Source organism: Halomonas sp. NO4, assembly GCF_010994375.1.
GTDB lineage: Bacteria > Pseudomonadota > Gammaproteobacteria > Pseudomonadales > Halomonadaceae > Halomonas.
Genome location: NZ_WHMA01000007.1, coordinates 1 through 55,150, shown reverse-complemented (window position 1 = coordinate 55,150; position 55,150 = coordinate 1). Strand labels below are relative to the sequence as shown.

Below are 55,150 nucleotides of genomic sequence, written 5' to 3'. Positions count from 1 at the left end.
AGGATGCGGACATCATCGCCTTCGTCTACCGTGACGAGGTGTACAACCCCGATAACCCCGACAATCAGGGGCTGGCCGAGCTGATCATCGGCAAGCAGCGTAACGGCCCCATCGGCACGGTGCACATGGCCTTCATCGGCAAGTACACCCGCTTCGAGGACCTGGCGCCGGATAGCTACGGCGAGGCCTTCGGCGACTAGAAGCGGCTTGAGTCCCGCACGCGGGCTCGTATAATGCCGACCCCTCGGATCAGCACAGGAAGGAGACACCATGGCAGGCGGATTTCGGCGCGGCAAGCGGTCGCGCGTGCCCAAGCTGGAAGCGCGTGGCGAGCTGCAGTCAGTGGAGCGCGAAGGGCCCTTCAAGGAGTGGCTGGGCATGCCCGACCTCTACCGCTTCCACTTGGTGGTGGATGGCGAGGCATACAGCTACCAGACCGAGGAGGCGGAGCTTGCCGTCGAGGTGGGCGACCGGGTGGTGTTTCGTTACAAGGAGACCAAGGCGGGCAAGTGGGTGGATCGCAACTCCCTGGCCAAGGCCATCGACCCCTCCAGCTATCAGTGAGCGTGGGCGCTCCCCGTCGCCGGAACCCTTCCTTCCCGGGCGTGGTCACAGCCAAGACACGGTATCGTCATGCGGGTGTCATCGGTGTGGCCCAGGCTGTGGCCACTTGGCAATCCCGGCCCGCTCCCAAGGAGGGACCTATGCAACTGCACGCGCTCAAGACCTTCGTGGCCGCCCACGACAATTTCGAGATTCGCGTCATCACCCATGCCGGCAGCCACTGCTACCAGATGGAGCTGGAAGACGTCGAAGGTGTCCGGCACACCCTGGAAAACCGCGGCAAGCCCATGCTCTTCCGTTCGCTGGAGGACGTCTACCTGGAGCTCAAGCGCGCCGGCATCCATCGTGCCTATCTGGTGCAGTACGTGCCCCAGGACGAGGTCATCGGGCGCGAGGCCCACTACCACGATCCGCTGGCATCGCGCATGCCGCTGGTGTTCTGACGTCATCACCCTTTCACCCGACAATCGCGGGGCCGCTGTACGCTGAGGCTTTTTCCTGAGCTGTACAAATAAACCCCATAGTACAACTTCATGCCCCTCGCCAGCGTTGGCTGGTAAACTGTGCTCGACGTCGTCACCGACCAGAAGGAGCGCAGTGCATGACCGCATCGCAAGTGGATCAAGACCAGCCCGGCGAGGGCCGCCTGGCGCATGCCCCGGCCGACCACCCGCCGGTGGCGCGTCCCCGAGTGGGAGTGGTGCTGGCCAACCTCGGTACGCCGGATGCCACCGACTACTGGTCCATGCGCCGCTATCTCAACGAATTCCTCTCTGACAAGCGGGTGGTGGACTACCCGAGCTGGAAATGGCAGCCACTGCTGCAGCTGATCATCCTCACCAAGCGCCCCTTCAGCTCCGGGGCCGCCTATCGCGGCATCTGGAACACCGACCGGGACGAGAGCCCTCTGCTCACCATCACCCGCGAACAGACGCGCAAGGTGGCTGAGGGGCTCGCTGCGGCCCACGGTGATGGGGTGCTGGTCGATTTCTGCATGCGCTACGGCAACCCCTCCACCGACAGCGTGCTGCGCCGTATGCAGGCGGCGGGCTGCGAGAAGATCCTGTTCTTCCCGCTCTACCCGCAGTACGCCTCGCCGACCACCGCCACGGCCAACGACCAGGCCTTCCGCACCCTGATGCAGCTCAAGTGGCAGCCGGCGCTGCGCACCGTGCCGGCCTACTTCGCGCACCCCGACTACATCACGGCGCTGGCCAACTCGGTGAACGAAGCCTATGCGGCCGCGGAGGAAAGTCCCGAGGTGCTGGTGGCCTCCTATCACGGCGTGCCGAAGCGCTTTCTGCGCGAGGGCGACCCCTATCACTGCCAGTGCCAGAAGACCACGCGACTGCTGCGCGAGCGGCTGGGTTGGGAGCCGGACGCCGTCCAGACCGCCTTCCAGTCGCAGTTCGGTCCCGAGGAGTGGGTGGGGCCGGCCACGGTGGACCACGTGGCCGAGCTGGCCCGACGAGGCAGGAAGCACATCGCGGTGATTTCGCCGGCCTTCTCCGCCGACTGCGTGGAGACCCTCGAGGAGATCAACGAGGAGATCAAGGAGAGCTTCCTTGCCGCCGGCGGCGAACGCTTCACCTACGTGCCCTGCCTCAACGACCGCGACGACCACATCCAGGCGCTGCTCGCGGTGATCGAGAACGAGCTGGCCGGCTGGTGTTGAACCGGCCGGCTCAGGCGGTCTCGCGCTGCTTGAACCGGGACCGCTTCTTGGCCTTGCGCGTGTGCCACGGGTGCTTGGCGCGGGCCGGGCGCGCCACTCGGCTCTGGCCCACGTCCTCGTCGCGGAGCTCGGGCACCGAGCCGCGCGTGCCGGTGATGAAGCGCAGGTGCATGTGCAGGCCGGTCTTGGCCAGCATGTGACCGGTCACCGGGGCGCTGATGAACAGGAACAGCGTGATCAGCAGTTCTTGGACGTGGAAGGTGCGCTGGGTGACCGTGAAGTAGAGCATCGAGGCGATCAGTATGCAGCCGATGCCCAGGGTGGTGCCCTTGGTGGGGCCATGCAGGCGCATGAAGAAGTCCTTGAGCTTCAGCATGCCCAGCGAGCCGGTGAAGGCAAAGATCCCCCCGGCGACCAGCAGGAGGGAGATAAGGCCCTCGGTGATGACGAAGAAGGTCATGGTCTCGCTCCTCGAGTCACTCGATGATGTCGCCACGCAGCAGGTAGCGGCAGATGGCCATGGTGCCCACGAAGCCCAGCATGGCGATGAGGATGGCGGCCTCGAAATAGGTCTTGGTGTTGAGCCACAGTCCCAGCAGCACGATGAGCGCGATGGAGTTAACGTAGAGCGTGTCCAGCGCCAGCAGGCGGTCGGGGACATCGGGGCCGATGGCCAGTCGATAGACGTTCATCGCCATGGCCAGCACGATCAGCGTCAGGCTGACCCACAAGGCGGTGTCTAGCATTCGAAGATCTCCTTGAGCGGCCGCTCGTAGCGTTCACGGATCTCGCGGATCAGCGCCTGCTCCTCGCCCATGTCGAGGGCGTGGATCAACAGCGAGGAGCCGTCCAGGCGAATGTTGGTGGAGACCGTGCCGGGCGTCATGGTGATGGTGTTGGCCAGCAGGGTGATGGTCAGACGGTCCTTCACCTCCAGCGGGTACTCGATGAAGCCGGGGTGCGCCTCGCGCTTGGGCGACAGAATCAACCGGCTTACCTGGAGGTTGGCCACCACGATGTCCCACAGCACCACCAGCACGAAACGCGCCAGCTTGAGGGGGTGCTTGACTCGCGGCAGGGGCTCCCAGAAGTCGCGAGTCATCAGCGGGATGACCACCGCCAGGAAGAGACCGAGCAGGATCTGACCGAAGGACACGCTGCGCACCATCAGCAGCCAGACCACCAGCAGCACCAGCGACAGGGTCGGGGTCGGAAGGTAGCGTCCCAGGGCTTTCATCGCACTTCTCCCTCCAGCTCATGGACCGGGGCGACCCGGGCGATCGGTCTCTCGCCGAACAGCTCGGCGACCACGGCACCGGGCTGGGCCAGCTGCTGGGCCGTGGCCCGCGTGTACTCGCTCATGGGGCCGCCGAAGGCCACCAGCAGCGGGGCGCTGGCCATCAGCCACAGGACCCCGGCGAGCTGGGCGCGGTTCACCCGGCCGGATGCCACCTCGCCCTTGTAGCTTGCCCAGAAGAACACCGAGCCGGCGCGCGACAGCGCCACCAGGGCGCACAGCCCCGCAAGCAGCAGTAGCGGCCACAGCCACAGCCGCGCGCTGCCTTCCACGGCCTGCATCAGCATCAGCTTGCCCAGCGCGCCGGCCAGGGGCGGCAGGCCGGCCACGCCCACCGCGGCCACCAGGAAGAGACCGCCGAGCAGGAAGCGCTGGTGGAGGCGGCGGGCACGCACCAGGCGGGTGCCCGCCTTGCCGCGCTGCTGACCGATCAGTTCGGCGAGCAGGAACAGCGCCCCGCAGATCAGGGTAGTGTGGGGCAGGTAGTAGAGCAGCGCCGTGTTGGCGCCGGGGCTCGCCAGGGCGCTGCCGGCCAGCAGCGTGCCCACCGAGATCAGTACCAGATAGGCGATCAGGGTTCGCAGGTCGCGGGCGGCGAGCACCCCCACGGCGGCCAGCACCAGGGTGGCAAGCCCCGACCACCACAGCCAGGCGGCAATGGGCTCGGCGGCCGGCGTGTCGGCGAAGACCAGGCTCTGCACCCGCAGGATGGCGTAGAGCCCGACCTTGGTCATGATGGCGAAGAGTGCCGCCACCGGGGCGGGCGCCGCGGCATAGGTGCGCGGCAGCCAGAAGTAGAGCGGCAGCAGCGCCGCCTTGAGGCTGAACACCACGATCAGCAGCAGCCCCCCGGCAGTCACCAGCGCGGCCTGGTCGTTGGGCATGCCGGCGATACGCCGCGCCATGTCGGCCATGTTGAGCGTGCCGGTGGCGCCGTAGAGGATGCCGAGCGAGATCAGGAACAGCGCCGAGCCGGCCAGGTTGAGGATCACGTAGTGCAGACCGGCGCCCACGCGCCCCTTGCCGCCGCCGTGCATCAGCAGGGCATAGGAGGCGAGCAGCAGGATCTCGAAGAACACGAAGAGGTTGAAGATGTCCCCGGTGAGGAAGGCGCCGTTCAGCCCCATCAGCTGCAGCTGGAAGACGCCGTGGAAATAGGCACCGCGCATGTCGTCCCCGGCGCAGGCGAACAGCACGCAGCCCAGGGCCAGCACGGCGGTGAGGGTCAGCATCAGGGCGGAGAGCCGGTCGAGCATGAGCACGATGCCGTAGGGGGCCTCCCAGTTGCCCAGGGCATAAAAGGCCAGGCCGCCGCCGGCGGCCCGCTCGAGTAGGCCCAGGTTGACCACCAGCAGCAGGGCGGTGAAGGTCAGGCTGAGACCACGCTGGGTCGACTCGGTGGCCCGGCCGGAGAGCAGCAGGACCAGGGCGCCCAGCATGGGCAGCAGGATGGGCAGGGCGATCAGGTGTTGGCTCATCAGCGGGTATCTCCTTCTTCGCCCTGCTGGCCGTCGACGTGGTCGCTGCCCAGCTCGCTGCGCGCCCGCACCGCGAGGATGACGACGAAGGCGGTCATGGCAAAGCCGATGACGATGGCTGTCAGCACCAGCGCGTGGGGCAGCGGGTCGGTGGGGCTGAGCGAGGCGCCGATCACTGGCGCGGCATTGGTGCGCAGCCCGCCGCTGGAGAACAGGAAGAGGTTCACGGCGTAGGAGAGCAGCGAAAGGCCGATGATGACCGGGAAGGTGCGGCCGCGCAGCAGCAGGTAGATGCCGCTGGCAGTGAGTATTCCGACCACAACCGAGAACAGGGCTTCCATCAGTGCTCCTCCAGAGTCGGACGGTGAATGGTGGTGACACGACCGAGGTTGACCAGGATCATCAGGGTGGCCCCGACCACGGCCAGGAAGACCCCGAGATCGAAGAGCATCGCCGTGGCCAGTTCGAACTCGCCGATCAGCGGCAGGTGGAAGTGGCCGAAGGCCGAGGTCAGGAAGGGGTAGCCGAACAGCCAGCTGCCCAGGCCGGTGGCCAGGGCGACGGCCAGCCCCGATACGGCCACGATCGGATAGGCGATCGGCAGGCGGGCCCGCGTCCAGTCGTGCCCGCGCGCCATGTACTGCAGGAGCAGCGCGGTGGCGGTGATCAGTCCGGCCACGAAACCGCCGCCCGGCTGGTTGTGGCCGCGAAGGAAGATATAGACGGAGACCAGCAGGGCCAGCGGCAGCAGGATCTGGGCGACCACGGCGAGGATCATCGGGTAGCGGTGCTGCGACCAGCGAATGCCCTCGACGTTGCCCGCCGGCATGAACAGCCTGAGGCGGTTGAGCAGTTTGAAGGTGGCTAGGCCGGCCAGCGTCAGTACGGTGATCTCGCCGAAGGTGTCGAAGCCGCGGAAGTCGACCAGGATGACGTTGACCACGTTGGAGCCGCCACCGCCCGGGATGCTTTCGCGCAGGAAGTAGTCGGCGATGCTCAGCGTCTCGCGGGTCAGCAGGGCATAGTTGAGCATGGCGATCACCAGCCCCATCGCCACCGCCAGCAGCAGGTCACGCAGGATACGCCGGCCGGAGACCATCAGCGGCGGGCGCTGGGGCAGGAAGAACAGGGCCAGGATCAGCAGAATCATGGTGACCACTTCCACCGACAACTGGGTCAGAGCGAGGTCCGGCGCCGAGAAGCGCACGAAGGCGAGCGACACCATCAGACCGACGACCGACAGCATCAGGATCGAGACCAGTCGCCAGCGGTGGCTGAGCGCGCTGCTGATGGCGCAGAAGATGGTCAGCGCCGCACCCAGCACCAGCATGGCGTCGATCGGCTGCAGGCCGGCGGCCCCGGTGAGGTTGTCGAGCTGCATCAGGCCTATGCCGGCCATGGCCAGGGCGCACAGCACCAGCAGCGCCTGGTAGCGCTGCAGCGAGCCGTTTTCCAGGCGCAGGGTGAGCCACAGCGCGGCCTTGATGACGCGCAGCACGGCGGCTTCGAAGAGGCGGCTGGCGTCGCGGGCCGGGAAGAGCGCGGCAATGGCAGCGAGGCGCCGCTGCTGGCGCAGGACCACCACGCCGCCAGCCACGGCGACGGCGCTCATCAGCAGCGGCAGGTTGAGCCCGTGCCACAGCGCCAGGTTCAGTTCGGGCGTGGATGCGCCCTGGATGGCCAGGCTCGCGGCGCTGACCAGAGGTTCGGCCAGGGTCATGGGGAAGAGTCCCACCAGCAGGCTCATGGCGGCCAGGAAGAGCCCCGGGGCGAGCATGCCGCGGGCCGGGTCGTGAACCTTGAGCAATGGCTGGGCCTTCTCTTCGCGGGTCAGCTTGGGCGCGGCGAAGAACAGGCTCCACACCAGGCGCAGCGAGTAGGCCACCGAGAGCGTGGCGGCAAGCACCACCAGCAGCGGGATGACGCCGCTCAGCGCACCGAGCAGGCCGGTCTGCAGGCTCTGGTCGAGCAGCATCTCCTTGGAGAGGAAGCCGTTGAACGGCGGAATGCCGGCCATGGCGGCGCCGGCCAGCAGGGTCAGGGTGCCGGTGAGCGGCATCATCGACCACAGCGCGCCCAAGCGGTCGATATCGCGAGTGCCCGCCTCGTGGTCGATGATCCCCACGCTCATGAACAGCGCCGCCTTGAAGGTAGCGTGGTTGAGGATGTGGAAGGTCGCGGCGGCCAGTGCCAGCGGGCTCCCCAGGCCCAGCAGCAGGGTGATCAGGCCCAGGTGGCTCACCGTCGAGAAGGCCAGGATGCCCTTGAGGTCGCGCTCCAGCAGGGCGAACCAGGCGGCATAGAGCATGGTGGCAAGCCCGGCCAGGGTCAGGCACAGTGACCACAGAGCGGTGTCGCCCAGCGCCGGATTGAGGCGCGCCATCAGGAATACGCCGGCCTTGACCATGGTCGCCGAGTGCAGGAATGCCGACACCGGAGTGGGCGCAGCCATGGCGTGGGGCAGCCAGAAGTGGAAGGGGAACTGCGCCGACTTGGTGAAGGCCCCGAGCAGCACCAGAGCGACGATCAGCGGGTAGTGCTCCGAGGCGCGGATGGCGTCGCCGGCGGCGAGCACCTCGCCAAGGGCAAAGGTGCCGGCAGCCTGGCCGATCAGCAGCAGACCGGCGAGCAGTGCCAGCCCGCCGGCGCCGGTCACCGCCAGGGCCATGCGCGCGCCGCGCCGGGCATCGCTGCGGTGCCCCCAGAAACCGATCAGCAGGAAGGAGGAGATGCTGGTCAACTCCCAGAACAGCCACAGCAGGATCAGGTTGTCCGCCATGACGATGCCGAGCATGGCGGTCATGAACAGCATCATGTAGGCGAGGAAGCGGCCGTCGTCCTCCTTGGCGGAGAGATAGTGCCCGGCGTAGTAGAGGATCAGGCTACCGATGCCCAGAATCAGCAGGGCGAACAGCAGCGTCAGACCGTCGACGCGCAGGGCGAGGTCGAGCCCGAGCAGCGGCATCCAGGGTATCTGCAAGCTGACCACCTCGCCGGAGAACACGGCCGGGGCGTGGCTGAGTACCAGGGCCAGGGCTAGCAGCGGGGCGACGAGGGTGGCCCTGACGCAGATCATGCGGCCACGACGGGAGGTCATTACCGGCACGGCAATGCCGGCGATGGTAAGAAGGGGAATCCACAGCAATGACATTGGTGGTTCGTCCATTCTGACGGCGGTTACGGAGACATCGTCGCCACTCACCGTTCGTCGAGCGGTCGCGACTTCGGGTCGTGGCGTTCAATGTGCCGGATACCACGCGGAGGCTCATTGGGTCGGCGGCGATAGAAGGATCGCACCGCTGACGCGTTGGGAGCGCCGGATGAACTCTCGGGGGCGAATCGCTATACTACCAGGCCGTTTCGCCCGGGGTTCGACGCTTACGGTGGCCAGCTGCGGCGCAGAGTTTATCGGCTTTGTCCGGGCAGATACACCCGCGGGACCGCGTGCGGACTCATCCATTGGGATAAGTCTTCGAGGGAAAATGACCGGCGTCAAAAAACGCTACCGAGGAGGGGGCGCCCGTCTGCCAGCGGCGGCGTTGGCGCAATGGCAGGACCCTGCACTAGGCTCGAAGAGCGCCTGGAAGGCTGACGGGAAGAGGGCATGATGATGCAACTAGCCGTGCTGTCGGGTTTCGTGCTCGCCGCCTTTGCACCACTGTTGTACCGCTGGCTGGGGTCGCGTACCACGGTGTTCCTGGCCCTGTATCCCGCGGCCATCGTGGTGTGGCTGCTGGCCCAGTGGCCCAGCGTGGTGGGGGGCGAACCAGTGCTGCTGGAAATGGCCTGGGTCCCCGGCATGGACATCACCCTCACCTTCCTGATCGACGGCCTGAGTCTGCTGTTTGCGCTGCTGATTGCCGGTATCGGTGCCTTCGTGCTGCTCTACGCCGGGGGGTACCTGCATGGGCATCGCGATCTGCCGCGCTTTCTGGTGATCCTCATCGCCTTCATGGTGTCCATGCTGGGGCTGGTGCTGGCCGATAACCTGGTCACTCTGTTCGTATTCTGGGAACTGACCAGCATCACCTCCTACTTGCTGATCGGCTTCAATCACACCGACCTGTCCGCCCGCAAGGCCGCGCTCCAGGGGCTGTTCGTGACCGTGGCCGGCGGCCTGGCGCTGCTCGCCGGCCTGGTGATGCTGGGCAGCGCGGGGGGGAGCTGGTCGCTGGTCGAACTCACCACCCGTGGCGAGGCGTTGCGCGAGCATCCCCTCTATACGCCCATGCTGATCTGCCTGCTGCTCGGTGCCTTCACCAAGTCGGCCCAGTTCCCCTTCCACTTCTGGCTGCCCAACGCCATGGCGGCGCCCACCCCAGTGTCGGCCTATCTGCACTCGGCCACCATGGTCAAGGCGGGCATCTACCTGATGGCGCGACTGCAGCCGAGCCTGGGCGGCACCGAGGCATGGGTCACCATCCTGTCGCTGGTCGGGGCTATGACCATGTTCACCGGCGCCTTTCTCGCCGTCCGCCACACCAATGTGAAGAAGCTGCTCGCCTACTCCACGGTGATGGCGCTGGGCACCCTGACCATGCTGCTGGGCATCGGCACACAGGGCGCGCTGGTGGCCTTCGTGGTCTTCCTGCTGGCCCACTCCCTCTACAAGGGGGCACTGTTCATGGTGGCGGGCATTCTCGACCACGAAACCGGCACCAAGGACGTGACCGCCATGGGCGGGCTGCGCACCTTGATGCCGGTGACCACGGCGGTGGCGCTGGTGGCGGCGCTCTCCCTGGCAGGTCTGCCGCCGTTGCTGGGCTTCATCGGCAAGGAGCTGATGTTCGAGTCGGTGCTGCATGCCTCGCATTTCACGCTGCTGCTCCTGCTGCTGGCTTTTGCCGCCGCCTTCCTGACCATCGCCGTGGCGGCCATCGTGGCGCTGCGGCCCTTCTTCGGGGAGCAGCGCCAGACCCCGCACGTGGCGCATGAGCCGCCGGCCGCGATGCTGTTGGGGCCGGCCGTGCTGGCGGCCCTTTCGCTGCTGCTGGGCCTGATGCCGGGGGGGCTGGATGGCTTGGTGCAGGCCATCGTCGTCGGTATCGGAGCCCCTGAAGCGAATGTCCACCTGGCGCTGTGGCACGGCATCAATCTGCCCTTGCTGATGTCGTTGGCGGCCCTGGTGCTGGGCTGGCTGATCTTCCGCCGCTGGGATCGCCTGCGCGCGCGCCTGGCCTATCTCGACCCGGTTATAGCCCGCGGCCCCGAAGCAGGTTACGACGCCATCATGGTCGCCCTGGTGCGCATCGCGGAGTGGCAGACCCGCGCCCTCCAGAACGGCTATCTGCGCAACTACCTGGCGGTGACGCTGCTGGTCCTGGTCGGCCTGGTGGGACACGCCTTCTTCTTTCGGCATACCCCGCAATTCGATGTGTCCATTTCCGTCTACCTGCACGAGGCCGTGGTTGCCGGCTTGATGATCGCCGGTGCCGTGACGGCCTGCCTGATGAAGTCCCGCCTGGCGGCGGTGGCGGCCGTGGGGGTGATGGGCTTCTCCATCGCGCTGACCTTCGTGCTGTTCAGCGCCCCGGACCTCGCGATCACCCAGCTGCTCGTCGAGACGCTGACGGTGATCCTGCTGGTGCTGGTGCTGTTCCGCCTGCCGCGCTTCGCCAACCTTTCGGCACCCTCGGAGCGCCTGCGCGACCTGGTCGTGGCCAGTGCGTTCGGCGTCATGGTGACGCTGCTGATGCTGGCGGTGCTGGGAGGCGAGCGCTTGCCGCGCATCTCGGATTACATGGTCGAGAACAGCCAGCCGCTGGGGCATGGCCACAACATCGTCAACGTCATCCTCGTCGACTTCCGGGCCCTGGATACCCTCGGCGAGATCTTCGTTCTGGCACTGGCGGCGATCGGTGTCTATGCGATGCTGCGCTTCCATGCCGCCGAGGGGACGGGGCGGCTACCGACACGACCGCGGTCAAGCGACGATGGAGAGTGACGATGGTTAGGTCGGGTACCTTGATACTCAATGTCGCGGCACGCTTCCTGCTGCCGCTGCAGCTGCTGTTTTCGCTCTTCCTGCTGCTGCGCGGCCACGACGAACCGGGCGGTGGCTTCATCGCCGGGCTGGTCGCCGCCGGTGCCTTTGCCCTCTACCTCTTCGCCTTTGGCCTGGGTGCGCTGCGCGCCATGATCAAGGTCTCCCCGCGGGACCTCGTCGGCCTGGGGCTACTCTTTGCGCTGGGCTCGACCCTGCCGGCCTGGTGGGGAGGCGAACCCTTTTTCACCTCCCAGTGGTGGACCGTGCCGATCATCGGCTTCAAGGCGTCGACCCCTCTCATTTTCGATATCGGTGTCTATCTAGTGGTGCTCGGCTCGGTGCTGACCGCCATCACTGCTTTGATGACGACCGACCGGGACCCCGATGCGTGACCCCAAGGAGGCAAGATGGAACCCCTGATGGCTGTGTCGATCGGCGTGCTCTTTGCCTGTGCCATCTACATGATGCTGCGTCGCTCCATCGTCAAGCTGGTCATCGGCTTGATGCTGCTCTCCAATGCCGCCAACCTGCTGATCTTCTCCACCGCCGGGATGGAGCGCGGCAGGCCGCCGCTGGTCCCTGAAGGCATGGCCGCACCGGCCGGCAGCGTGGCCGATCCGCTACCCCAGGCCCTGGTGCTGACGGCGATCGTGATCGCCTTCGGGGTGCTGTCGTTTTCCGTGGTCCTGCTGCGCCGTGCCTGGGAGGTCGTCAGGGCCGACGACCTGGACAAGATGAAGGATACCGATACGTGAGTTCTCAGATCGCTCTCCCCATCCTGATCCCGCTGCTGTCCGGAGCCCTTTCCCTGGTCTTCTGGCGATTCCGCGGCATGCAGCGTTTCATCGCCGTGGGGGGCACGGCCGCCCTGCTGCTCTCCAGCATCTGGCTGCTAGGTGAGGTCAACGCGCACGGCATCCTCGTCAGCCAGATGGGCAGCTGGCCGGCGCCGTTCGGCATCAGCCTGGTGGCCGATCTGCTCGGCGCCATCATGGTCCTGCTGACCGGCATCATCGGCTTCGCCGTGGCGATCTACTCCCTGGCCACCATTGGCCGCGGCCACGAGGCCTTCGGTTACTTTCCGCTGATGCACCTGCTGCTGGCCGGGGTGGCCGGCGCCTTTCTCACCGGCGACATCTTCAACCTCTATGTGTGGTTCGAGGTGATGCTGGTGGCCTCCTTCGCGCTGTTGATCCTGGGCAGCGAAAAGGCGCAGATGGAGGGCGCGATCAAGTACGTGACCCTCAACCTGGTCTCCTCGGTGATCTTCCTAATCGCGGTGGGGCTGCTCTACGGCAAGGTGGGCACGCTCAACATGGCGGACATCGCCAGCCGCCTGGCCGCGATGGAAGGCGACGGCATGGTCGACGTGCTGGCCATGATGTTCATGGTCGCCTTTGGCATCAAGGCCGCCGCCTTCCCGCTCTTCTTCTGGCTGCCGGCGTCCTACCACACGCCGCCGGTGGCGGTGTCGGCGCTGTTCGCTGGCCTGCTCACCAAGGTCGGGGTCTATGCGCTGTATCGCGTCTTCACGCTGATTTTCCACCACAGTCCGGGGTATACCCACGAGATCCTGGTGTGGGGCGCGGGCTTGACCATGCTGTCCGGCGTGCTGGGGGCCGCGGCGCAGTACGAGTTCCGCCGCATCCTGTCGTTCCACATCGTCAGCCAGATCGGCTACATGATCCTGGGATTGGCACTGTTCACGCCCTTGGCGATCATCGGCGGCGTCTTCTACATCATGCACCACATCATCGTGAAGACGAACCTGTTCCTGATCAGTGGCATCGTGCACCGCCTGCGCGGCACCTACGACCTCAAGAAGCTGGGCGGCATCTATCGCCGCTACCCCTGGCTCGCCGTGCTGTTCCTGATACCCGCCCTGTCACTTGCGGGGGTGCCGCCCCTGTCGGGGTTCTTCGCCAAGTTCATCGTGATCCGTGCCGCCATCGAGGCGGAGGCGTACGGAGTGACCTTCATTGCCCTGCTGGTGGGCCTTCTGACGCTCTATTCGATGATCAAGATCTGGGCCGAGGTGTTCTGGAAGAGCGCTCCGGAAGACGGTGATACCGACCCCTATCCGGAGATCAGCCATCGGGAGGTGTGGCTGGTGGCGGCCCCCGTGGTGGCGCTGGCGGTATGCACCCTGCTGATCGGCCTCAATGCCGAGCCCATTCACGCCCTCGCCGAGGCCTCGGCCACCCAGCTGCTGGCCCCCGAACGCTACATCGAGGCGGTGCTCGGCACGAGCCAGGAGGTGCAGCCATGATCGGTGCCGCCTGGAACCTGCTGCTGGGCTTCGCCTGGGTGGTGTTGACTGGAGACTTTAGCGGAAGCAACCTGCTGGCCGGGCTGTTCTTCGGTTACCTGGTGCTGGCGTTGCTGCAGCCTCAGGTACCGGCGCTGCAGGGGTACGCCCAGCGCCTGCCGCGGCTGGTCGGCTTCGTGGGCTTCTTTGTCAAGGAGCTGCTGCTGGCCAACCTCAAGGTCGCCTTCGACGTGGTGACCCCGCCCTGGTACATGCGCCCGGGGGTGATCGCCATGCCGCTGAGGGCGGAGAGCGATTTCCAGATCGCCTTCGTCGCCAACCTGATCTCCCTGACGCCCGGGACCCTCAGCCTGGATGTCTCCGACGACCGCAAGGTGCTCTATATCCATGCCATGTTCCTGGATGACGAGGAGGAGCTGCGGCGTGGCCTGGCGGAACTCGAGCGCCGGGCCCTGGCGCTGTTCGACTGAACGAGGAGAAGCCGTGTGACGTCCGTGATCCTGTTGAGCCTCGTGTTGATGACACTGGCGCTGTGTCTGGTGTTTGCCCGCCTGTTCATTGGCCCCAGCCTGCCCGACCGCGTCGTCGCGCTGGAGCTCTTCTCGTCGATGATCGTTGGCATCATCGGCGTGGTGGCCATTGCCACCGATGTACCGAGCCTGCTGGACGTGGCCATCGTCATGGCGCTGATGGCCTTCATGGCGGCGATCGGGTTCGCGCGCTTCCTGGAGCGCGGGGGGCCGCGGGATGATTGAGTTCCTCAAGCAGGGGTTGATCCTGTCGGGTGCCATCTTCATGTTCCTGGCATCGCTGGGCTTGCTGCGGCTCCCCGACCTCTTGACCCGGATGCATGCCACCACCAAGGCCGCCACGCTGGGGGCGACGCTCATCATGCTGGCCGTGGCGCTGCATTTCACTCAGGTGGCCTTTGTCGCGCGGGCCTTCGGCGTGATCATCTTCATCATGATGACGGCGCCGGTGGCCGCCCATGTGATCGGTCGCGCCGGCTACTTCGTGGGTTCCAAGCTGTGGAGTGGCACCGTGAAGGACGAGCTGCGCCCCAACTACGACCCCCTGACCCACGAGCTCAAGAGCGGGCTCGACACCGAGGCCAACGCCCGCTGCAAGCCCAAGCCCGGCGAGGGCGACACCCACTAGGCGGTTTCCGACTATGGATGGCACTGTCAACGACCCGAGGCGGGCTGCCCGCCGCGGCTGGCCAGCGTATGGCTGCCGGCCGACAGCGTGGCGAGGGGACGGACTGGCTCGTCGTCTCGGCCAGCGGTGGGCTGGTCGCGGTGGCCGATCTGCGCGATGATCGCCCCTTTGACTTGCCAAGGAGCACGAAAGCGACCATGAAACGCACCCTCAGCCTCAGCCTGGTGCTGGCCCTGCTCGCCGGCTGCCAGGGAGGACCGGCCCGCCAGGCGAATGCTGCCGCCGACGAGGCCACCGCCGAGGCGGCTGCGGCGCCGGCGAACGACACCGGCAGCGCTGTGGCGCCGACGCCCCCCGGCGACTTCGCTGTCTGGCTGGCAAGCTTCCGCCGCCAGGCACGTGATCAGGGCATTGCGCCGGCGACCCTGGCTCGTGCACTGGACGGGCTGCGCTATCGACCGCGGGTGATCGAGCTGGATCGCTCCCAGCCCGAGTTCGTCCGGCCCATTTGGGAGTACCTTGACAGCGCCGTTTCGGCCGCTCGCGTCACCAATGGACGCGAGCGCCTGGCCGAGCATCGTGCCACGGCACGCGAGATGGAACGGCGCTACGGCGTGCCCGCCGAGATCCTGGTGGCGATCTGGGGGGTGGAGAGCAACTACGGGGGGAACTTCGGTGACTTCTCGACCCTGGAGGCGCTCGCCACCCTGGCCTTTGAGGGGCGCCGTCGCGATTTTGCCCGCGACGAGCTGCTGGCAGCGCTACGCATCATCGAGACGGGCGATATCGCCCCGGAGCGCATGATCGGTTCCTGGGCCGGAGCCATGGGGCATACCCAGTTCCTGCCCTCCAGTTTCATGGCCTACGCCGAGGATGGCGATGGCGACGGGCGGCGCGATATCTGGGGCAGCATTCCCGACGTACTCGCCTCCACCGCCAACTACCTGGCCGAGGCCGGCTGGCAGGCCGGCGAGCCCTGGGGGGTGGAGGTCCGGCTGCCGCCGGGCTTCGACTACGCCCAGGCCGAGCTCGCCACCCGTCGCCCCAGCCGCGAGTGGGCTGCGCAGGGCGTGAGTCCGGTGGGCGGCGGTGAGCTGCCGGCCTTCGCGGCAGCCTCCGTGATCACCCCGGCCGGGGCGCGCGGGCCGGCCTTTCTGGTGGGGCCCAACTTCCGCGCCATTCTGCGCTACAACAACGCCACCAGCTATGCCCTGGCGGTGGGCAGCCTGGCCGACGAGATTGCCGGGCGCGAGGGCATCGTGGGCGGCTGGCCGCGCGACGAACAGCCGCTGGCCCGCGGCCAGGTGCGCGAGATGCAGCGCGCGCTCAATGCGCGCGGCTACGAGGTGGGCCAGGCCGACGGCATTCTCGGGCCCAATACCCGTCGCGGCCTGCGCGCCTTTCAGCGCGACATCGGCGAGACCCCCGACGGCTTCGCCACCCGTCGCCTGCTGGAACGACTGACCCAATGACGCAACGAGGAGGACGTGCATGAGACGAGGCAGCCTAGCTGCCTGGCTGTCCGCGGCGCTGCTGGCGCTCGGCACGGCCAGTGCCCAGGACGAAGCCCAGGTCTTCGGCTGGGTGGAGAAGGCGACACTCGAACCCTGGGGTGTCGAGGTGAAGGCCAAGCTCGACAGCGGTGCCTTGACCTCTTCGCTGGATGCCCGCGATATCGAGCGCTTCGACAAGGACGGCGAGCGCTGGGTGCGCTTCCGGCTGGAACTCGAGGACGAAGCGAGCGGCGAGACCTTCTCCGAGACGCTGGAACGGCCGGTCTACCGCCGGCTGAAGCTGATCGGCGCCGGTGGCTCCGACCGCCGCCCGGTGGTGCTGCTCAAGGTGTGCCTGGGCGGCACCGTCTACGAGGAGCAGTTCAGCCTGCGCGACCGCGGCGACATGAACTATCCGCTGCTGCTCGGGCGTCGCACCATCGGCCACCTAGGCCTGCTCGACGTGACCGAGACCTTCCTGACCGAGCCCGACTGCGGCGAGGATACGGCCCTGGTGGAGCATGACCCCGAGGCGGAAATCCCCCCCGACCGCGGAGATGCGGAGAGCTAGAACGGGGTTGTAGAGAGCTAGAAAAGGCGCGCCAGCAGGGCCGTCACCGCTGTCTCCACGCGCAAGATGCGTGGCCCCAGGTGGATGCCCTGGCAGCCGGCCGCGAGCAGCTGCTCCACCTCCCAGGGAATGAAACCGCCCTCCGGGCCCACCAGCAGCAGGGTCGGTTCGGTCAGCCCGCGCGGGCAGTCGGCCGGCATGCCCGGGTGGGCGAGCAGGCCGCGTCGGCCGGCGAGCAGCGTCGGCAAGGCGTCCTCGACGAAGGGGCGAAAGCCCTTGGCCAGGGTGACCTGCGGCATCACGGTGTCGCGCGTCTGCTCCAGGCCCAGCACCAGGTGCGCGTGGATCTTCTCACTGGTGAGCTCCGGCGACTGCCAGTAGCTCTTCTCCACGCGCCGGGTGTTGAGCAGGGTGAGCTCCTTCACGCCCAGCGCGGTGACGTGCTCCAGGGTCCGCGCGAGCATGCGCGGGCGCGGCAGGGCGAGTACCAGGTGCACCGGCAGCGGCGGGGGCGGCGGCTGGTCCAGGTCGTCCAGCACGAAGCGCGCCTCGTGCGCCTCGAGGGCGATCAGCTCGCCGCGACCGAGGCCGCCGCCTTCGATGCCCAGGGTCAGGCGATCGCCCGGGCGGGCCCGGTGCACCTCGCGCAGGTGGCGCAGGCGGCGCGGGTCGCGGACCTGCGCGAGCCGGGGGCTGACCAGGTCGTCCGGGGCAAGCAGGATCAGATTCATGGGCGCTCGTGGAAGGCTTGGATTTGCATGGGCGGTGTGGCGGTGCACAATAGCGGCAGGACGACCAAGCGTCTGCCATGACAAGGAGAAACGCCGTGCGCGTGATTCGCAAGTACGCCAACCGCCGGCTCTACGACACGGAGCAGAGCCGATACGTGACCCTCGAGGATCTGCGCCGCCTGATTCTCGACGAAATCCCCTTTCGCGTCGAGGACGCCAAGAGCGGCGAGGATCTGACCCGCACCATCCTGCTGTCGATCATCATCGAGCAGGAGCAGGAGGCCGATGGCGAGGCGGAGGTCTTCTCCAACGACCTGCTGGCCCAGTTCATTCGCGTCTACGACATGGCCCAGCCGCTGCCGCTGGCGCGCTACCTGGAGCAGGGCACCCAGCTGATGCTCGAGCAGCAGCAGCGCATGCAGGACCAGTGGCAGCAGGCCATGCGCCACACGCCCATGGAGCTGATGCGCGAGCTGGCCGAGGAGAACATGCGCTTCTGGCAGCAGACCATCGGCCAGGCCGGGAACGACAAGGACAAGGATGGCGGCAAGGACGACGACAAGGGCGGTAACAAGAGGTCGTGAGCGGGGCGGCGATGGCTGGCGCTTTCTGACATAATGCCGCGGCGTTTCGAGTTGCCCCTGCTTTCAGTTGGTAAAACAAGGTTGAGCGGATGAAGGTTCTGATCATCGGCGGCGGAGGCCGCGAACATGCTTTGGCCTGGAAGGTCGCGCAGTCGCCGCGTGTCGACCGCGTCTACGTGGCGCCCGGCAATGCCGGCACGGCGCACGAGGCGGGGGTGGAGAACGTCGCCATCGAGGCCACCGATCTCGACGGTCTGGTAGCCTTCGCCCGCGAGCGGGATGTCGCCCTGACCGTGGTCGGCCCCGAGGCGCCCCTGGTGGCCGGCGTGGTCGATCGCTTCCGCGCCGCCGGGCTGACCATCTTCGGCCCCACCGCCGGGGCTGCGCAGCTCGAGGGCTCCAAGTCCTTCACCAAGGACTTCCTGGCGCGCCATGCCATTCCCACCGCCGAGTACCGCACTTTCACCGCCGTGGCACCGGCGCTGGAGTACCTCGCCGAGCGGGGCGCTCCCATCGTCATCAAGGCCGACGGCCTGGCCGCCGGCAAGGGGGTGATCGTCGCCGAGACCCTGGCCGATGCCGAGGCGGCAGTGCGCGACATGCTCGAGGCCAACGCCTTCGGCGATGCCGGGGCGCGGGTGGTGATCGAGGAGTTCCTCGCCGGCGAGGAGGCGAGCTTCATCGTCATGGTCGACGGCGATACGGTGCTGCCGCTGGCCACCAGCCAGGACCACAAGCGCGCCTACGACGGCGACGCCGGCCCCAACACCGGCGGCATGGGCGCCTACTCGCCGGCGCCGGTAGTGACCGATACCGTGCATGAGCGAGTCATGGAGCGCATCATCCAGCCCACGGTGCAGGGCATGTCGGCAGAGGGCTACCCCTATACCGGCTTCCTCTACGCCGGGCTGATGATCGACGCCGAGGGCAACCCCAGGGTGATCGAGTACAACTGCCGCTTCGGCGACCCCGAGACCCAGCCGATCCTGGTACGCCTGGAATCCGACCTGGCGGGGCTCTGCCTGGCCGCGGCGCGCGGGGAACTGGCTGGCCACACCTGCGACTGGGACCCGCGTGCCGCGGTGGGCGTGGTGATGGCCGCCGGCGGCTATCCGGGCAGCTACCGCAAGGGCGACGCCATCGAGGGCCTCGAGGCCGCCGCGGCCACCGGCTGTCAGGTGTTCCATGCCGGCACCGTGGAGCGGGACGGCCGCATCGTCACCGCCGGCGGGCGCGTGCTGTGCGTCACCGCCCTAGGCGAGGGCGTCGGCGCCGCGCGCGACCTGGCCTACCGCGGGGTGGCGGCGATCGACTGGCCCGACGTCCAGTACCGCCGCGACATCGCCTTCCGCGCCATCGACCGGGAGCGCTCGGCCGGCTGAGTCCGGTCGCCGTGCCGCAATCCGCGAATCACAAGAAGAGGAGGGCAGCATGGAGCGTATCAAGCTGGTGTTTCCCGAGGCGGCCATCATCCACCGTCACGCCTTGACGGTGCGCATCACCGACATGAACTACGGTCGCCACCTGGGGCACGACGCCCTGGTGTCGCTGCTCCACGAGGCGCGGGTGGCGGCGCTGGCCTCGCTGGATCTCGTCGAGTGGGACCTGGGTGGCTGCGCCAGCGTGGTCGCCGACCTCGCCGTGCAGTACCAGGTCGAGGCGCGCTGGCCCGATGCCCTTGTCGCGGAGACCGCCGTGCGCCCGCCCGAGGGCAGGGCGCTCACCGTCTATCAGCGCCTGCGCCGCGAGGCCGATGATCGGGTGGTGGCCACGGCGCGCCTCAACCTGGTGCTGATCGATCCGACCAACGGGCGGCCCGCGGCGGTGCCGGCCAGCGTGCGCGACGCCCTCGTGCGGGCGGGAGTCGCCTGATGTCCCGCGAGTATCCGGTCATCGCCGTGACCGGCTCCTCGGGAGCCGGCACCACCACGGTGAAGCGCACCTTCGAGCGCATGTTCGCCCGCGAGGACGTGCATGCTGCCTACGTCGACGGCGACGCCTTCCACCGCTATACCCGCGACGAGCTGGCACGCATCTTCCGCGAGGAGCCCGAACGCAAGGACGAGCTCTCCCACTTCGCCGTGCAGGCCAACCTGCTCGATCGCCTCGAGATGCTCTTCCAGGAGTACGGTGAGCACGGCACCGGCACCTATCGCCACTACATCCACGCCGAAGACAAGCAGATGATCGAAGCCGGCTACCAGGTCGGCACCTTCACCGAGTGGCAGCCGCTGCCCTGCGGCACCGACCTGCTCTTCTACGAGGGGCTGCATGGCGGGCTGGTCACCACCGAGCACGACATCGCCCGCCATGTCGACCTGCTGATCGGCGTGGCGCCGACCATGAACCTGGAGTGGATCCAGAAGATCGACCGCGATACCAAGCTGCGCGGCTACTCCCAGGAGGCGGTGATCGACACCATCCTGGGGCGCATGGACGACTACGTGCGCTACATCCAGCCGCAGTTCTCGCGCACCCACATCAACTTCCAGCGCGTGCCCACCGTGGACACCTCCAACCCCTTCGAGGTGCAGGACATTCCCACCGATGCCGAGTCCTTCGTGGTGATCCGCTTCCGCGACCCTGCCACGGTGGACTTCCCGTGGCTGCTGGCGATGATCCAGGATGCCTTCATGAGCCGCCCGCACACCCTGGTGGTGCCGGGCTCGCGCATGCCGCTGGCCATCGAGTTGATCATCGCACCGCTGGTGCGCCACTTGCTCGCCCAGCGCCGCTTCCGCTGAGGCGGCGCCCGACCGACGCAGAGGAGACCGAGACCATGGATTGCCTGTTCTGCAAGATCCTCGACCGCGAGATTCCCGCCGACATCGTCTTCGAGGACGACGAGGTGCTGGCCTTCAACGACATCAACCCCCAGGCGCCGACCCATGTGCTGATCATTCCCAAGCGCCATATCGCCACCCTCAACGACATCGCCGACGACGACCGGGCGCTGATCGGCCGGCTGCCCCAGGTCGCCGCCGAGCTGGCCCGCGAGCGCGGCTTCGCCGAGGAGGGGTACCGGGTGGTGATGAACTGCAATGAGCAGGGCGGCCAGACGGTCTATCATGTACACATGCACCTGATGGGCGGTCGACGCTTTACCTGGCCGGCGGGGTAGTCGGCTCGCTGCGGTTAGCCGCGCGTTTCCCAAGCGCTCGACGCATCGGGTGCATTCCCCAAGAGGTCCCCATGAACCGCACGCTCTCCCGCACCGACCAGCTGATCCACCAGTTCGATAGCGTGCTGCGCACCCTGGTGCCCCACGCCGCTAGGGCCGCGCGCCCCTCGCCGGCCACCGCCGACGTACGCGACGAGCCCCTCACGCCGGAGGAGCGGCGCCACGCCGAGGGGCTGATGCGCATCAACCACACCGGGGAGGTGTGCGCCCAGGCGCTCTACCAGGGGCAGGGGTGCACCGCCACGCTGCCCGAGGTGCGCGGCCAGATGGCCGAGGCCGCCCGGGAGGAGATCGACCACCTGGCGTGGTGCGACGCGCGCCTGCAGGAGCTTGGCGGCCACGCCAGCCGTCTCAACCCGCTCTTCTATGCGGCGTCGTTCGGCCTTGGCGCTGCGGCCGGGGCGGTGAGCGACCGGGTGAGCCTGGGCTTCGTCGCCGCCACCGAGGAGCAGGTCGGCCGCCACCTGGAGGCGCATCTGGTTGCGCTTCCCGCCGGCGACCATCGCTCGCGGGCGGTGCTGCGGCAGATTGCCGTCGACGAGGCCCACCACGCCCAGCTCGCCCGCGAGGCCGGCGGTGTGCGCTTCCCGGCGCCCGTCAGGTTCAGCATGACGCTGATGTCCAAGGTGATGACCAAGAGCGTCTATTACGTGTGAATCCGGGCACTGCCAGGCGACAAGGCCCGCGGCGGTGGCGTCGCGGGCCTTGGGGTTTCCGGCAGCCTGCTCCGTCAGTCGTCGACGATGCTGTAGGAGTGGCTGATTGCCACGCCGGCCTGGGCGAGCATGATCGAGGCGCTGCAGTACTTGTCGGCGGAGAGCTCCACGGCGCGCTTGACCTGCTTCTCCTTGAGGCCGTGGCCGGAGACGGTGAAGTGGACGTGGATCTTGGTGAAGACACTGGGCACGGCGTCGGCGCGCTCGGCCTCGATGTGGGCCACGCAGTCACTGACCGGAGCGCGGGACTTCTCGAGGATCTCCATGACGTCGAAGGAAGTGCAGGCCCCGAGCCCCATCAGCAGCATCTCCATGGGGCGCGGTCCGGTGTTGCGCCCGCCGTGGTCGGGCGGGCCGTCGATGACCACGCTGTGGCCGCTTCCCGATTCGGCGACGAACTGGCGCCCATCTGTCCATTTCACAGTGGCTTTCATGGCGGGGTTCCTCGAGTCGTGGTGAAAACGCAGGCGGGCAGCATAGCAGCTGCGGGGCAGCGCCTCAGCCCTGCGCCCGCAGGCGGGTGTCCAGGGCGGCCAGCCGCGCCGGGGTGCCGACGTCGACCCAGGCACCGCGGTGGCGGGTGCCGCCCACGCGCCCCGCGGCCATAGCCGCCTTGAGCCGAGGCGCCAGGGGAAAGGCGCCGGGCGCCTGGTCGGCCACCAGCGCCGGGTCGAGCAGGCTCAGCCCGGCGAAGGTGAGGCGTGGCTCGCCCGTGGCGTGAACGCGGCCGGCGGCGTCCAGGTGGAAGTCGCCGTCGGGATGGTGGTCGGGGTTGTCGACCAGCACCAGGTGGGCCAGGTCATCGCCCAGAGCGGGCAGCGTCGCCGGGTCGAGATCGCACCAGATATCGCCGTTGACCAGCAGGAAGGGCGCCTCGCCGAGCAGTGGCAGCGCCTGGCGGATGCCCCCTCCGGTCTCCAGCGGGGTTGTCTCGCGGCTCCAGGCGATGGTGACGCCGAAGTCGCGACCGTCGCCCAGGGCGGTGATAATCTGCTCGGCGCGGTAGCTGACGTTGATCACTACCTCGCGAATGCCGGCACGCGCCAGGCGTTCCAGGTGGTGGACGATCAGCGGCTTGTCCGCCACCGGCAGCAGCGGCTTGGGGCAGCGGTCGGTGAGCGGGCGCATGCGCGTGCCGAGCCCGGCGGCGAGGATCATCGCCTTCATGGCGTGGCCTTGCCCGTTTCAGCCAGCCGCGCCGCCAGCGCCGGGCGGAAGGTGTCGGCGAGCCAGCCGCGGAACGCGTCGTGTCCCTCGAGGCCTGCCAGGCTATCCTCGAGGTGGGCCAGGAAGTGGGGCAGCCGCACGAGGTAGCCGTCGCGGGCGTCGCGCAGCGTCAGCCGACAGAAGATGCCCAGCACCTTGAGCGAACGCTGGGCGGCCATGGCCTGCACCCGTTCGAGAAAGCGCGCCGGCGCCTGGGTGCTGGGCAGCCGGCCGTCGGCCACGGCGCGCTGGCGAAAGGCCTCGACCCAGGCGGCAAAGCGCTCGGGCGTGAAGCGGCAGTAGCGCCCGCGCAGCAGCGAGATCAGGTCGTAGCTGAGCGGGCCGGCCACGGCGTCCTGGAAGTCGATCAGGTAGAGGCGCTCGTCCACGACCATCAGGTTCATGGCGTCGAAGTCGCGGTGCACGGTGACCACCGGCTGGGCCAGGGCACTGTCGATGAGCGACTGGCGCAGCGCCTCCCAGCCCGGCGGTACCGCCAGGCCCAGCCATTCACCCAGGCACCAGTCGGGAAAGAGGTCGAGCTCGCGACCCAGCAGCGTGGCATCGAAAGCGGGCAGGTCGTCGGGGCCGGCGCGGTTCTGCAGGGCGTCGAGCTGGGCCAGCGCCGCCTCGTGCCAGGCCAGCGTCTCGGGGTGCTCGCTGCCCCGGAAGTGGGCCTGCAGCGGGGTGTCGCCCAGGTCGTCGAGCTCCAGGAAGCCGGCCTCGAGGTCGACGCCGTGCAGCGCCGGCACCGGCAGGCCGGCGGCCCGCCAGCGCCGAGCGATGGCCACGAAGGGGCGGCTGTCCTCGCGCCCGGGCGGGGCATCCATGAGCATGCGCGTGGCGCCGTCGGGCAGGGTCAGCCGGTAGTAGCGGCGGAAGCTGGCGTCCCCCGCGGCCAGGCGCAGGGCGGTGGCATCGGGGCTGACGCCGTGACGAGACGCCGCCCAGCGGTGCAACTGGTCGCGGCGGGTGGCGGGGTCGGCCGGGTGGGGCATGCTGGCTCCTTGCGTCGGGGGGCCGGTTGACGCCCGTGGGAAGCCACCGCATGCTGAGCCGCGGATGCGGCGCATGCGACGGGCGGTGCGGCCTGTATAATACCGATTCTCTTCGCCAAGGACACCGAAGACCATGGGCAAGCGACATTCAGGGATGGCCCTGGCCGGGCTGCTCACCACGGGGCTGGTCAGCGCGCCACTCGCCGCGGCGCCACCCGAGCCGCTGCCGGCGGAGCGCCTCGACTTCCGTCCCTGGGGCGACGACCGCCCGGCCGACGCCCTGTGTCGCGGGCGCTACGTCATGCCCGACTACCGCCTGCCGGCCGCGGACGACCCGCGGCGGGTGCAGAGCGAATCGGACCGCGCCGAGTATGGCGAGGAGGGCGAGACGATCCTGCGCGGCGAGGTGCTGCTGCGTCGCGGCGACAGCCAGTTGGAGGCCCCTCGGGTTCGCGTGCCCCCCGCGCGAGATCGGGTCCTCGCCGAGGGGCCGCTGGCGCTGCGCCGCCCGGGGCTGCTGGTGCGCGGCGACGCTGCCGAGGTATCGCTGGAGAGCGATGCCGCCAGCATCGACTCGGCCCATTACGTGCTCCACGACCAGCACCTGCGCGGCGACGCCCTGCGTCTGGCGCGCCTGGAGGATGGCCGCTACCGGCTGACCTCGGCGAGTTTCACCACCTGCGATCCGGGCGACAGCCTGTGGCGGCTGGTCAGCGGCGACCTGGTGCTCGACCGCGAGAGCGGCTTCGGCACGGCGCGCCACGCGCGGCTGGAAATGGGGCGGGTGCCGGTCTTCTACTGGCCCTGGGTGCGTTTTCCCATCGACGACCGCCGCCATACCGGCTTTCTGTGGCCGGCGCTCACCGTGTCAGGGGATGGCGTCGACTACGCCCAGCCCTTCTACTGGAACATCGCCCCCAACCATGACGCCACCCTCACGCCGCGCTGGATCAGCGACCGCGGCCTGCTGCTGGGCGGCGAGTATCGCTACCTCTTCCCCACCGATCGCGGCCAGATCGAGGGGGCCTACCTGGCCGACGACGGCGGCGGCAGCGGCGAGCCCAATGCCCCCTCGCGGCGCTTCGAGGGCGAGGATCGCTGGTACCTCGACTATCGGCACAGCGGGCGCTTCGATGCCCGTACCCGCTACGACCTGCGCTACGGCGCGGCCAGCGACGGGCGCTACTTCGACGACTTCGGCAGCCTCTTCGGCGACGACCCCACGGCGATGCCGCGTCTGGCACGCCTCGACCACCGTGGCCAGCGCTGGCACCTGGAGGCGCGGGCCCAGGGCTTCCAGCGCCTCGACGCCCCGCTGCTCGACCGCGACAAGCCCTTCTATCGCCTGCCGAGTCTCACCGCCAACGCGCGCTGGTCGCAGCCGAGCGGCTTCTACCAGCAGTGGCGCTCCAATGCGACCTACTTCTGGCGCGACGTCGACGAGGCTGGCCTGCCCGGCGGCGAGCGCTACGACCGGGAATCTGCCACCGGGGCGCGGATGCACCTGTCGCCGGCCGTCGGCTGGCGCTTCGATGCCAGCTGGGGCCACCTGGAGCCGCGCCTGGAGTGGCTCGCCACCGCTTACGACCTGGACTACGGCGAACGCGATGTCGACCGCGACACCGCGCCGACCCGCGAGGTGCCGGTGAGCTCGGTCGACGGCGGCCTGGTTTTCGAGCGGACGTTCGATTTCCGTGGCAGCCCCTATCGCCAGACCCTGGAACCGCGCCTCAACTACGCCTACGTGCCGGGGCGCGACCAGACCGAGCTGCCCGTCTTCGACACCAGCGAGCGCGCCTTCTCCTGGGGGCAGCTGTGGTCGCCCCATCGCTTCACCGGGGCCGACCGGGTGGGTGATCTGCATCGCCTCTCCGTGGGCCTCGACAGCCGCCTGCTCGAGGACGACGGCGGTCGTGAGCGCCTGGCACTAGGGCTGGGGCAGGCCCTCTACCTCGACGACCGCCACATCGACCTCGGCAATGATCGGCGCGCCGGGGACCCCGACCTCCTGCCCCCCTCGCCGGAGGAGGGCGGCAACTTCCAGCGCTACTACCGTGCCACCCGCGAGCGCTCGCAGCTTGTCACCCGGCTCGACTGGCAAGTCACCGACGCCTGGCACACGCGCTGGCAGTGGCTCTACGATGACCATCTGGAGCGCACCGAACGCACCTCCCTGGATGTGCAATACCGAGCCGAGGCGGGCCATGTGGTGAACCTTGGCTACCGCTGGGAACTCCAAGGCTTCGACCCCTCGGTGGAGCGTGGCGACGACGCCTTCCGTGAATACAACCGCGAGGAGTTCGACCTCTCGGCGGCGTGGAAGCTCTCCCCCCGGGTCGAGCTGATCGGCCGGGCGCTCTACGACAACAGCAACGACCGGATGCTCGACCAGATGGCGGGTGTGCAGTGGAACGACTGCTGCTATGGTCTGCAACTGGTGTGGCGCGAGTGGATCGAAGACGGCGACACCGCCCGGCTGGAGGACGATACGACCGACCGCGGGGTTTTCCTGCGCTTCGTGTTCAAGGGGCTGGGGGGCGTCGGCGGCGATGCCGGAAGCTACTTCGAGCAGGCCGTTCCCGGCTATCGTTCCACCGCCTTCCAGGTGGGCCAAGACGATTTCTGACAAGAGATGACATGAGAGGAAACACCGACATGCGCACTGAGCGAACCACGAGGCTGGGGGTCGCCCTGGCGCTGGCCCTGGGTATCGGCATGGCGCCGCTGGCGCTTCACGCCCAGCAGGGCGGGTCCGACGACTTCAAGCCGGTGGCGCGCCAGTCGCTGGATCGCATCGTGGCCGTGGTCAACGACCGGGCGATCATGGCCAGCGAGTTGGAGGAGCGGGTCGAGCAGGCGCGCAGCCAGCTCGTCGACAACCAGGTCGACGTGCCGCCCGACGCCTCCCTGCGCGAGCAGATGCTCGACCGCTTGATCGTCGAGGAGATCCAGTTGCAGCTGGCCGAGGAGGCGGGGCTCGCCGTGGACGATACCGAGCTCAACCGCCAGGTGCGGGGGATTGCCGAAAACAACGGCATGACCCTCGAGGAGTTCGCCGACGCCCTGGAAGCCGATGGCCTCAGCCTGGCGCAAGTGCGTGACGAGGTACGCCGCCAGCTGCTGCTGCGCGAGCTGCAGCAGCGCCGGGTGGCTAGCCGGGTCAACCTCAGCGAGCGCGAGGTGGAACGCTTCCTCGAGCAGCAGGGCGGCGGCGTCAGCCGCGAGCAGGCGGGGCAGGCGCTCTTCCAGCGCAAGGCCAACGAGGCGCTGGAGGCGTGGATTCAGGAGATTCGCGCCGATGCCTTCATCGACAAGCGGCTCTCCGCGGCGCGTTGATGATCTCTGGCGACGCCGCCGTGCTGGCGCTGACCACCGGCGAGCCGGCGGGCATCGGGCCGGAGCTCGTCGTCCATCTCGCCGCGGCGGGCGAGTGGCCGGCACGCGTGGTGGCGGTGGGCGATCCGGCGCTGCTCGCCGAGCGGGCGGCGGCCCTCGGGGTGGCGCTCGAGCTGGACGTGCTGGCCCCGGGTGAGCCGGTGCCCGCTCCCCGTCCCGGCTGCCTGTCGGTGTGGCCGGTGGCGTTGCGCACCTTGAGCCGGCCCGGTGAGCTTGCCCAGGCGAATGCCGCCTACGTGCTCGAGACCCTCGACGTGGCGATCCAGGCCTGCCGCGAGGGGCGCGCCGACGCCATGGTGACCGCGCCGCTGCACAAGGGAGTGATCATCGAGGCGGGGCATACCGGCTTTCGCGGCCACACCGACTACCTGCGCGACGCCTGCGGCAGCGACGAGGTGGTGATGATGCTCGCCACCGACGCTGCGCTGCACGCCCGCGAGGCGAGCTGGCCGGGCGATGGTGCGCTGCGCGTGGCGCTTGCCACCACCCACCTGCCGCTGTGCGAGGTGGCCGATGCCGTCACCACGCCGCGCCTGGAACGCCTGCTGCGCATCCTGCACGCCGACCTGATGCGCTGGTACGGCGTGGCGACGCCGCGGATCGCCGTGTGCGGCCTCAACCCCCACGCCGGCGAGGGCGGCCACCTGGGGACGGAGGAGCGCGACGTGATCCTCCCCGTGCTCGACGCCCTGCGCGCCGAGGGGTTCGCCCTTGACGGGCCGCTGCCGGCGGATACCCTGTTCACTCCGCGCCACCTGGCCGGGGTCGACGCCGTGCTGGCCATGTACCACGACCAGGGGTTGCCGGTGCTCAAGTACGCCGGCTTCGGGCGTGCCGCCAACGTCACCCTGGGCCTGCCGTTCCCGCGCACCTCGGTGGATCACGGTACTGCCTTGGACCTGGCCGGCCGCGGAGTGGCCGACCCGGGCAGCCTGCGTGTCGCTGTGACCCTGGCCGCCGAGATGGCAAGTCGCTGGGCAGCGTCCCGACGACTATCGTAGCGTGACACTTAGCGGCACCGGGGGCAGATCGCCGAGGATGTCATTTGCCATGGACGGCAAATGTAGCGTCCAGGGAAGGATTCACAGCGCGTCCTCGGCGATCCTGGCCCGCGGTCAACCCGGGTAACGAACCAGACAAGGACTCCTACATGGCATCCCGCCCGCCGGTACATCGTGCGCGCAAGCGCTTCGGCCAGAACTTCCTGCGCGACCCCGGCGTCATCGCGCGCATCGTGCGCGCCATCGCGCCCCGCCCCGGCGAGCGCCTGATCGAGATCGGCCCCGGCCAGGGTGCCCTGACCGAGCCGTTGCTCGAGGCGGCCGATGGCCGCCTCGAGGTGATCGAGCTGGATCGCGATCTGGTGCCGGGGCTGCGCGTGCAGTTCTTCGACTACCCGGCGCTCGTCGTCCATGAGGCCGATGCGCTCACCTTCGATTTCCGCACCCTGCGCGGCGAGGGCGCACCGCTGCGCGTGGTGGGCAACCTGCCCTACAATATCTCCACGCCCCTGATCGCCCATCTGCTCGAGGCGGGTGACGCCATCGCCGACATGCACTTCATGCTGCAGAAGGAGGTGGTGGAGCGCCTCGCCGCCGAACCCGGCGGTGCCGACTGGGGCCGGCTCTCGGTGATGGCCCAGTACCGCTGCGCCGTCGACTCCCTTTTCAGGGTGCCGCCGGAGGCCTTCGTGCCGCGACCCAAGGTCGACTCGGCCATCGTGCGCCTCACCCCCTATGCCACGCTGCCGTTTCCGGCCCGTGACGAGGCGTTGCTCTTCGAGTTGGTGCGCCAGGCCTTCGGCCAGCGCCGCAAGACGCTGCGCAACAACCTCAAGGGGCGTATCGGGGCCGCGGCGCTCGAGGCGCTGGGCATCGATTCCGCGCGGCGACCCCAGACCCTGACGGTGGAGGAGTTCGTGCGCATTGCCAATCACCTGGCGACATCCCAAGAGGAGGCGACGCCGTGACCCAGGCCCCCGAGAGCGTGGCGCCAGACGCCGTGCGCATCGACGTGGAGCCGGCCTACCGTGAGGAGGAGTCCTCCCGCGACGAGGCGCGCTTCGTGTTCAGCTATACCGTGACGATCCACAACCACTCCACGCGCAGCCTCCAGCTGCTGGCGCGCCACTGGAAGATCACTCAGGGCAGCGGCCAGGTGCAGGAGGTGCGCGGCAAGGGGGTCGTCGGCCAGCAGCCGCTGATCGGCCCGGGCCAGACGTTCCGCTACACTAGCCGCGCCATCCTCGACGCCCCGGTGGGCGTCATGGAGGGGGAGTACACCTGCGTGGACACGGTCAGCCAGCACCCCTTCGAGGTGCCCATCCCCCCGTTCCGCCTGGCCGGCCCCAATCAGGTCCATTGAGCATTCGTGCCGTGGCCGCCGCGGCCACGGCGAGACCACGCATCAAGACAGGGAGTGGTCATGACCACCTACGCCATCGGCGACCTGCAAGGCTGTCACGCTGAATTCGTCGAGCTGCTCGAACGGCTCACCTTCGACCCCGGCCGCGACCGGCTGTGGCTGGTGGGCGATCTGGTCAACCGGGGGCCCGCCTCGCTCGAGTGCCTGCGCGAAGTGCGTGCCCTGGGGTCGTCCGCCGTCACCGTGCTCGGCAATCACGACCTGCATCTGCTGGCGGTGGCTCGCGGCGGGGCGCCGCTCAATCGCAAGGACACCCTGACGGCGATCCTCGAGGCCCCGGATCGCGAGGCGCTGCTCGATTGGCTGCAGGCTCAGCCGCTGCTGGTGCGCCAGGGTGACGACGTCATGACCCATGCCGGGCTCCTGCCGCAGTGGTCGCTGCCCCAGGCCGCGGGGCTGGCGCGGGAGGTCGAGGCGCGGCTTGGCAGCGAACAGGTCGGCGCTTTTCTCGAGCGGATGTACGGCAATGCGCCGCCCTGCTGGCGCGACGACCTGGACGGCAACGATCGCCTGCGGGTCATCGTCAATGTCCTCACACGCATGCGCTTCATCGATGCCGAGGGGTGTCTCGATTTTACCGCCAAGCAGGGGCTCGACAGCGCGCCGTCCGGCTTCGCCCCCTGGTTCTGCTTTCCCCGTGAGGACGACCCTCGGCTGCTCTTCGGCCACTGGGCGGCGCTGCAGGGCAAGACCCCGGGGGCGGCGGTGCGCGTCGAGGCGCTGGAGACGGGCTGCGTGTGGGGGGGCACGCTCACGGCCCTGAATCTGGACAGCGGCGAGCGGGTCAGTGTGCCCAGCCACCGGCATTGAGGAAGCGATGAATAACCCGCGTGACCCTGCCATCGAGGGGCTCGATGTCTACCGGGTGGGCGGCGCCGTGCGCGATGCTCGTCTCGGTTGGCCGGTGACCGACACCGATTGGGTGGTGGTGGGGGCCACGCCCGAAGCCATGGAGCGGCGCGGCTTCAAGCCGGTGGGTCGTGACTTCCCGGTCTTCCTGCATCCCGAGACCCACGAGGAGTACGCCCTGGCGCGTACCGAGCGTAAGTCCGGGCACGGCTATACCGGCTTCACGGTTCACGCGAGCCCCGCGGTCACCCTGGAGGAGGACCTGGCGCGACGCGACCTGACCATCAACGCCATGGCCGAGACCCGGGGGGGTGAGCTGGTCGATCCCTACGGTGGACTGGCCGACCTCGAGGCGCGCACCCTGCGCCATGTCTCGCCGGCCTTTGTCGAGGACCCGCTGCGCGTGCTGCGCACGGCGCGCTTCCTGGCCCGCTATGCGCATCTCGGCTTTGCCATTGCCGAGGAGACCCGGGCGCTGATGCGCCGCCTGGCTGCGAGTGGCGAGCTCGCCCACCTGGTGGCCGAGCGGGTGTGGACGGAGACCGAGAAGGCGCTCGCCGAGCCGACGCCGGCGGTCTATTTTCGCGCGTTGCACGATTGCGGGGCGCTCTCGGCGCTGTTGCCGGAGCTCGCCGCTGACGAGGCCGACCTGGAGGCGGCGCTGGCGCGCCTCGAGCGCCTGCCCGATGCGGTTGACGAGGCCGAGCGCCCGCGCTGGCGCTGGGCGCGCCTGCTGGAGCATCTCGACGAAGGCGCTCGTGAGGCCATCGCCGAGCGGCTGAAGCTGCCGCGTGCCTACCGCGACCTGGCGCGCCAGGTGGCGCTGACGCGGCGGCTGTGGCGGGGTGAGATGCCGGATGCCGCCGCCGTGCAGGCGTGGCTCGACGGCATCGATGCCTGGCGGCGCCCCGAGCGGGTGGCACCGCTGGTGGCGCTGGTGGCGCGGGAGCGTCCGGCGCTCGCCGGCCCCCTGGCCGAGGCCTGGGAGGACGCGGCACGGGTCGCGCCTCAGGCGCTGATGGCGGAAGGCTTCCGGGGGCGTGCCCTGGGCGAGGCGCTGGCCCGGGAGCGCCGGGCACGGATCGCCGCGGCGCTGGGCAGCGCCTGAGCGGGTCGGCTCGCCTGGGCGCTGGCTCAGCGGCCTATGCCGTGGGGGAGAGCTGCCGTCCGGCCCAGGTGAACGACACCGGCCACAGGCGCTGGTCGCCGGCCTCGAAGTCCGCCCACAGCTCGGCATAGGTCAGTCCGAGACCGGGGTGTTTTCCAGCCGGCAGCAGCTCGGCCAGCGGCTGGAGAACGAAGGCATGATGGAGGATTTCGTCGCGCGGCAGTCCCACGCCGTCATGCATCCCGACGAGATCGTCCACCGTGAGCAGGTCGATATCCAGGGTGCGGGGGCTGAATTTGAGGCTGTCGGGGCGGCGCCCGTGCGCGACCTCGAGCCGTTTGCACCACGCCTGCAACTCGCCGACCATCCAGTCGCTCTCGAAGAGCACCACCAGGTTGTAGAAGTTGCGGCCGTCCTCGAAGCCCACTGGCTCGCTTTCGAAGACCCGCGACACGCGCAGGGCGCCGAAGGTCTCCGCCAGGGCATCCAGGCAGCCGCGCAGGTGGTGTTCGCGGTCGATGTTGCTGCCGAGGCTGACGCTGATCAGGCGCATGGAGAAGGCCCCGCGGCAGTGCCGCGCTCGATGCGCACCCCCACGGCGGAAGCCGCCGGCACGGCACCGGGCTTGCGCACGGTGAGGCGCAGCCAGGCGATGGCGAAGTCGTGGCGCAGCACCTCGGCCAGGCGCTCGGCGAAGGTCTCCACCAGGGCAAAGGCATTGTCGGCGGCGAAGCGGGCGATACGCTCGCTGATGGCGGCGTAGTCCAGCGTCTGGCTCAGGTCGTCGTTCGCCGCCGCGGCGCGGATGTCGGTGGCGAGCTCCAGGTCGAGCACCAGGCGCTGGGTGATGCGACGCTCCCAGTCGTACACGCCGATCACGGTGTCGACGCCGAGCGACTCGATCAGTACACGATCCATTCTGGGCGTTCCGCAGCTGGGCAAGGGTTGGCCGCCGATTGTACGTGACCCCTGAGGGGGATGACAGCCGTGCGGCTGTCCGTCGCCGGCGAGGGCTGGCAGAATGCGACCAGGACACGAGAGGAGCAGATTCGGGTGACAGGGGTCGAGTGGCAGCTGCCCTGGGTGGTGGCGCTGGGCTATCTCAGTGGCTCCTGGCTGGGGGCGCTGAGCGTGTGCCGTCTGGCCGGCGCCGGCAGCCCGTACCGGTCGGGGTCGGGCAATCCGGGCTTTTCCAACGTGCTGCGCCTGCATGGGATGCGCCTGGCGCTGGCCACCCTGCTGGTGGATGTCGTGAAGGGCATGCCGGTGTTGGCCCTGGCCCTGGCGCTGGGCTTTCCGCCCTGGGCGCAGGGGCTGGTGGGCCTCGCGGTGCTGCTCGGTCACAGCTACCCGGTGTGGCATCGCTTCAGCGGCGGCAAGGCGGTGGCCAGCGCCTTCGGCGCAATGCTGCTGCTCACCCCGGGGGTGGCGCTGCTCTGCGCCACGCTGTGGGCCCTGCTCGCCTGGCGGGTGCGAACCGCGGCCGTGGCCTCCCTGATCAGTGCCGGCCTGGCGCCGCTCGCCAGCCTGTGGCTGGCGCCCGACTATGTCTCGGTGGTGCTCGCCTTCACGGCGCTGGTGCTGGCGCGCCACCTGCTCAATATCCGCCGGTTGCGTCACGGCGACGAGCCGGTGCTTTGAACGCTCGCTGCTAGGAGGCGGGGAGGCTCTCGATGCCGGCTGGTGCTTCGAGGGTCTCCATCGGCCAGCGCGGCACGGCCCGCATGATGCCGGGGTCGTCGCGTTCGCCGGCCAGCAGGCGCTGCGCGCCCACATAGGCGATCATGGCGCCGTTGTCGGTGCAGAAGCGTCCCCGCGGGTAGTAGGCGCGGGCGTCGCGCTTGGCGCATTCGCGCTCCAGGCGCTCGCGCAGCCGCACGTTGGCGCTTACCCCGCCGGCTACCACCAGCCGCTTGAGGCCGGTGTCGTCCAGGGCGCGACGGCACTTGATCACCAGGGTGTCGACCACCGCCTCCTCGAAGGCGCGGGCCACGTCGGCGCGGGCCTGCTCGTCCAGCTCACCGGCCGTCTCGAGCTGGCGAATGGCGGTGAGGGTATGGGTCTTGAGCCCGGAGAAGCTGAAATCCAGCCCGGGGCGGTCGGTCATGGGCCGCGGAAAACGCCAGCGCCCCGGGTCGCCCTGCTCGGCGAGTCGCGCCACCTGGGGGCCCCCGGGGTAGGCGAGTCCCAGCATCTTGGCCGCCTTGTCGAAGGCCTCGCCGGCGGCGTCGTCCACCGATTCGCCGAGCAGGCGGTAGCGACCCAGCCCCTCGACGGCGACGAGCTGGGTGTGCCCGCCAGACACCAGCAGCGCCACGAAGGGAAAGCCGGGGCGGTCCGCTTCCAGCATGGGGGCGAGCAGGTGGCCCTCCATGTGGTGGACGCCGAGCGCCGGAATGTCCAGTGCCCGGGCCAGGCCGTGGGCGGTGCTGGCCCCTACCATCAGCGCGCCGACCAGTCCCGGGCCGGCGGTGTAGGCGATGGCGTCGAGCTCCCGGCGCTCGAGGCCGGCCTCGTCGAGAACCTGCTGGATCAGCGGCAGCAGCCGGCGGGTGTGATCGCGCGAGGCGAGTTCGGGCACTACGCCGCCGAACTCGGCGTGCATGGCAACCTGGCTGTAGAGCGCGTCGGCCAGCAGGCCGCGCTCGGTGTCATAGAGGGCGACGCCGGTCTCGTCGCAGGAGGTTTCGATACCGAGGACTCGCATGGAACGCTCTCGCGCTGGGGTAGAGGGCGCATTCTAGCAAATCACCGCGCGGCTGGCTGGGTAGTAATGCTCGGTGCAGCACGCCCTCATTTCTCGCCACAGGAGATGATCGAGCACATATCCGGATGCAGGTCCCGGGCAGTCGCGGAGCGCAAGAAGAGCTCCCTCACCTCCGCGAGCACAACCTCTGTCTGATACGGCTTGCGCAGGCAGGAGTGGATGACACCACGGCGGTTGGCTTCAACGGTGGCTGGGGCGTCGTCCTGCTCACTTAAGGCAATGGCGAGGATCTCTGGGTAGAGGGCCTGCACTCGCTCCAGAAACTCGAGTCCCGGCATATCGGGCAGGCTCAGCTCGCCGATTACCACGCGCACGCTGTTCAGCGCCAGCAGGTCGAAGGCCGTTTCGGTGCCCGTGGCGGTCAACACTCGGAAACCAGCGTCTTGCAGCGGACGGCGTAGCGCCTCGAGCGCCTGCTCGTCAGGGTCAAGCAGCAGCAGCGAGCGGGCGCTGGCCGAGGGGTCGTCGGTGGGCAGCGTCAGGCGTCGCTGCGTGCTCAGCAGCCGTCCCATCTCTTCCGCGGGCAGTGGGCGGCTGAACAGATAGCCCTGTAGCTGGTCGCAGTGGCGCCGCCGCAAGTAGGCGGCCTGGGCCTCGGTCTCCACTCCCTCGGCGACGACCTGCAGGCGCAGTCCATGACCCATGGCGATGATGGTCTGGGCGATGGAGGCCTCATCCGCTGAGGTGGTGACGTTGGTGATGAAGCTGCGGTCGATCTTCAGGGTGTCGAAGGGGAAGCGACGTAGGTACGCCAGGCTAGAGTAGCCGGTACCGAAGTCGTCGACGGCCAGGCGCACGCCCAGTGCTTTCAGTTCATTGAGCACGGCGATGGTCTCTTCGGGATGCTCCATCACGGCGCTTTCGGTCAGTTCCAGTTCCAGCAGGGCGGGGCTGAGGCCGGTGTCGGCCAGGATCCTGCCGACGGTGGCGGTTAGGTCCGGCTGTTGCAGCTGCCGGGTGGAGAGGTTGACCGCCATGATCATCGGTGGCCAGCCTTGCTGCTGCCAGGCCTGGCCCTGACGACACGCCTCGCGCAGTGCCCACTCGCCGAGGGGCTGGATCAGCCCGGTTTCCTCGGCAATCGGGATGAAGTGCATGGGAGAGATATGCCCCTTGCTGGGGTGGTGCCAGCGGGCGAGCGCTTCCATTCCCACCACCTCGCCGCTGGCGAAGTCCACCTTGGGCTGATAGTGCAGCTCAAGGGCCTCCTGCTCCAGGGCGCGCCGCAATTCATGCTCCAGGGCTAGGCGCTGCAAGGCCGCGGCATTGAGATCCTCGGTGAAGAAGCGGAACACGTTCTGCCCTTCGCGGGCGGCCATGTGCTGGGCGGTGGTGGCATTGCCGAGCAGGGTCTCGAGGTCCTCGCCATCCTGCGGTAGTACGCTGATACCACAGTGCATGTTGATGTGGAGCTCATGACCCTCGATGCTCATGGGGCGGAAAACGGCTTCGATCATGCGCTGGGCAACCGCGGCGATGCCGTCATAGTTCGGGGCGTTGGTAAGGATGACGACGAACTCATCGCCGGCATAGCGGGCGACGATGTCCTGGTCTCGGGCGCACTTGGCCAGTCGCTTGCCGACGGTCTGCAACACCTGATCGCCGGCACGGTGCCCCAGGCTGTCGTTGATCAGGTGAAAACGGCTGATGTCTAGCGACATCAGGGCGATCGGCCGGCCGCGCTGCAGGGCGTAGCTGGCCAGCTTGTCGAAGCGCTTGGCCAGCAGGGCGCGGTTGGGGAGTTTTGTCAGGTCGTCGTAGTAGGCGAGGAAGTTGATCTGTTCTTCCATCTGCTTACGCTCGCTGATGTCGTACTGAATGCCCACGTAGTGGGTGATGACGCCGTGCTGGTTGCGTACCGGGCTGATGGAGGCCAGCTCCCAATAAGCCTGGCCGTCCTTGCGTCGGTTGAGAATCTCACCCTCCCACACCTTGCCCTGCTGGAGAGTGCGGCGCATGTTGCGGTACTGGCGCCGGGGAAGGCGGCCGGGTTCGAGCAGGTAGATTCGTCGCCCCTTGATCTCCTCGGGTTGGTAGCCGGTGGTGCGGGTGAATTGTGGATTGACGTATTCGGTGATGCCGTTGGCATCGGTGATGACGATCGAGCTGACGCTCTGGTCGATGGCCTGGTTGAGCTTCCTCAACTCCTGTTCCGCGCGGATCCGTTCGCTGACGTCCCGGCCGTTGGCCACGTAGTGGGTGATCTCGCCCCGCTCGTCGTAGAGCGGCGAGACGGCGATCTCCTCATAGTACAGCTCGCCGCTGGCGCTGAGGTTGATGAGGGTGGCACGGAAGGTCTGGCCGTTCTCCAGCGCAGCGCGAAAGCCCTGGTAGAGCTCGGGGGGATTGCGTTCATCGCTTTTCAGGATGCGCGCGTTCATCCCGATGATGTCTGCACGCCGATAGCCTCGCAGCCGTTCGAAGGCGCTGTTGACGTATTCGATCGTGCGGTGGCGGTCGGTGATGATAATGGAGTCCGAGCTCTGCTCGACGGCATGAGAGATCTTGCGCAGCTTGGCCTCGGTGGCCTCGCGCCGCTCGATGTCGTCGACCAGGCTGGTGCGCAGGTGTTCGAAGGCGCGCGCCAGGGTGCCGATCTCGTCGTCGAGGAGGGGCGGCAGCGGCGACTTCAGGCCGCCTTCCGCGACCCGGTTGACCGCGGATTCGAGCCGCTGAAGAGGGTGAAGGATGCGGCGACGAATGGACCAGACGGCGAAGAGGAAGACGCTAATGGCGGTGAGGATCGAGAAGACGACCATCGCCACCGAGAGTTTGGCGTGGTCCTGCACGCGATCCAGGCCGGCGCCGAAGTGGTCGCTGACCGCCTCGGAGAGCGCCAGTACCGTGTCTATGCCGGCTGTGGCTGCCTGGTACCACTCCGCGGCGCTGACCGGGTAGGGGGCTTGCTGACGGCTGGCCGTGTAGACGGCTTCACGCAGTGTCTGGTAGTCGCCCAGAAACCCTGCCTCGAGCTCGCTGTGTGCTGTGACCAGCTCGGGGGTGTCCGGCAACTGCTGGATAAGGGTATCGGCACGTTCGAGCGAGGCGTTGACGATGTCACGATAGCGCTGCAGCCGCGTCAGGTCGGCATCGCTTAACGGCCGGCCCTGGGCGATGGCCGCCCCGATAATGGCGCGCTCGCGCCCGGCGTGCTCGCTGATGATGAAGAGCACCTCCTTGATCACCGGGTTGGGAGTGTGAGTGTAGATGTTGCCCGGCATGGGCTGCACGGTGGCGTCGCGCAGGTTCGACAGCGCCTCGATATGGCGTGTCGCTAGCTCGATCCACTCTGTCTCGTCCAGGGAAACCGTCTTGCCGGCAAGGCGTTGGTCGACCTGCTGGCGCGCCTGTTCCAGCGCCTTTCGATGGCGCCTCAGCTGCTCCAGGCTGCGACTGAGAGGGTGGCTATCCGCCGTGCGGGCAAGCGGCGAGGCAAGGGTGAGAATGGAGTGATACAGTTCGTTGCCGTTGTGCCGCTGCTGGGCCATCTCATAGAGCATGTCCGGGTTGGCCTGGGCGGGGTGCGAGAGGATGGTGGCGGTAATGCCGCGCTCCATGGCCATGATGCCGCTGGCGCGCAGGGAGAGGTCGGCCACCTGGTTGTTCTGGTGCACCCAGCGGGCGGCACTCTGCTTGGCCCGTATTTTGCGGAGTTCCCAGCTCGAGCCAACCAGTATCAGCAGCCCCAGCAGGGTCAGCAGTGTGATCAGGAGGTTGCGGATGGTCATCGGCAATGGCCCCCTGCGGCCCGGATCCCGCGCTTTCGAGAAATCATCGGTTGGCGCCCACGGGGAAGAAAGCCTTCATTTTACTTTATTATAGATAAGTGTTAGCTAACCCAATAGTCGAGAGCGGAGCAAGCGCAACGTGTCAACAGCATCCGCTGGACTCAAGCGTTCCTCGCCTCTCGCCGGGCCATGACACAAGCTCCGTGTAAAACGCCGTGGCAGTGTCGAAATGCATGTCGACAAGTCAAAAAGGTTGACCCAGGTCATACGATTATATGAGGTTTTGCTTACTCTGACCGTTGATAATATTCAACAACAGTGCGGGCGCCCGCAGAGGTGCCCTTCAGGGGAGCGGTCATGGCCTTTTTGCGTCACATGTCCATCGGTCACAAGATACTGCTGGCGCTGCTGCTGCCGCTACTGGCCATGGGCGGCTTTGCCGGGCTTCAGCTGCATGAGCGTCAGCAGATGGTCAGCCGCATGGACCAGCTGCAGGGGCTGACCGAGCTGGCGCTGATGGCGGGGGATCTGGTCCATGAGTCGCAGCGCGAGCGAGGCAGCACGGCACTCTTCCTCGGCACCGCAGGGCGGCAGTTCGAGAGCGAGCTGGCGAGCCAGCGCGAGCGCACCGAGCGGCGGGCCGAGCGCTTTGATGCCCAACTGGCCAGGCTGCGGGGCGACATTGACGACGTCGCGATCCAGGAGCTGATCGAGGCAGTGCGCGAGCGGCTCTCCGACCTGCCGGCGCTGCGCCGGCGGGTGGATGCGCTGGAACTCCCGGTGGCCGAAGCCGCCTCCCGTTACACCGAGTTGAATACGGCGCTGATCCGAATCGTCGGCCGGCTCAGCCACGTCACCAGCGAGGCGCAGACCACTCGAACCCTGGGGGCCTACTTTTCGCTCCTGAGGGGCAAGGAGCTGGCCGGCATCGAACGGGCCGTGCTGGCGACGGCTTTCGGACAGGATCGTATCGCCAGCGCCGACTTCCAGCGCTTCGTCTCGCTGATCGGCGCCCAGCAGGCGCAGCTCGATACCTTTCGTACCCTGGCCAGCGCCCAGCAGCGCGAGCTGCTGGAGGAGCAACTGGGCGGCGATGAGGTCGAGCGGGTCGAAGGCCTGCGCCGCCGCGTATTGGAAAGTGCGACACGCCGCGACTTTGGCGTCGATCCCGAGCAGTGGTTCGCCTGGCAGACGGCCAAGATCGACCGGCTCATGCGCGTCGAAGATAGCGTGGCCGAGAGTGTCCTGACGCTGGTGGCCGGGCTGCGCAGCGACGCCCAGCAGGCCTTGGTACGCAACGGTCTGGTTGCCGGCGTGGTGGCCGGGCTGGTGCTGCTGGTGGCGATACTGATAGGGCGCAGTATCGCCATGCGTCTGCGCCAGGCGGCGAGTGCCATGAGCGAGATCGCCGGCGGCGACGGCGATCTGACACGGCGCCTGGCGGTGACACACCGTGACGAGATCGGTGCGCTGGCTACCCAATTCAACGCCTTCGCCTCGCGTATGCAGGCGCTGCTGTTCGACGTACGCGACAGCGCCCATCAGGTGCATGCCGCGGCGGAGGAGATCGCCCGGGGCAGTCAGGCGCTGGCCGCGCGCACCGAGCGGGATGCCTCCAGCCTGCAGGAGACCTCTGCCTCCATGGAGCAGATCACCGCGACGGTTGAACACAGCGCCGAGTCGGCCCAGCAGGCCAGCCAACTGGTGGTGTCGACCGTCTCGGTAGCGCGCCAGGGGGAGGCGGCCATGGGCGAGGTGGGGAGCACCATGGAGGATATCAACACCTCGGCGGCGCGTATCGGCGAGATCATCACCCTCATCGACAGCATCGCCTTCCAGACCAACATCCTGGCGCTCAACGCGTCAGTGGAGGCGGCGCGGGCCGGTGAGCACGGCCGCGGCTTCGCGGTGGTCGCCCAGGAGGTGCGTACCCTGGCCAGCCGCAGCGCCGATGCGGCCCGCGACATCCGCCGGTTGATCGACGCCTCGGTGGCACACACTCGGCGCGGCGCGGAGATCGTGCAGCGTGCCGGGGTGACCATGGACGAGATCGTACAGAGTGTCGGCCGGGTCAATGACGTCATCGCCGAGATCAGCGCCGGCGCCCGCGAGCAGAGCGTGGGCATCGGCCAGGTCAACCTGGCGGTCAGCGACATGGATGGCGCGACCCAGCGCAATGTCGCCATGGTGGAGCAGACCTCCAGCGCGGCGGCCGAGATGCGCCATCAGTCCGAGCGCCTCAACGCTCTGATGGGAGCCTTCGTGCTGGGCGAGCGACAGATTCCCGAGCCTGGCTAAGCCGGCTTGGGACAACGGGGCAAGAAGTTTGCAAAGGCCGGGTTCGGCGACTAGAATATCGTGCGCTGTAACACTGGGTCGTGCATCCAGGGGGCTTTCCCGGCGGCGTCATGAACGATGCCGCCTTACCGTTGCCAAACTAGGTACCCATGGTGACGGTAAAATGGGAGACGCCCGAGAGGGTGTGCGTATAAACCGAACTCAAGATTCTTAAGGTAGGTGAGTGCTTAATGCCTTCTGTCAAAGTACGTGATAACGAGCCGTTTGACGTCGCTCTGCGTCGCTTCAAGCGTTCCTGTGAAAAAGCCGGCATTCTGTCCGAGGTGCGTCGTCGCGAGCACTACGAGAAGCCGACTGCAGAGCGCAAGCGCAAGGCGGCTGCCGCGGTCAAGCGTCACGCCAAGAAGCTGCAGCGTGAGCGCAAGCGCTTCGAACGGCTCTATTGATCCGTACTGTGGAGTGGCGGTGCAAAGCGCCGGCCACTCTGGAAGGATGCGCAAGCGGCCGCCGGCGGGTGGCCGCTTGTTTTTCCACAGGGCTTGCCGGTTGCCCCTGATTTCGCCGCCCCCGCGGCCGCCATTCCCCTTCTGACGTGGCGATATCCGCATGGCCGGACCCATCCCCCAGCGTTTCATCGATGACCTGCTGGCCCGCGTCGACGTGGTCGAGGTGGTCGGCGAGCGGGTGGTTCTGAAGAAAACCGGGCGCAATCACTCGGGGCTGTGCCCCTTCCATCAGGAGAAAACGCCCTCCTTTACGGTGAGTGCCGACAAGCAGTTCTATCACTGCTTCGGCTGCGGGGCCCACGGCAATGCCCTGCGTTTCCTGATGGAGTACGACCGCCTGTCGTTTCCCGAGGCGGTGGAGCAGCTGGCGGGACGGCTGGGACTCGAGGTGCCGCGAGAGGGGCGTGACGACCCCCAGGCCCAGGCGCGGGAGCGCAAGCGCAAGGAGGGTGTCAACCTGCTCGAGCTGGCGGCGAGTTACTACCGCGAGCGGTTGAAGATGCCCGAGGCGCAGGCGGCGCGCGACTATCTGGACAATCGCGGCCTGTCCGCCGAGGTGGTGGCGGATTTCGGCATCGGTTACGCGCCGGATGGCTGGGAGGGGCTCAAGCGCCATCTGGGCCAGCGCGGTATTCCCGAGTCGGTGCAGGTGGAGTACGGCTTGCTGGTGCACCGCGAGGAGAGCGGGCGCACCTACGACCGTTTTCGCGACCGGGTGATGTTCCCGATCCGTGACGGGCGGGGTCGCACCCTCGCCTTCGGCGGGCGCGTGCTCGGCGATGCCAAGCCCAAGTACCTGAATTCGCCGGAAACGCCGGTGTTTCACAAGGGGCGCGAGCTCTACGGGCTCTTCGAGGCGCGTCAGGCCAATGCGCGCCTCGAGCGGCTGGTCATCGTCGAAGGCTACATGGACGTGGTGGCGCTGGCACAGTTCGGCATTCGCAATGCCGTGGCCACCCTGGGCACCGCGACCAGCGAGGAGCACCTGGTGCGGCTGTTCCGGCTGGTCGACGAGGTGGTGTTCTGCTTCGACGGCGATCAAGCGGGACGCCAGGCGGCGACCCGGGCCCTGCAGACGGTGCTGCCGCTGATGATCGATGGCCGTCAGGCGCGCTTTTTGTTCTTGCCCGAGGGCGAGGACCCGGACAGCCTGGTGCGTTGCGAGGGCCCCGAGGCTTTCACGGATCGCATCACCTGCGCGAGCCCGTTGTCGGAGTTCCTCTTCGATCAGGCGGCGCGCGGTCGCGACCTGGCCCGCATCGAGGATCGCGAGCGCTACGCCAGCCAGGTGCTGGCGGCCATAGGCCGGCTCCCGGAGGGGGTGCTGAAGTCGCTGCTGCTCGGCGAACTCTCGCGCCGCACCGGGGTCGATGAGTCACGCTTCGCGACGATCATGGCGGGGTCCGAGCCCGACCGCGCTGCGCCGCCCGCGACCTCGACGCAGCCGTCAGCCGTCACGGGGTACTCGCCCCGGCCGGTGGCCGAGTCGGCGCTGGGTCCGCTGGCGCGAATCCTGCAGCTGCTGGTGCATGAGCCGGCGCTGGTGGAGCGCCTGCCCGACGCGGCCGAGTGGCTGTCCGAGGAGGGGGAGGATGCGCCGCTGTGCCGTGAGGTGGTGCGGCTGCTGCGTGCCGGGCGCTACCGTAGCTCGCAGGTGCTGCTCGCCCACTTCCACGGTAGCGAGGCGGGGTGGCGGCTGAGCGCCCTGGTGCGGCGCGAACTGCTCATCCCGCGCGAGGCCCGGGGCGCCGAGATCGATGGTCTGGTCGAACACCTGCGTCGACAGCGCCGGCGGCAGTCGCCCCGGGAGGAGTACGAGGCGCTGCTGGCGCGCGAACGCAGCGGCGAACGCCTGTCACGCGAGGATCGCGAGCGGCTGGTGGCGTTGCTGCAGGCGCTGAAAGCCTAGCCGGCGGCAGGAACTTGGCGCGGGGGTTGAAATTTCTCCTACCATCACCAGATAGAAGATAGTCTCCCGGCGCCAGCGTAACCAAACAACCTAACACACCTGAGTAGACGAGCAAATGGCCGAACTGGCAGGGCAACACCCTTTCCCGTTATACTGTTCGGCTTGATGACTTTTCTCCGCCCTAGCGCTTCAGGTGCTTCATTCTTCTTCGTCGAGATAGGGTTTCTATGGCTGGAAATGCGCAGCAGCAGTCGCGTCTGAAGGAGTTGATCGCGCGCGGCAAGGAACAGGGCTTCCTGACCTATGCCGAGGTCAACGACCACCTACCCGAGGATATCGCCGACCCCGATCAGGTGGAAGACATCATCGGCATGATCAACGACATGGGTATCAGTGTCGTCGAGGAAGCCCCCGATGAAGACACCCTGATGATGTCCGATCACTCTACCGACGAGTCGGCAGCGGAAGAGGCCGTGGCCGCGCTGGCGGCGGTGGAGAGCGATGTGGGCCGCACCACCGACCCGGTACGCATGTACATGCGCGAGATGGGCACGGTGGAGCTGCTGACCCGCGAAGGCGAGATCGAGATTGCCAAGCGCATCGAGGAGGGCACCCGCGAGGTGATGTCCGCTCTGGCTTGGCTGCCGGGGGCTGTCGACTCCATCCTCGACGCCTACGATACCACTCAGGACGAGGAGGCGCCGGGGCGTCTCTCCGACCTCTTCTCCGGGTTTATCGATCCCGATGAGGGGATTCCTGGCGTAGCTGAGGCCGAAGCGCCGGAAGAGACGTTGGGCGACGCCGATGACAGCGACGGCGATGAGGACGACGACGAGGAGGCCGAAGACGAGAGCGGCGGCGGCCCCGATCCGGAAGAGGCGCGGGCGCGTTTCGAACAGATCCGTGAGCAGAACGAGCGCGCCAAGGCGGCCGTCGCCGCGCACGGCCGTGGTTCCGCCGAGGCGCGGGCCGAGCTGGCGCGCCTGGCGGAGTTCTTCTCGCCGATCAAGCTGGTGCCCAAGCACTTCGAGCGCCTGGTCGGCCAGGTGCGCATCAGCGTGGAGCAGGTGCGCGCCCAGGAGAAGGCGCTGATGCAGCTCTTCGTCAAGAAGGCGAAAGTGCCGCGCAAGACCTTCATCAAGACGTTTCCCGGCAACGAGTCGCGCACCGAGTGGCTCGACGAGTTCATCACGGCCAACCCCAAGTACACCGATCGCCTCGAGGCACTGCGCCCCGATATCCAGCGTGCCCAGCGACGCATCGCCTTCGAAGAGGAGATGGTGCAGCTGGCGGTACCGGAGCTCAAGGAGGTCAACCGCCGTCTCTCCATCGGCGAGGCCAAGGCGCGCAGGGCCAAGAAGGAGATGGTGGAGGCCAACCTGCGCCTGGTGATCTCCATTGCCAAGAAGTACACCAACCGCGGCCTGCAGTTCCTGGACCTCATCCAGGAGGGCAACATCGGCCTGATGAAGGCGGTGGACAAGTTCGAATACCGTCGCGGCTACAAGTTCTCGACCTATGCCACTTGGTGGATTCGACAGGCGATCACTCGCTCGATCGCCGACCAAGCGCGCACCATCCGCATTCCGGTGCACATGATCGAGACCATCAACAAGCTCAACCGCGTGTCGCGGCAGATGCTGCAGGAGATGGGGCGCGAGCCCACGCCGGAGGAGCTCGGCGAGCGTCTCGAGATGCCCGAGGACAAGGTGCGCAAGGTGCTCAAGATCGCCAAGGAGCCGATCTCCATGGAGACGCCCATCGGTGACGACGACGACTCGCACCTGGGCGATTTCATCGAGGACGCCACCATGATCCTGCCCATCGATTCGGCCACCGGCGAAGGGCTGATCGAGGCGACCCGCAACGTCCTGGGTGGGCTCACCGCCCGCGAGGCGAAGGTGCTGCGCATGCGCTTCGGCATCGACATGAACACCGACCACACCCTCGAGGAGGTCGGCAAGCAGTTCGATGTCACCCGTGAGCGGATTCGCCAGATCGAAGCCAAGGCACTGCGCAAGCTGCGCCACCCCAGCCGCTCCGAACCGCTGCGCTCCTTCCTCGACGAATAAGCACGTCACCCGGTCTCGGTAACAAAGCGCCCGCAGCTGCGGGCGCTTTGTTGTCTCAGGGTGGCGGGTGGTCAGAGGCCGAAGTAAGTGGCCGAGCCGGGCCCCACCGGCAGGCCGAAGCCAAAGACCCAGACGAAGAACAGTAGGCTCCAGCCGATCAGCATGAACAGCGTGTAGGGCAGCATCAGGGCGACCAGAGTGCCGATGCCCAGGTCCTTCCGGTAGCGCGCCGCCACCGCCATGATCAGCCCGAAGTAGCTCATCATCGGTGTGATCAGGTTGGTCACCGAGTCGCCGATACGGTAGGCCGCCTGGATCACTTCGGGCGCGTAGCCCATCAGCATCAGCATCGGCACGAAGATCGGCGCGGTCAGGGCCCACTGCGCCGAGGCGCTGCCCAGCGACAGGTTGACGAAGGCGCACATCAGGATGAACAGCGCGAACAGCGCCGGTCCGCTAAGCCCCAGGGACTCGAGGAAAGCGGCGCCGGCCACGGCGATCACGGTGCCGAAGTTGCTCCAGCTGAACAGCGCCACGAACTGCGCCGCGAAGAACACCAGCACGATGTAGAGCCCCAGGCTGCTCATGCTCTTGGCCATGGCATCGACGATGTCGCGGTCGTTGCGCATGGTGCCGGCCAGTCGGCCGTAGACGAAGCCCAGGAGCGCGAAGGAGACGGCCACGATCACCACGATGCCGCGCAGGAAGGGCGAGCCGCTCACCGCGCCGGTCTCGGGGTGACGCAGGATGCCGCTCTCGGGCACCACCAGGGCCGCCAGCACCCCGACGATGGCCAGTGTTGCCAGTCCGGTGCCCTTGAGGGCGCGTTTTTCCGTGGTGCTGAGGCCGGCCAGGCGCTGCTGGTCGATGTCGTCGTCGGCGTAGGCGGCATCGAACTGGCCCAGCTTGGGCTCTACCAGCCGCTCTGTGACGAGCCCGCCGATGAGGGTGACCACGAAGGTGCTGACGATCATGAAGAACCAGTTGGCTTCGGCACCGACCACATAGGCGGGATCCAGGAGGCGCGCGGCTTCCTGGGTGATGCCGGAGAGCAGCGGGTCGACGGTGCCGATCAGCAGGTTGGCGCTATACCCGCCGGAGACGCCGCAGAAGGCGGCGGCCAGGCCGGCCAGCGGATGGCGTCCCAGCGAGTGGAAGATCATGGCGGCCAGCGGGATGAGCACCACGTAGCCGAGCTCCGAGGCCATGTTGGACATGATGCCGGCAAGGACCACCGCGTAGGTGACGATGCGCGGCGAGCGGTCAAGCACCAGGGCACGCATGCTGGCCGAGAGCAGGCCGGAATGTTCGGCCACGCCCACGCCAAGCATGGCCACCAGCACCGTGCCCAGCGGCGCGAAGCCTGTGAAGTTGGCGACGACCCCGGTGATCAGGCGGCGCAGCCCGTCGGCGTTCATCAACGAGTTGACGGCAATCCACTCGCCCTCGTTGGCGGGGCGCGGGTCGGGCACCGCCACGCCCAGGGCGCCGGCAATGCCGCTGGCCACCACCACGATGACGCAGAGCAGGGCAAAGAGGGTCACGGGGTGAGGCAGCAGGTTGCCCAGCCACTCCACGCTATCCAGAAAACGGGTGAAAGCGCCGCGTCGCAGGCGCGCGCTTCGGGCTCCTTGTGATGACATCAGGATTTCTCAATGTTGTTGCAGTGACTAGGGTGATTTTTCGCCGAATCGGCATAACGCGCGACATTACTTCGCGATGTCGCCCACTGCAAACAGAATTTTTTGTTGAGAATATCCGTATGTGCAGGCTGCTTTTCCTGCGTCGGGGGAGGGTCAGCGCGTCTGGCTAGCCTGTCGCCAGCGCCGGGCGAGGAGCAGGAGTTCGATCATCGCGATCAGGATCAGTGCATAGCCGAGCAGCTCGACGACCTCCTCGGCCGCACTCTTGAAGTCGCGGACATAGTGCTCTTCCAGCACGGCCATCCAGAAATCGGCACGCCCGTAGAGACGGGAGAAGACGTAAGTCGTCAAAACGCCGGCGGCAAAGAAGCCGAACGAGAAAGTGTTGGACAGGTGGGCGAACTGTTCGAGGAAGCGGCGACGCTGTCGCACCATCCAGAAAAGGGTAGGAAGCACGATCAGCGCCACCAGCAGCTGCCAGGCGCCGTCGAAGACATGAGCGTCCAGGTGTGCATCCTGCTCGCGAATCAGCGAGCTGGCCACGAAGGCGAAGAGCAGCAGCGTCACCTCGGGCAGGGTGCGCCATCGCCAGCGCAGGTGTGCCAGCAGCAGCGTGGCCACGGCGAGGACGCCGGTCTGGGCCAGTTCGGTGAAGCCGCGCTCCGAGAAACGCGCCTCGGGCAGATAGAGGGCTTCCCAGTAGACGCCCTGGGCGAGGGCGGCAATGAAGAGGATATAGAGCACGGCGCGCAGGCAGGTGGCACCGAAACCGATGGGCCAGCCGGGGTCGGGTGAAGGGGGCGTCAAGGTGGTCTGCTCCGATAAGGGGTGAATCGGGGGCATTCTAAAGAGATGCCCGCCGCGGGCCAAGGCGCCTCAGGCCACGGCCTGGTGACGGCGGACCTCCTCGACGATCCAGTCGTGGACGGCGGCGACTCGGCGGTCGTCCAGGGCGCCGCTGGGGTAGACGATGCCGTAGCGCTTGCCGGTGGCCACGCGCTCGGCGAAGGGGGCGATCAGTGCGCCGGTTCTGAGCTCGTCGGTGAGCAGGGACTGGCGGGCCATGGCCACGCCCATGCCGGCGATGGCGGCTTCCTGGGTGAGGCGGTGGCGATTGAAGGTGTAGCCGCGGCGCACGTTGATCGGCTCGGCGCCCACCGCCTGCAGGTAGTGTTCCCACTGGGCGTAGGGCTGGCCGCCCCGCCAGGCGGTGACGTCGTGGAGCAGCGGATACCAGGCCAGGTCCGCCGGGCGCGACAGTGGCGGGCGCCGGCGCAGCAGGGCGGGGGCGCAGACCGGAAAGATCACCTCCTCCATCAGTGGGGTGGCGGCGAGTCCCGGGTAGTGGCCGTCGCCCAGGTCGATGGCCAGGTCGAACTCGCCCTCGCGCAGCGACAGGCTGCTGTCCTCGGCAATCACCTGCAGCTCGATGTCGGGAAAGCGCGCCTGCAGGCGCGGCAGGCGCGGCATCAGCCACAGGCTGAGAAAGGCCGGCACGCTACGCAGGCGCAGGATGCCGCTCATCACCCCGCTGCGCAGCCGCTTCACCTCCATGCCCACCGACTGATAGGCCTCGTCGACCACGGCGGCCAGCCGACGTCCCTCCTCGGTCAGTTCCAGGCGCCGCGGCAGGCGGCGGAACAGCTTGAACCCCAGGCGTGCCTCCAGCTGCTTGATCTGCTGGCTGACGGCGCCGGTGGTCACGTGCAGCTCCTCGGCTGCGCGGGTGAAGGAGAGCAGCCGGGCACTGACCGCGAAGACTTTCAGCCAGGCGTGGGTCTGGGCGTGGAGGAGTCGGCTCATGGTTTAGTGATTCTATACTGTGGGGGAGATATTCTCGTTTGCTCGTGGAGCGGTACGCCACCAACATAGGGTCAACGGCGGTGGTATGGCAACCGGCTTTAGCATGGCTCATTCATGAGCGGCCTGTCGTGCCCCCGCAACGAACAAGATGATGCCCGGCCGAGCCGGGCCGTACGAGGTGATCTCCCATGGCAATCAGCGTCTTTGACCTGTTCAAGATCGGTATCGGCCCCTCCAGCTCGCACACCGTGGGCCCCATGAAAGCGGCCTTCGACTTCGTGCAGGCGCTGCGCGAGCAGGCGCTGCTCGAGCGCGTCGCCCGGGTCGAGGTGCGGCTCTACGGGTCGTTGTCGGCCACCGGCGCCGGCCACAGCACCGATCGGGCGGTGATCATGGGGCTGATGGGCGAGCGCCCCGACGCCATCGACCCGGCGATCGTCGCCCCCTGCCTCGAGGAGCTGCTGGAGTCCAACACCCTGCTGCTCGACGGCCGGCTGGCGACGCCCTTCCTGTGGGCGCGTGACATGCAGTGGCACGAGGAGTGCCTGCCCTACCACCCCAACGCCATGACACTGATCGCCTATGGGCACAGCGAGGAGCTCTGCCGCAATACCTATTACTCGGTGGGTGGCGGTTTCGTGGTCGACGAAGCCCAGGCGGCCCGCGGCGAGCTGGACAGCGACACCACCGCGTTGCCCTATGACTTCAACTCCGCCGGGGAGCTCATGGCCTTGTGTCGCATTCACGGGCTGCGCATCAGCGAACTGATGCTCGAGAACGAGAAGGCCTGGCGCAGCGAGGCCGAAGTGCGCGACGGCCTATGGGCGATCTGGGAGGCGATGCAGGCGTGCGTCGAGCAGGGGCTGGACCAGGAGGGGGTACTGCCCGGCGGGCTCAACGTCCGCCGCCGCGCCGCCGGCCTGCACCGCCGCCTGCTGGCCGCCGCGGACGATACCAGCTTGATCGCCTCCACCTTCTCGGCCATGGACTGGGTCAACGTCTTCGCTCTGGCGGTGAACGAGGAAAACGCCGCCGGCGGGCGCATGGTCACCGCGCCCACCAACGGGGCGGCGGGGATCATTCCCGCCGTGCTGCACTACTACATGAAGTTCAAGGCGGGGGCCAGCGAGCGCGACGTGGTGGACTTCCTGCTCACCGCCGGCGCGGTGGGCATCTTGTGCAAGAAGAACGCCTCGATCTCCGGCGCCGAGGTGGGGTGCCAGGGCGAGGTGGGCTCGGCATGCGCCATGGCCGCGGCGGGGCTCGCCGAGGTGATGGGGGGCAGCGTCGCCCAGGTGGAGAATGCCGCCGAGATCGGCCTGGAGCACAACCTGGGGCTGACCTGCGACCCGGTGGGCGGGCTGGTGCAGGTGCCCTGCATCGAGCGCAACGCCATCGCCTCGGTCAAGGCGATCAACGCCGCCCAGATGGCGCTGCGTGGCGACGGTGAGCACTTTATCTCCCTGGACAAGGCGATCCGCACCATGCGCGACACCGGTCGCGACATGCAGGACAAGTACAAGGAGACCTCCCGCGGCGGTCTCGCCGTCAACGCCATCGAGTGCTGAAACACCGAATCGCTGCCAGATCAGTCGTCTACCGCTGGATCACGCGATGCCTGTCGAGGCATCGCGTTTTTGTTTGCAAGCTACTGAAGTGGCGGGGGGCTACGCCATTGGTCGAGTTCGACGATTCAGCTATTGCTCCCTCGTGGCGAGTCCTCTAGCTTACGTTAACGTAAAGGTTAGAGAGTCCTGAGCCTTCTCTACAACGACAACAATTGTCAGACAACGACAACAATTGTCAGCAACGGCGGATCGCCAGCGGCGGTCCAGAGAGGACGCCACATGACCCAGGAGTTCGCACTCGAAACCCGTGGGTTGACCAAGGAATTTCGCGGCTTCACCGCCGTGGACGACGTCAACCTGCAGGTTCGGGAAGGCCACATTCACGCCTTGATCGGGCCCAACGGGGCCGGCAAGACGACCGTCTTCAATCTGCTCACCAAGTTCCTGCCGCCGACCCGCGGCGAGATCCTCTATCGCGGCAAGGCGATCACCGGCATGAAAGCCAACGAGATCGCCCGCAAGGGCTTGGTGCGCTCCTTCCAGATCTCCGCGGTGTTCGGCCACATGACCGCGCTGGAGAACGTACGGGTGGCGCTGCAGCGTCCCATGGGCACTTCCTTCCACTTCTGGAAGTCCGAGCGCACCCTCGAGCCGCTCAACGAGCGCGCCATGGCGCTGCTCGACGAAGTGGGCCTCGTTGACTATGCCGACGTGCTCACCGTGGAGATGCCCTACGGGCGCAAGCGCGCGCTGGAGGTGGCCACCACCCTGGCCATGGACCCCACGCTGATGCTGCTCGATGAGCCGACCCAGGGCATGGGCGCCGAGGACGTCGACCGCATCGTCGAGCTGATTCGCCGCGTGGCCCAAGGGCGCACCGTGCTGATGGTGGAGCACAACCTCAGCGTGGTCAGCCGTCTTTGCGACCGCATCACCGTACTGGCGCGCGGCAGCGTGCTCGCCGAGGGCGACTACGCCAGCGTCTCCGCGGATCCGCGCGTCAAGGAAGCCTACATGGGCAGCGAAGTCGCCGAAGAGGAGGCCGGGGCATGAACCAGCTCGCCGAACAGCCCAGCGTCACTCCCTACCAGGACCATGACGGTGCCGAGATGCTGCGCGTCAGCGACCTGCACGCCTTCTACGGCGAGTCGCACATCCTGCACGGCGTCGACTTCGACGTGAAGCGCGGTGAACTGGTGACCCTGCTCGGGCGCAATGGCGCCGGGCGCAGCACCACGCTCAAGTCGATCATGAATATGGTGGGCCGGCGCACCGGCTCGATCATGATCAACGGCAACGAGACGCTCAACGTCAAGCCGCACCGCATCCCGCGGCTGGGGGTAGGCTATTGCCCCGAGGAGCGCGGCATCTTCGCCAGTCTCGACGTCGAGGAGAACCTGCTGCTGCCGCCCACGGTACGCTCCGGGGGCATGTCCATCGACGAGATCTACGAGATGTTCCCCAACCTCTACGAGCGGCGTCGCAGCCAGGGCACGCGGCTCTCGGGCGGGGAGCAGCAGATGCTGGCCATGGCGCGCATCCTGCGTACCGGTGCGCGGCTGCTGCTGCTCGACGAGATCACCGAGGGGCTGGCTCCGGTCATCGTCCAGACGCTCGGCGAAGTGCTGGTCAAGCTCAAGGCACGCGGCATGACCATCGTGCTGGTGGAGCAGAACTTCCGCTTCGCCGCGCCCCTGGCCGACCGCCACTACGTGATGGAGCACGGGCGCATCATCGAGCAGATCTCGGCTGCCGAGCTGCCGTCGCGTCGCGAGCACCTGCATTCCCTGCTGGGGGTCTGAGCACTGCCCCGGCGCCACACCAGGCGTCGAGCCTTCCACCCACCACAACCCATCGCTGCAAAACGTCAGCAACAACAACAACAGCCCCATCGGGGCCGAGGAGACGATAATGACCTTCATCAAGAAGACACTCGCCAGCAGCATCGCCATCGCCGCCACCGCCATGATGGCGACCAGCGCCCAGGCCGAGATCAGCGACGGCGAGGTGCGCATCGGCTACCTGGCCGACATGTCGGGTACCTACCGCGACCTGGCTGGCCCGGGCGGCCTCGAGGCGCTGCAGATGGCCATCGAGGACTTCGGCGGCAGCGTCAACGGGGCGTCCATCGAGGTGTTCAGCGCCGATGATCGCAACAGCGCCGACGTGGGCGCCAATACCGTGCGTGGCTGGATCGACCAGGACAACGTCGACCTGGTGGCCGGCATGGTGGCCTCCTCGGTGACCATCGCGGTGACCAATGTCCTCGAGGCCAACGACAAGCTGGGCATCGTGTCCGGCTCGGCGGCATCCAGCATCACCAACGAGCACTGCACGCCCAACCACATCCACTGGGTCTACGACACCTACCCGCTGGCCAATGGCACCGCCAAGGCGGTCGTCGAACAGGGCGGCGACACCTGGTTCATGCTCACCGCCGACTACGCCTTCGGCCATGCCCTGGAAAGCGACGTGGAGAAGGTGGTCACCGACAACGGCGGCACCATCGTCGACCGCATTCGCCATCCCTTCCCGACCGAGGATTTCTCCTCCTACATCCTCCAGGCGCAGGGCTCCGGGGCCGATATCATCGGTCTGGCCAACGCCGGTGCCGACACGGTCAACGCCATCAACACGGCGAGCCAGTTCGGCGTGGTGCAGGGTGGCCAGCAGCTGGCCGGTCTGCTGGTGTTCCTCAACGACGTCTACGCCATGGGCCTCGAGACCACCCAGGGCCTGCTGCTCACCACCGGCTGGTACTGGAACATGGATGACCAATCCCGCGAGTGGGCCGAGCGCTATTACGAGCGCGTGGGCCGCATGCCGACCATGGTCCAGGCGGGGGTCTATTCCAGCACCATGCACTACCTGAAGGCCGTCGAGGCGACCGGCAGCGACGATGCCCAGACGGTGCGCAGCTACATGATGGAGCAGCCCATCGAGGACTTCTTCGCCCGCAACGGCCGCATCCGTGAGGATGGCCGCATGGTTCACGACATGTACCTCGCCGAGGTCAAGTCGCCGGCCGATGCCACCCACGAGTGGGATCTCTACGAGATTCTCGCCACTATCCCGGCCGACGAGGCCTACCGCCCGCTCTCCGAAAGCCAGTGTGACCTGGTTCAGAACTGAGCGCGGCACGAACGGCGGCGGCGCAAGCCGCCGCCCCTCTGACGGCGAGGAGAATCTGACATGACGATGATATTCGGGGTGCCGTTGGCGGTGTTCATGGGCCAGCTGATGCTGGGCCTGATCAACGGCGCCTTCTACGCCCTGCTGAGCCTGGGCCTGGCGGTGATCTTCGGCCTGCTGAAGATCGTCAACTTCGCCCATGGCGCCATGTACATGCTCGGGGCCTTCGCCACCCTGCTGGGGATGCAGTACCTGGGCATCGGCTACTGGGCCTCGCTGCTGCTGGCGCCGCTGGTGGTTGGGGCGTTCGGTATGCTGATCGAGCGCTTCCTGCTGCGCCGTATCGGCCATCTCGACCATCTCTACGGGCTGCTGCTCACCTTCGGCCTGGCGCTGATCTTCGAGGGCTCCCTGGTCAATTTCTTCGGCGTTTCCGGCGCTCGTTACCCCACGCCCGAGGCCCTGCAGGGCGGTTTCCAGCTGGGCTTCATGTTCCTGCCCACCTATCGCGCCTGGGTGCTGGTGGCGGCGCTGGTGGTGTGCCTGGGCACTTGGTTCGTCATCGAGCGCACCCGGCTTGGCGCCTACCTGCGCGCCGGCACCGAGAACCCGGCGCTGATGCAGGCCTTCGGCGTCAACGTGCCCCAGTTGATCACCCTCACCTACGGCTTCGGCGTGGCGCTCGCCGCCTTCGCCGGGGTGCTGGCCGCGCCGCTCTACCCGGTGTCGCCGACCATGGGGGCCAACCTCTTGATCGTGGTCTTCGCCGTGGTGGTGATCGGCGGCATGGGCTCGATCCTCGGCGCCATCCTCACCGGCCTGGGCATGGGCCTGGTCGAAGGCCTCACCAAGGTGTACTACCCCGAGGCCGCCAACACCGTGATCTTCCTGGTGATGATCCTCGTCCTGATGCTGCGGCCCGCCGGACTCTTCGGCAAGGAGGCATGACAATGGCCACGACGCAAACCCTGACGCCCGCCATGGAGCGCGCCCGTCGCGCCTCCCAGCGCCGCAACCTCTTCTACCTGGCGCTGTTGGTCGTGGGCCTGGTGGCGCCCTTCGCCGCCTACCCGGTGTTCCTGATGAAGGTGTTGTGCTTCGCGCTGTTCGCCTGCGCCTTCAACCTGCTGCTCGGCTATGCCGGCCTGCTCTCCTTCGGGCACGCCGCCTTCCTCGCCACGGGCGGCTACGTGACCGGCTATCTGCTGGCGAGCTACCCCGGTCTGACCCCGGAAACGGGCATCCTCGCCGGCACCGCCGCGGCCCTGGCGCTGGGCACGGTGTTCGGCGCGCTCTCCATTCGCCGCCAGGGCATCTACTTCGCCATGGTGACCCTGGCGCTGGCCCAGCTGATGTTCTTCGTCTTCATCCAGTCGCCCTTCACCGGCGGCGAGGACGGCCTGCACGGTGTACCGCGTGGGGCGCTGTTCGGCCTCATCAGCCTGGAGAGCAACCTGGCGATGTACTACTTCGTCTTCGCGGTCTTCCTGATCGGCTTCGCCATCGTCCAGCGCGCCGTTCACTCGCCCTATGGCCAGGTGCTCAAGGCGATCCGCGAGAACGAGCCGCGCGCCGTGTCGCTGGGCTACAACGTCGATGCCTACAAGCTGCTGGCCTTCGTGCTCTCGGCAGGGCTTGCCGGCCTGGCGGGGTCGACCAAGACAGTGGTCTTCCAGCTCGCCTCGCTCACCGATGCCCACTGGCACATGTCCGGCGAGGTGATCCTGATGACCCTGCTGGGCGGCGTGGGCACGCTGTTCGGCCCGGTAGTGGGGGCCGGCCTGGTGGTCAGCCTGCAGCACACCCTGGCGCAGTCGCCGCTGGGCAACTGGGTGAGCCCCATCCTAGGCCTGATCTTCGTGGTCTGCGTGCTGAGCTTCCGCAGCGGCATCGTCGGCGAAGCGCTCAAGGTCGTGCGCAAGAACTTCAAGTGATAGCCAGTCACACTGGATTCAGGCGCCCTGCGGGGCGCCTTTTTGTTGTGCGCCAGGCATGGCGCGCAGCGCCTGACTGGCGCTGTTCCCGAGGGTGGTGCCTCGG

Annotated in this window: 54 protein-coding genes (1 of these 54 cut by a window edge); 37 read left to right on the top strand and 17 right to left on the bottom strand. The window is 67.7% G+C overall.

Annotated elements, in window-relative coordinates; translation table 11 throughout:
• From dnaB to hemH, 4 genes are all read left to right on the top strand, one after another.
• A protein-coding gene (gene dnaB / locus FEF15_RS07595) for a replicative DNA helicase (protein WP_163558558.1) crosses the window boundary here: on the top strand, window positions 1–200 show its 3' portion. It extends 1,189 nt beyond the left edge of the window; 200 of the gene's 1,389 nt are visible here — the last part of the coding sequence; its start codon lies beyond the left edge, outside the window; it ends in the stop codon at window positions 198–200.
• A 70-nt stretch (window positions 201–270) separates the two neighbouring features.
• On the top strand, window positions 271–564 hold the full coding sequence (locus tag FEF15_RS07590) for a hypothetical protein (RefSeq protein ID WP_163558557.1): 294 nt from the start codon (window positions 271–273) through the stop codon (window positions 562–564).
• A 140-nt stretch (window positions 565–704) separates the two neighbouring features.
• The gene (locus tag FEF15_RS07585; RefSeq protein WP_163558556.1) at window positions 705–1,007 is read left to right on the top strand and encodes a DUF6482 family protein; all 303 of its coding nucleotides are present in this window, start codon (window positions 705–707) and stop codon (window positions 1,005–1,007) included.
• Window positions 1,008–1,165: 158 nt separating this feature from the next.
• Complete coding sequence (gene hemH, locus FEF15_RS07580; protein ID WP_163558555.1) at window positions 1,166–2,239, top strand: ferrochelatase; 1,074 nt, start codon at window positions 1,166–1,168, stop codon at window positions 2,237–2,239.
• 10 nt (window positions 2,240–2,249) lie between these two features.
• On the opposite strand, the gene FEF15_RS07575 is transcribed toward hemH, so the two are convergent.
• The 6 genes from FEF15_RS07575 to FEF15_RS07550 are packed head-to-tail and all read right to left on the bottom strand — an operon-like array spanning window position 2,250 to window position 8,165.
• Window positions 2,250–2,699, bottom strand: a complete 450-nt coding sequence (locus FEF15_RS07575; protein ID WP_163558554.1) for a Na+/H+ antiporter subunit G — start codon at window positions 2,697–2,699, stop codon at window positions 2,250–2,252.
• 16 nt (window positions 2,700–2,715) lie between these two features.
• Entirely contained in the window at window positions 2,716–2,985 is a 270-nt protein-coding gene (locus tag FEF15_RS07570) for a K+/H+ antiporter subunit F (protein WP_163558553.1), read from the bottom strand.
• The gene (locus FEF15_RS07565) at window positions 2,979–3,476 is read right to left on the bottom strand and encodes a Na+/H+ antiporter subunit E (protein WP_163558552.1); all 498 of its coding nucleotides are present in this window, start codon (window positions 3,474–3,476) and stop codon (window positions 2,979–2,981) included. The genes FEF15_RS07570 and FEF15_RS07565 overlap by 7 nt, the downstream gene beginning before the upstream one ends.
• Window positions 3,473–5,014, bottom strand: coding sequence for a monovalent cation/H+ antiporter subunit D (locus FEF15_RS07560; RefSeq protein ID WP_163558551.1), 1,542 nt, complete (start codon window positions 5,012–5,014; stop codon window positions 3,473–3,475). Before FEF15_RS07560 ends, FEF15_RS07565 begins: the two co-directional genes overlap by 4 nt.
• The gene (locus FEF15_RS07555; protein WP_163558550.1) at window positions 5,014–5,355 is read right to left on the bottom strand and encodes a Na+/H+ antiporter subunit C; all 342 of its coding nucleotides are present in this window, start codon (window positions 5,353–5,355) and stop codon (window positions 5,014–5,016) included. Before FEF15_RS07555 ends, FEF15_RS07560 begins: the two co-directional genes overlap by 1 nt.
• Window positions 5,355–8,165, bottom strand: a complete 2,811-nt coding sequence (locus FEF15_RS07550) for a monovalent cation/H+ antiporter subunit A (protein ID WP_163558549.1) — start codon at window positions 8,163–8,165, stop codon at window positions 5,355–5,357. The genes FEF15_RS07555 and FEF15_RS07550 overlap by 1 nt, the downstream gene beginning before the upstream one ends.
• 459 nt (window positions 8,166–8,624) lie before the next feature.
• Between FEF15_RS07550 and FEF15_RS07545 the strand changes: the two genes are divergently transcribed.
• From FEF15_RS07545 to FEF15_RS07505, 9 genes are all read left to right on the top strand, one after another.
• Complete coding sequence (locus tag FEF15_RS07545; RefSeq protein WP_163558632.1) at window positions 8,625–10,958, top strand: putative monovalent cation/H+ antiporter subunit A; 2,334 nt, start codon at window positions 8,625–8,627, stop codon at window positions 10,956–10,958.
• 2 nt (window positions 10,959–10,960) lie between these two features.
• Window positions 10,961–11,392: a Na+/H+ antiporter subunit B gene (locus FEF15_RS07540; protein ID WP_163558548.1), complete on the top strand. Its 432-nt coding sequence runs from the start codon at window positions 10,961–10,963 to the stop codon at window positions 11,390–11,392.
• 15 nt (window positions 11,393–11,407) lie between these two features.
• On the top strand, window positions 11,408–11,755 hold the full coding sequence (locus tag FEF15_RS07535) for a Na+/H+ antiporter subunit C (RefSeq protein WP_163558547.1): 348 nt from the start codon (window positions 11,408–11,410) through the stop codon (window positions 11,753–11,755).
• Window positions 11,752–13,269: a Na+/H+ antiporter subunit D gene (locus FEF15_RS07530; protein ID WP_163558546.1), complete on the top strand. Its 1,518-nt coding sequence runs from the start codon at window positions 11,752–11,754 to the stop codon at window positions 13,267–13,269. The genes FEF15_RS07535 and FEF15_RS07530 overlap by 4 nt, the downstream gene beginning before the upstream one ends.
• A complete protein-coding gene (locus FEF15_RS07525; protein WP_163558545.1) occupies window positions 13,266–13,739 on the top strand; it encodes a Na+/H+ antiporter subunit E in 474 nt (157 codons plus the stop codon). The genes FEF15_RS07530 and FEF15_RS07525 overlap by 4 nt, the downstream gene beginning before the upstream one ends.
• Window positions 13,740–13,754: 15 nt before the next feature.
• A complete protein-coding gene (locus FEF15_RS07520) occupies window positions 13,755–14,024 on the top strand; it encodes a monovalent cation/H+ antiporter complex subunit F (RefSeq protein ID WP_163558544.1) in 270 nt (89 codons plus the stop codon).
• Window positions 14,017–14,427, top strand: a complete 411-nt coding sequence (mnhG, locus tag FEF15_RS07515; protein WP_163558543.1) for a monovalent cation/H(+) antiporter subunit G — start codon at window positions 14,017–14,019, stop codon at window positions 14,425–14,427. The genes FEF15_RS07520 and mnhG overlap by 8 nt, the downstream gene beginning before the upstream one ends.
• 197 nt (window positions 14,428–14,624) lie before the next feature.
• Window positions 14,625–15,899, top strand: a complete 1,275-nt coding sequence (locus FEF15_RS07510) for a lytic murein transglycosylase (protein ID WP_163558542.1) — start codon at window positions 14,625–14,627, stop codon at window positions 15,897–15,899.
• 19 nt (window positions 15,900–15,918) lie between these two features.
• Complete coding sequence (locus FEF15_RS07505; protein ID WP_163558541.1) at window positions 15,919–16,491, top strand: ATP-dependent zinc protease; 573 nt, start codon at window positions 15,919–15,921, stop codon at window positions 16,489–16,491.
• A 17-nt stretch (window positions 16,492–16,508) separates the two neighbouring features.
• On the opposite strand, the gene FEF15_RS07500 is transcribed toward FEF15_RS07505, so the two are convergent.
• Entirely contained in the window at window positions 16,509–17,222 is a 714-nt protein-coding gene (locus FEF15_RS07500; RefSeq protein ID WP_163558540.1) for a 16S rRNA (uracil(1498)-N(3))-methyltransferase, read from the bottom strand.
• Window positions 17,223–17,317: 95 nt separating this feature from the next.
• On the opposite strand from FEF15_RS07500, the gene phaR reads away from it, so the two are divergent.
• From phaR to coq7, 6 genes are all read left to right on the top strand, one after another.
• Entirely contained in the window at window positions 17,318–17,806 is a 489-nt protein-coding gene (phaR, locus tag FEF15_RS07495; RefSeq protein ID WP_163558539.1) for a polyhydroxyalkanoate synthesis repressor PhaR, read from the top strand.
• An 89-nt stretch (window positions 17,807–17,895) separates the two neighbouring features.
• Entirely contained in the window at window positions 17,896–19,188 is a 1,293-nt protein-coding gene (gene purD, locus FEF15_RS07490) for a phosphoribosylamine--glycine ligase (protein ID WP_163558538.1), read from the top strand.
• A 49-nt stretch (window positions 19,189–19,237) separates the two neighbouring features.
• On the top strand, window positions 19,238–19,678 hold the full coding sequence (locus tag FEF15_RS07485) for a thioesterase family protein (RefSeq protein ID WP_163558537.1): 441 nt from the start codon (window positions 19,238–19,240) through the stop codon (window positions 19,676–19,678).
• The gene (locus tag FEF15_RS07480) at window positions 19,678–20,550 is read left to right on the top strand and encodes a phosphoribulokinase (RefSeq protein ID WP_163558536.1); all 873 of its coding nucleotides are present in this window, start codon (window positions 19,678–19,680) and stop codon (window positions 20,548–20,550) included. Before FEF15_RS07485 ends, FEF15_RS07480 begins: the two co-directional genes overlap by 1 nt.
• Window positions 20,551–20,585: 35 nt before the next feature.
• The gene (locus FEF15_RS07475) at window positions 20,586–20,927 is read left to right on the top strand and encodes a histidine triad nucleotide-binding protein (protein ID WP_163558535.1); all 342 of its coding nucleotides are present in this window, start codon (window positions 20,586–20,588) and stop codon (window positions 20,925–20,927) included.
• A gap of 71 nt (window positions 20,928–20,998) precedes the next feature.
• Window positions 20,999–21,643, top strand: coding sequence for a 2-polyprenyl-3-methyl-6-methoxy-1,4-benzoquinone monooxygenase (coq7, locus tag FEF15_RS07470; protein WP_163558534.1), 645 nt, complete (start codon window positions 20,999–21,001; stop codon window positions 21,641–21,643).
• Between the two features lie 74 nt (window positions 21,644–21,717).
• On the opposite strand, the gene FEF15_RS07465 is transcribed toward coq7, so the two are convergent.
• From FEF15_RS07465 to FEF15_RS07455, 3 genes are all read right to left on the bottom strand, one after another.
• The gene (locus FEF15_RS07465; RefSeq protein WP_163558533.1) at window positions 21,718–22,137 is read right to left on the bottom strand and encodes an OsmC family protein; all 420 of its coding nucleotides are present in this window, start codon (window positions 22,135–22,137) and stop codon (window positions 21,718–21,720) included.
• Between the two features lie 64 nt (window positions 22,138–22,201).
• Window positions 22,202–22,870 carry an N-acetylmuramate alpha-1-phosphate uridylyltransferase MurU gene (gene murU / locus FEF15_RS07460; RefSeq protein WP_163558532.1) on the bottom strand — a complete coding sequence of 223 codons (669 nt, stop codon included), beginning with the start codon at window positions 22,868–22,870 and terminating at the stop codon, window positions 22,202–22,204.
• On the bottom strand, window positions 22,867–23,907 hold the full coding sequence (locus FEF15_RS07455; RefSeq protein ID WP_240454106.1) for a phosphotransferase: 1,041 nt from the start codon (window positions 23,905–23,907) through the stop codon (window positions 22,867–22,869). The genes murU and FEF15_RS07455 overlap by 4 nt, the downstream gene beginning before the upstream one ends.
• Before the next feature lie 133 nt (window positions 23,908–24,040).
• On the opposite strand from FEF15_RS07455, the gene FEF15_RS07450 reads away from it, so the two are divergent.
• The 7 genes from FEF15_RS07450 (at window position 24,041) to FEF15_RS07420 (ending at window position 31,684) form a co-directional block, all read left to right on the top strand.
• Window positions 24,041–26,533, top strand: coding sequence for an LPS-assembly protein LptD (locus tag FEF15_RS07450; protein ID WP_163558531.1), 2,493 nt, complete (start codon window positions 24,041–24,043; stop codon window positions 26,531–26,533).
• Between the two features lie 29 nt (window positions 26,534–26,562).
• Window positions 26,563–27,243: a SurA N-terminal domain-containing protein gene (locus FEF15_RS07445; protein ID WP_163558530.1), complete on the top strand. Its 681-nt coding sequence runs from the start codon at window positions 26,563–26,565 to the stop codon at window positions 27,241–27,243.
• Complete coding sequence (gene pdxA, locus FEF15_RS07440) at window positions 27,243–28,304, top strand: 4-hydroxythreonine-4-phosphate dehydrogenase PdxA (protein ID WP_163558529.1); 1,062 nt, start codon at window positions 27,243–27,245, stop codon at window positions 28,302–28,304. The genes FEF15_RS07445 and pdxA overlap by 1 nt, the downstream gene beginning before the upstream one ends.
• A 149-nt stretch (window positions 28,305–28,453) precedes the next feature.
• Complete coding sequence (rsmA, locus tag FEF15_RS07435) at window positions 28,454–29,272, top strand: 16S rRNA (adenine(1518)-N(6)/adenine(1519)-N(6))-dimethyltransferase RsmA (protein ID WP_163558528.1); 819 nt, start codon at window positions 28,454–28,456, stop codon at window positions 29,270–29,272.
• 17 nt (window positions 29,273–29,289) lie between these two features.
• Window positions 29,290–29,667, top strand: coding sequence for a Co2+/Mg2+ efflux protein ApaG (gene apaG / locus FEF15_RS07430; RefSeq protein WP_163558630.1), 378 nt, complete (start codon window positions 29,290–29,292; stop codon window positions 29,665–29,667).
• Between the two features lie 60 nt (window positions 29,668–29,727).
• Complete coding sequence (locus FEF15_RS07425; protein WP_163558527.1) at window positions 29,728–30,537, top strand: symmetrical bis(5'-nucleosyl)-tetraphosphatase; 810 nt, start codon at window positions 29,728–29,730, stop codon at window positions 30,535–30,537.
• Between the two features lie 7 nt (window positions 30,538–30,544).
• Window positions 30,545–31,684: a polynucleotide adenylyltransferase gene (locus tag FEF15_RS07420; RefSeq protein WP_163558526.1), complete on the top strand. Its 1,140-nt coding sequence runs from the start codon at window positions 30,545–30,547 to the stop codon at window positions 31,682–31,684.
• A 34-nt stretch (window positions 31,685–31,718) separates the two neighbouring features.
• On the opposite strand, the gene folK is transcribed toward FEF15_RS07420, so the two are convergent.
• Window positions 31,719–32,237: a 2-amino-4-hydroxy-6-hydroxymethyldihydropteridine diphosphokinase gene (folK, locus tag FEF15_RS07415; protein ID WP_163558525.1), complete on the bottom strand. Its 519-nt coding sequence runs from the start codon at window positions 32,235–32,237 to the stop codon at window positions 31,719–31,721.
• Window positions 32,228–32,602, bottom strand: coding sequence for a dihydroneopterin aldolase (folB, locus tag FEF15_RS07410; protein ID WP_163558524.1), 375 nt, complete (start codon window positions 32,600–32,602; stop codon window positions 32,228–32,230). Before folB ends, folK begins: the two co-directional genes overlap by 10 nt.
• Window positions 32,603–32,758: 156 nt before the next feature.
• Here folB and plsY point away from each other — a divergent pair, with 156 nt between their 5' ends.
• Window positions 32,759–33,325, top strand: coding sequence for a glycerol-3-phosphate 1-O-acyltransferase PlsY (plsY, locus tag FEF15_RS07405; protein ID WP_163558629.1), 567 nt, complete (start codon window positions 32,759–32,761; stop codon window positions 33,323–33,325).
• A 10-nt stretch (window positions 33,326–33,335) separates the two neighbouring features.
• Here plsY and tsaD read toward each other — a convergent pair whose 3' ends face one another.
• Window positions 33,336–34,391 (bottom strand): tRNA (adenosine(37)-N6)-threonylcarbamoyltransferase complex transferase subunit TsaD, encoded by a 1,056-nt coding sequence (gene tsaD, locus FEF15_RS07400; RefSeq protein WP_163558523.1) that lies wholly within the window; start codon window positions 34,389–34,391, stop codon window positions 33,336–33,338.
• An 86-nt stretch (window positions 34,392–34,477) separates the two neighbouring features.
• Window positions 34,478–38,179: an EAL domain-containing protein gene (locus FEF15_RS07395; protein ID WP_163558522.1), complete on the bottom strand. Its 3,702-nt coding sequence runs from the start codon at window positions 38,177–38,179 to the stop codon at window positions 34,478–34,480.
• 357 nt (window positions 38,180–38,536) lie between these two features.
• Between FEF15_RS07395 and FEF15_RS07390 the strand changes: the two genes are divergently transcribed.
• From FEF15_RS07390 to rpoD, 4 genes are all read left to right on the top strand, one after another.
• On the top strand, window positions 38,537–40,477 hold the full coding sequence (locus FEF15_RS07390; RefSeq protein WP_163558521.1) for a methyl-accepting chemotaxis protein: 1,941 nt from the start codon (window positions 38,537–38,539) through the stop codon (window positions 40,475–40,477).
• A 230-nt stretch (window positions 40,478–40,707) separates the two neighbouring features.
• The gene (rpsU, locus tag FEF15_RS07385) at window positions 40,708–40,923 is read left to right on the top strand and encodes a 30S ribosomal protein S21 (RefSeq protein WP_010629611.1); all 216 of its coding nucleotides are present in this window, start codon (window positions 40,708–40,710) and stop codon (window positions 40,921–40,923) included.
• 160 nt (window positions 40,924–41,083) lie between these two features.
• Window positions 41,084–42,892, top strand: coding sequence for a DNA primase (gene dnaG, locus FEF15_RS07380; RefSeq protein WP_163558520.1), 1,809 nt, complete (start codon window positions 41,084–41,086; stop codon window positions 42,890–42,892).
• A gap of 227 nt (window positions 42,893–43,119) precedes the next feature.
• On the top strand, window positions 43,120–44,964 hold the full coding sequence (rpoD, locus tag FEF15_RS07375; RefSeq protein ID WP_163558519.1) for an RNA polymerase sigma factor RpoD: 1,845 nt from the start codon (window positions 43,120–43,122) through the stop codon (window positions 44,962–44,964).
• Between the two features lie 71 nt (window positions 44,965–45,035).
• Here the strand turns inward: rpoD and FEF15_RS07370 are convergent, their stop codons facing one another.
• From FEF15_RS07370 to FEF15_RS07360, 3 genes are all read right to left on the bottom strand, one after another.
• Window positions 45,036–46,607: an AbgT family transporter gene (locus FEF15_RS07370; RefSeq protein WP_163558518.1), complete on the bottom strand. Its 1,572-nt coding sequence runs from the start codon at window positions 46,605–46,607 to the stop codon at window positions 45,036–45,038.
• A 153-nt stretch (window positions 46,608–46,760) separates the two neighbouring features.
• Window positions 46,761–47,414 carry a hypothetical protein gene (locus tag FEF15_RS07365; protein WP_240454105.1) on the bottom strand — a complete coding sequence of 218 codons (654 nt, stop codon included), beginning with the start codon at window positions 47,412–47,414 and terminating at the stop codon, window positions 46,761–46,763.
• A gap of 69 nt (window positions 47,415–47,483) precedes the next feature.
• On the bottom strand, window positions 47,484–48,410 hold the full coding sequence (locus FEF15_RS07360; protein ID WP_163558517.1) for a LysR substrate-binding domain-containing protein: 927 nt from the start codon (window positions 48,408–48,410) through the stop codon (window positions 47,484–47,486).
• 188 nt (window positions 48,411–48,598) lie between these two features.
• On the opposite strand from FEF15_RS07360, the gene FEF15_RS07355 reads away from it, so the two are divergent.
• The 6 genes from FEF15_RS07355 (at window position 48,599) to FEF15_RS07330 (ending at window position 55,044) form a co-directional block, all read left to right on the top strand.
• Window positions 48,599–49,978, top strand: a complete 1,380-nt coding sequence (locus FEF15_RS07355) for an L-serine ammonia-lyase (protein ID WP_163558516.1) — start codon at window positions 48,599–48,601, stop codon at window positions 49,976–49,978.
• A 279-nt stretch (window positions 49,979–50,257) separates the two neighbouring features.
• Window positions 50,258–51,031 carry an ABC transporter ATP-binding protein gene (locus FEF15_RS07350; protein WP_163558515.1) on the top strand — a complete coding sequence of 258 codons (774 nt, stop codon included), beginning with the start codon at window positions 50,258–50,260 and terminating at the stop codon, window positions 51,029–51,031.
• Window positions 51,028–51,780, top strand: a complete 753-nt coding sequence (locus tag FEF15_RS07345) for an ABC transporter ATP-binding protein (protein WP_205598496.1) — start codon at window positions 51,028–51,030, stop codon at window positions 51,778–51,780. Before FEF15_RS07350 ends, FEF15_RS07345 begins: the two co-directional genes overlap by 4 nt.
• A gap of 109 nt (window positions 51,781–51,889) precedes the next feature.
• Window positions 51,890–53,110, top strand: a complete 1,221-nt coding sequence (locus FEF15_RS07340) for an ABC transporter substrate-binding protein (protein ID WP_163558514.1) — start codon at window positions 51,890–51,892, stop codon at window positions 53,108–53,110.
• A gap of 60 nt (window positions 53,111–53,170) precedes the next feature.
• Window positions 53,171–54,058, top strand: coding sequence for a branched-chain amino acid ABC transporter permease (locus tag FEF15_RS07335; protein WP_163558513.1), 888 nt, complete (start codon window positions 53,171–53,173; stop codon window positions 54,056–54,058).
• Window positions 54,059–54,060: 2 nt separating this feature from the next.
• Window positions 54,061–55,044, top strand: coding sequence for a branched-chain amino acid ABC transporter permease (locus FEF15_RS07330; RefSeq protein ID WP_163558512.1), 984 nt, complete (start codon window positions 54,061–54,063; stop codon window positions 55,042–55,044).
• Window positions 55,045–55,150: the final 106 nt, after the last annotated feature.

Excerpts from the sequence above, each read along its gene's own strand:
- tsaD (WP_163558523.1), bottom strand. The coding sequence starts at position 34,391 with ATGCGAGTCCTCGGTATCGAAACCTCCTGCGACGAGACCGGCGTCGCC.
- FEF15_RS07350 (WP_163558515.1), top strand. The coding sequence starts at position 50,258 with ATGACCCAGGAGTTCGCACTCGAAACCCGTGGGTTGACCAAGGAATTT.
- FEF15_RS07575 (WP_163558554.1), bottom strand. The coding sequence starts at position 2,699 with ATGACCTTCTTCGTCATCACCGAGGGCCTTATCTCCCTCCTGCTGGTC.
- FEF15_RS07545 (WP_163558632.1), top strand. The coding sequence starts at position 8,625 with ATGCAACTAGCCGTGCTGTCGGGTTTCGTGCTCGCCGCCTTTGCACCA.
- FEF15_RS07565 (WP_163558552.1), bottom strand. The coding sequence starts at position 3,476 with ATGAAAGCCCTGGGACGCTACCTTCCGACCCCGACCCTGTCGCTGGTG.
- FEF15_RS07510 (WP_163558542.1), top strand. The coding sequence starts at position 14,625 with ATGAAACGCACCCTCAGCCTCAGCCTGGTGCTGGCCCTGCTCGCCGGC.
- FEF15_RS07335 (WP_163558513.1), top strand. The coding sequence starts at position 53,171 with ATGACGATGATATTCGGGGTGCCGTTGGCGGTGTTCATGGGCCAGCTG.
- FEF15_RS07525 (WP_163558545.1), top strand. The coding sequence starts at position 13,266 with ATGATCGGTGCCGCCTGGAACCTGCTGCTGGGCTTCGCCTGGGTGGTG.
- FEF15_RS07360 (WP_163558517.1), bottom strand. The coding sequence starts at position 48,410 with ATGAGCCGACTCCTCCACGCCCAGACCCACGCCTGGCTGAAAGTCTTC.
- folK (WP_163558525.1), bottom strand. The coding sequence starts at position 32,237 with ATGCGCCTGATCAGCGTCAGCCTCGGCAGCAACATCGACCGCGAACAC.
- FEF15_RS07355 (WP_163558516.1), top strand. The coding sequence starts at position 48,599 with ATGGCAATCAGCGTCTTTGACCTGTTCAAGATCGGTATCGGCCCCTCC.
- dnaG (WP_163558520.1), top strand. The coding sequence starts at position 41,084 with ATGGCCGGACCCATCCCCCAGCGTTTCATCGATGACCTGCTGGCCCGC.
- FEF15_RS07535 (WP_163558547.1), top strand. The coding sequence starts at position 11,408 with ATGGAACCCCTGATGGCTGTGTCGATCGGCGTGCTCTTTGCCTGTGCC.
- FEF15_RS07340 (WP_163558514.1), top strand. The coding sequence starts at position 51,890 with ATGACCTTCATCAAGAAGACACTCGCCAGCAGCATCGCCATCGCCGCC.
- pdxA (WP_163558529.1), top strand. The coding sequence starts at position 27,243 with ATGATCTCTGGCGACGCCGCCGTGCTGGCGCTGACCACCGGCGAGCCG.
- FEF15_RS07485 (WP_163558537.1), top strand. The coding sequence starts at position 19,238 with ATGGAGCGTATCAAGCTGGTGTTTCCCGAGGCGGCCATCATCCACCGT.
- FEF15_RS07480 (WP_163558536.1), top strand. The coding sequence starts at position 19,678 with ATGTCCCGCGAGTATCCGGTCATCGCCGTGACCGGCTCCTCGGGAGCC.
- FEF15_RS07570 (WP_163558553.1), bottom strand. The coding sequence starts at position 2,985 with ATGCTAGACACCGCCTTGTGGGTCAGCCTGACGCTGATCGTGCTGGCC.
- rsmA (WP_163558528.1), top strand. The coding sequence starts at position 28,454 with ATGGCATCCCGCCCGCCGGTACATCGTGCGCGCAAGCGCTTCGGCCAG.
- FEF15_RS07425 (WP_163558527.1), top strand. The coding sequence starts at position 29,728 with ATGACCACCTACGCCATCGGCGACCTGCAAGGCTGTCACGCTGAATTC.
- FEF15_RS07560 (WP_163558551.1), bottom strand. The coding sequence starts at position 5,014 with ATGAGCCAACACCTGATCGCCCTGCCCATCCTGCTGCCCATGCTGGGC.
- FEF15_RS07445 (WP_163558530.1), top strand. The coding sequence starts at position 26,563 with ATGCGCACTGAGCGAACCACGAGGCTGGGGGTCGCCCTGGCGCTGGCC.
- FEF15_RS07345 (WP_205598496.1), top strand. The coding sequence starts at position 51,028 with ATGAACCAGCTCGCCGAACAGCCCAGCGTCACTCCCTACCAGGACCAT.
- folB (WP_163558524.1), bottom strand. The coding sequence starts at position 32,602 with ATGGATCGTGTACTGATCGAGTCGCTCGGCGTCGACACCGTGATCGGC.
- FEF15_RS07550 (WP_163558549.1), bottom strand. The coding sequence starts at position 8,165 with ATGTCATTGCTGTGGATTCCCCTTCTTACCATCGCCGGCATTGCCGTG.
- FEF15_RS07450 (WP_163558531.1), top strand. The coding sequence starts at position 24,041 with ATGGGCAAGCGACATTCAGGGATGGCCCTGGCCGGGCTGCTCACCACG.
- murU (WP_163558532.1), bottom strand. The coding sequence starts at position 22,870 with ATGAAGGCGATGATCCTCGCCGCCGGGCTCGGCACGCGCATGCGCCCG.
- FEF15_RS07395 (WP_163558522.1), bottom strand. The coding sequence starts at position 38,179 with ATGACCATCCGCAACCTCCTGATCACACTGCTGACCCTGCTGGGGCTG.
- mnhG (WP_163558543.1), top strand. The coding sequence starts at position 14,017 with ATGATTGAGTTCCTCAAGCAGGGGTTGATCCTGTCGGGTGCCATCTTC.
- FEF15_RS07330 (WP_163558512.1), top strand. The coding sequence starts at position 54,061 with ATGGCCACGACGCAAACCCTGACGCCCGCCATGGAGCGCGCCCGTCGC.
- FEF15_RS07555 (WP_163558550.1), bottom strand. The coding sequence starts at position 5,355 with ATGGAAGCCCTGTTCTCGGTTGTGGTCGGAATACTCACTGCCAGCGGC.
- rpoD (WP_163558519.1), top strand. The coding sequence starts at position 43,120 with ATGGCTGGAAATGCGCAGCAGCAGTCGCGTCTGAAGGAGTTGATCGCG.
- FEF15_RS07475 (WP_163558535.1), top strand. The coding sequence starts at position 20,586 with ATGGATTGCCTGTTCTGCAAGATCCTCGACCGCGAGATTCCCGCCGAC.
- coq7 (WP_163558534.1), top strand. The coding sequence starts at position 20,999 with ATGAACCGCACGCTCTCCCGCACCGACCAGCTGATCCACCAGTTCGAT.
- FEF15_RS07390 (WP_163558521.1), top strand. The coding sequence starts at position 38,537 with ATGGCCTTTTTGCGTCACATGTCCATCGGTCACAAGATACTGCTGGCG.
- FEF15_RS07505 (WP_163558541.1), top strand. The coding sequence starts at position 15,919 with ATGAGACGAGGCAGCCTAGCTGCCTGGCTGTCCGCGGCGCTGCTGGCG.
- FEF15_RS07585 (WP_163558556.1), top strand. The coding sequence starts at position 705 with ATGCAACTGCACGCGCTCAAGACCTTCGTGGCCGCCCACGACAATTTC.
- FEF15_RS07370 (WP_163558518.1), bottom strand. The coding sequence starts at position 46,607 with ATGTCATCACAAGGAGCCCGAAGCGCGCGCCTGCGACGCGGCGCTTTC.
- FEF15_RS07465 (WP_163558533.1), bottom strand. The coding sequence starts at position 22,137 with ATGAAAGCCACTGTGAAATGGACAGATGGGCGCCAGTTCGTCGCCGAA.
- FEF15_RS07455 (WP_240454106.1), bottom strand. The coding sequence starts at position 23,907 with ATGCCCCACCCGGCCGACCCCGCCACCCGCCGCGACCAGTTGCACCGC.
- hemH (WP_163558555.1), top strand. The coding sequence starts at position 1,166 with ATGACCGCATCGCAAGTGGATCAAGACCAGCCCGGCGAGGGCCGCCTG.
- FEF15_RS07420 (WP_163558526.1), top strand. The coding sequence starts at position 30,545 with ATGAATAACCCGCGTGACCCTGCCATCGAGGGGCTCGATGTCTACCGG.
- purD (WP_163558538.1), top strand. The coding sequence starts at position 17,896 with ATGAAGGTTCTGATCATCGGCGGCGGAGGCCGCGAACATGCTTTGGCC.
- FEF15_RS07500 (WP_163558540.1), bottom strand. The coding sequence starts at position 17,222 with ATGAATCTGATCCTGCTTGCCCCGGACGACCTGGTCAGCCCCCGGCTC.
- rpsU (WP_010629611.1), top strand. The coding sequence starts at position 40,708 with ATGCCTTCTGTCAAAGTACGTGATAACGAGCCGTTTGACGTCGCTCTG.
- FEF15_RS07540 (WP_163558548.1), top strand. The coding sequence starts at position 10,961 with ATGGTTAGGTCGGGTACCTTGATACTCAATGTCGCGGCACGCTTCCTG.
- FEF15_RS07590 (WP_163558557.1), top strand. The coding sequence starts at position 271 with ATGGCAGGCGGATTTCGGCGCGGCAAGCGGTCGCGCGTGCCCAAGCTG.